General features: G+C 44.9%; 59 protein-coding genes, 1 tRNA gene, 1 rRNA gene and 1 pseudogene (1 of these 62 running past the window's edge). 26 read left to right on the top strand and 36 right to left on the bottom strand.

The window, feature by feature from the left end:
* From L2729_RS15680 to L2729_RS15650, 7 genes are all read right to left on the bottom strand, one after another.
* On the bottom strand, positions 1-751 hold the 5' portion of the coding sequence (locus L2729_RS15680; protein ID WP_248989105.1) for a hypothetical protein. Its footprint begins 77 nt before the window's first position; only the first 751 of its 828 coding nucleotides appear in the window; the start codon lies at positions 749-751; its stop codon lies off the left edge, out of view.
* A 4-nt stretch (positions 752-755) separates the two neighbouring features.
* Positions 756-1244: an RNA polymerase sigma factor gene (locus L2729_RS15675; RefSeq protein WP_248989104.1), complete on the bottom strand. Its 489-nt coding sequence runs from the start codon at positions 1242-1244 to the stop codon at positions 756-758.
* The gene (locus tag L2729_RS15670; protein WP_248989103.1) at positions 1234-2031 is read right to left on the bottom strand and encodes an HvfC/BufC N-terminal domain-containing protein; all 798 of its coding nucleotides are present in this window, start codon (positions 2029-2031) and stop codon (positions 1234-1236) included. Before L2729_RS15670 ends, L2729_RS15675 begins: the two co-directional genes overlap by 11 nt.
* The gene (locus tag L2729_RS15665; RefSeq protein ID WP_248989102.1) at positions 2022-2876 is read right to left on the bottom strand and encodes an MbnB/TglH/ChrH family RiPP precursor modification enzyme; all 855 of its coding nucleotides are present in this window, start codon (positions 2874-2876) and stop codon (positions 2022-2024) included. Before L2729_RS15665 ends, L2729_RS15670 begins: the two co-directional genes overlap by 10 nt.
* Positions 2876-3157 (bottom strand): BufA1 family periplasmic bufferin-type metallophore, encoded by a 282-nt coding sequence (locus L2729_RS15660; RefSeq protein ID WP_101091954.1) that lies wholly within the window; start codon positions 3155-3157, stop codon positions 2876-2878. Before L2729_RS15660 ends, L2729_RS15665 begins: the two co-directional genes overlap by 1 nt.
* Before the next feature lie 122 nt (positions 3158-3279).
* Positions 3280-3666: a thiol-disulfide oxidoreductase DCC family protein gene (locus tag L2729_RS15655; RefSeq protein ID WP_248989101.1), complete on the bottom strand. Its 387-nt coding sequence runs from the start codon at positions 3664-3666 to the stop codon at positions 3280-3282.
* Positions 3663-4142 (bottom strand): DUF3429 domain-containing protein, encoded by a 480-nt coding sequence (locus L2729_RS15650; RefSeq protein ID WP_248989100.1) that lies wholly within the window; start codon positions 4140-4142, stop codon positions 3663-3665. Before L2729_RS15650 ends, L2729_RS15655 begins: the two co-directional genes overlap by 4 nt.
* Before the next feature lie 284 nt (positions 4143-4426).
* On the opposite strand from L2729_RS15650, the gene folX reads away from it, so the two are divergent.
* The 3 genes from folX to folM are packed head-to-tail and all read left to right on the top strand — an operon-like array spanning position 4427 to position 6239.
* A complete protein-coding gene (gene folX / locus L2729_RS15645; protein WP_101091957.1) occupies positions 4427-4792 on the top strand; it encodes a dihydroneopterin triphosphate 2'-epimerase in 366 nt (121 codons plus the stop codon).
* A 41-nt stretch (positions 4793-4833) separates the two neighbouring features.
* Positions 4834-5472: a GTP cyclohydrolase I FolE gene (gene folE, locus L2729_RS15640; RefSeq protein WP_101091958.1), complete on the top strand. Its 639-nt coding sequence runs from the start codon at positions 4834-4836 to the stop codon at positions 5470-5472.
* Between the two features lie 59 nt (positions 5473-5531).
* A complete protein-coding gene (folM, locus tag L2729_RS15635; protein ID WP_248989099.1) occupies positions 5532-6239 on the top strand; it encodes a dihydromonapterin reductase in 708 nt (235 codons plus the stop codon).
* Positions 6240-6348: 109 nt separating this feature from the next.
* Here folM and L2729_RS15630 read toward each other — a convergent pair whose 3' ends face one another.
* Positions 6349-7605 (bottom strand): mechanosensitive ion channel family protein, encoded by a 1257-nt coding sequence (locus L2729_RS15630; protein WP_248989098.1) that lies wholly within the window; start codon positions 7603-7605, stop codon positions 6349-6351.
* A gap of 197 nt (positions 7606-7802) precedes the next feature.
* Between L2729_RS15630 and L2729_RS15625 the strand changes: the two genes are divergently transcribed.
* Positions 7803-8339: a porin family protein gene (locus tag L2729_RS15625; protein ID WP_248989097.1), complete on the top strand. Its 537-nt coding sequence runs from the start codon at positions 7803-7805 to the stop codon at positions 8337-8339.
* Positions 8340-8418: 79 nt separating this feature from the next.
* Positions 8419-9102 (top strand): DUF3157 family protein, encoded by a 684-nt coding sequence (locus tag L2729_RS15620; RefSeq protein ID WP_248989096.1) that lies wholly within the window; start codon positions 8419-8421, stop codon positions 9100-9102.
* A gap of 630 nt (positions 9103-9732) precedes the next feature.
* Here the strand turns inward: L2729_RS15620 and L2729_RS15615 are convergent.
* From L2729_RS15615 to hutC, 5 genes are all read right to left on the bottom strand, one after another.
* A complete protein-coding gene (locus L2729_RS15615) occupies positions 9733-10194 on the bottom strand; it encodes a PaaI family thioesterase (RefSeq protein ID WP_248989095.1) in 462 nt (153 codons plus the stop codon).
* 189 nt (positions 10195-10383) lie between these two features.
* Positions 10384-10617: a hypothetical protein gene (locus L2729_RS15610; protein WP_248989094.1), complete on the bottom strand. Its 234-nt coding sequence runs from the start codon at positions 10615-10617 to the stop codon at positions 10384-10386.
* Positions 10618-10698: 81 nt separating this feature from the next.
* A complete protein-coding gene (gene hutH / locus L2729_RS15605; RefSeq protein WP_248989093.1) occupies positions 10699-12231 on the bottom strand; it encodes a histidine ammonia-lyase in 1533 nt (510 codons plus the stop codon).
* A 3-nt stretch (positions 12232-12234) separates the two neighbouring features.
* On the bottom strand, positions 12235-13923 hold the full coding sequence (hutU, locus tag L2729_RS15600) for a urocanate hydratase (RefSeq protein ID WP_248989092.1): 1689 nt from the start codon (positions 13921-13923) through the stop codon (positions 12235-12237).
* Between the two features lie 165 nt (positions 13924-14088).
* A complete protein-coding gene (hutC, locus tag L2729_RS15595) occupies positions 14089-14793 on the bottom strand; it encodes a histidine utilization transcriptional repressor HutC (protein ID WP_102039037.1) in 705 nt (234 codons plus the stop codon).
* 194 nt (positions 14794-14987) lie between these two features.
* Here hutC and hutI point away from each other — a divergent pair, with 194 nt between their 5' ends.
* Positions 14988-16214, top strand: coding sequence for an imidazolonepropionase (gene hutI / locus L2729_RS15590; RefSeq protein WP_101091970.1), 1227 nt, complete (start codon positions 14988-14990; stop codon positions 16212-16214).
* Between the two features lie 462 nt (positions 16215-16676).
* Here the strand turns inward: hutI and L2729_RS15585 are convergent, their stop codons facing one another.
* From L2729_RS15585 to L2729_RS15565, 5 genes are all read right to left on the bottom strand, one after another.
* Complete coding sequence (locus L2729_RS15585; protein WP_248989091.1) at positions 16677-17060, bottom strand: hypothetical protein; 384 nt, start codon at positions 17058-17060, stop codon at positions 16677-16679.
* A gap of 403 nt (positions 17061-17463) precedes the next feature.
* Positions 17464-17901: a hypothetical protein gene (locus L2729_RS15580; protein WP_248989090.1), complete on the bottom strand. Its 438-nt coding sequence runs from the start codon at positions 17899-17901 to the stop codon at positions 17464-17466.
* A 145-nt stretch (positions 17902-18046) separates the two neighbouring features.
* Positions 18047-20425, bottom strand: a complete 2379-nt coding sequence (locus tag L2729_RS15575) for an FtsX-like permease family protein (RefSeq protein ID WP_248989089.1) — start codon at positions 20423-20425, stop codon at positions 18047-18049.
* Positions 20415-21107 carry an ABC transporter ATP-binding protein gene (locus L2729_RS15570; protein WP_248989088.1) on the bottom strand — a complete coding sequence of 231 codons (693 nt, stop codon included), beginning with the start codon at positions 21105-21107 and terminating at the stop codon, positions 20415-20417. The genes L2729_RS15575 and L2729_RS15570 overlap by 11 nt, the downstream gene beginning before the upstream one ends.
* A gap of 7 nt (positions 21108-21114) precedes the next feature.
* Positions 21115-22386 carry an efflux RND transporter periplasmic adaptor subunit gene (locus L2729_RS15565; protein WP_248989087.1) on the bottom strand — a complete coding sequence of 424 codons (1272 nt, stop codon included), beginning with the start codon at positions 22384-22386 and terminating at the stop codon, positions 21115-21117.
* 161 nt (positions 22387-22547) lie between these two features.
* Here L2729_RS15565 and L2729_RS15560 point away from each other — a divergent pair, with 161 nt between their 5' ends.
* Together L2729_RS15560 and L2729_RS15555 are read left to right on the top strand one after the other, a co-directional pair.
* Positions 22548-22700, top strand: coding sequence for a hypothetical protein (locus L2729_RS15560; protein WP_248989086.1), 153 nt, complete (start codon positions 22548-22550; stop codon positions 22698-22700).
* 54 nt (positions 22701-22754) lie between these two features.
* On the top strand, positions 22755-23228 hold the full coding sequence (locus L2729_RS15555) for a hypothetical protein (protein WP_102044302.1): 474 nt from the start codon (positions 22755-22757) through the stop codon (positions 23226-23228).
* Positions 23229-23446: 218 nt separating this feature from the next.
* On the opposite strand, the gene L2729_RS15550 is transcribed toward L2729_RS15555, so the two are convergent.
* Positions 23447-23986, bottom strand: coding sequence for a helix-turn-helix transcriptional regulator (locus L2729_RS15550; protein WP_101091972.1), 540 nt, complete (start codon positions 23984-23986; stop codon positions 23447-23449).
* A gap of 192 nt (positions 23987-24178) precedes the next feature.
* On the opposite strand from L2729_RS15550, the gene L2729_RS15545 reads away from it, so the two are divergent.
* The 4 genes from L2729_RS15545 to L2729_RS15530 are packed head-to-tail and all read left to right on the top strand — an operon-like array spanning position 24179 to position 29808.
* On the top strand, positions 24179-25423 hold the full coding sequence (locus L2729_RS15545) for a TolC family protein (protein ID WP_248989085.1): 1245 nt from the start codon (positions 24179-24181) through the stop codon (positions 25421-25423).
* Positions 25420-26451, top strand: a complete 1032-nt coding sequence (locus L2729_RS15540) for an efflux RND transporter periplasmic adaptor subunit (protein WP_102039043.1) — start codon at positions 25420-25422, stop codon at positions 26449-26451. The genes L2729_RS15545 and L2729_RS15540 overlap by 4 nt, the downstream gene beginning before the upstream one ends.
* Position 26452: 1 nt before the next feature.
* Positions 26453-29506, top strand: a complete 3054-nt coding sequence (locus L2729_RS15535) for an efflux RND transporter permease subunit (protein ID WP_102044305.1) — start codon at positions 26453-26455, stop codon at positions 29504-29506.
* Positions 29503-29808: a DUF3240 family protein gene (locus tag L2729_RS15530; protein ID WP_102039045.1), complete on the top strand. Its 306-nt coding sequence runs from the start codon at positions 29503-29505 to the stop codon at positions 29806-29808. The genes L2729_RS15535 and L2729_RS15530 overlap by 4 nt, the downstream gene beginning before the upstream one ends.
* Before the next feature lie 106 nt (positions 29809-29914).
* Here L2729_RS15530 and L2729_RS15525 read toward each other — a convergent pair whose 3' ends face one another.
* On the bottom strand, positions 29915-30733 hold the full coding sequence (locus L2729_RS15525; RefSeq protein WP_248989084.1) for a sulfite exporter TauE/SafE family protein: 819 nt from the start codon (positions 30731-30733) through the stop codon (positions 29915-29917).
* Positions 30734-30834: 101 nt separating this feature from the next.
* Between L2729_RS15525 and L2729_RS15520 the strand changes: the two genes are divergently transcribed.
* From L2729_RS15520 to L2729_RS15500, 5 genes are all read left to right on the top strand, one after another.
* Complete coding sequence (locus tag L2729_RS15520) at positions 30835-31614, top strand: helix-turn-helix domain-containing protein (RefSeq protein ID WP_248989083.1); 780 nt, start codon at positions 30835-30837, stop codon at positions 31612-31614.
* 101 nt (positions 31615-31715) lie between these two features.
* Positions 31716-32735 carry a murein transglycosylase domain-containing protein gene (locus L2729_RS15515; protein WP_248989082.1) on the top strand — a complete coding sequence of 340 codons (1020 nt, stop codon included), beginning with the start codon at positions 31716-31718 and terminating at the stop codon, positions 32733-32735.
* 609 nt (positions 32736-33344) lie between these two features.
* Positions 33345-34022 (top strand): acireductone synthase, encoded by a 678-nt coding sequence (gene mtnC, locus L2729_RS15510; protein WP_248989081.1) that lies wholly within the window; start codon positions 33345-33347, stop codon positions 34020-34022.
* A 161-nt stretch (positions 34023-34183) separates the two neighbouring features.
* Positions 34184-34612: an acyl-CoA thioesterase gene (locus L2729_RS15505; RefSeq protein ID WP_248989080.1), complete on the top strand. Its 429-nt coding sequence runs from the start codon at positions 34184-34186 to the stop codon at positions 34610-34612.
* A 64-nt stretch (positions 34613-34676) separates the two neighbouring features.
* Positions 34677-34952 carry a GNAT family N-acetyltransferase gene (locus L2729_RS15500; protein ID WP_248989079.1) on the top strand — a complete coding sequence of 92 codons (276 nt, stop codon included), beginning with the start codon at positions 34677-34679 and terminating at the stop codon, positions 34950-34952.
* 21 nt (positions 34953-34973) lie between these two features.
* On the opposite strand, the gene L2729_RS15495 is transcribed toward L2729_RS15500, so the two are convergent.
* Complete coding sequence (locus L2729_RS15495; protein WP_101091983.1) at positions 34974-35378, bottom strand: acyl-CoA thioesterase; 405 nt, start codon at positions 35376-35378, stop codon at positions 34974-34976.
* A 170-nt stretch (positions 35379-35548) separates the two neighbouring features.
* Entirely contained in the window at positions 35549-37345 is a 1797-nt protein-coding gene (locus L2729_RS15490) for an AMP-dependent synthetase/ligase (protein ID WP_248989078.1), read from the bottom strand.
* 571 nt (positions 37346-37916) lie between these two features.
* On the opposite strand from L2729_RS15490, the gene L2729_RS15485 reads away from it, so the two are divergent.
* From L2729_RS15485 to L2729_RS15475, 3 genes are all read left to right on the top strand, one after another.
* Positions 37917-39488 carry an alpha/beta hydrolase gene (locus tag L2729_RS15485; RefSeq protein ID WP_248989077.1) on the top strand — a complete coding sequence of 524 codons (1572 nt, stop codon included), beginning with the start codon at positions 37917-37919 and terminating at the stop codon, positions 39486-39488.
* Positions 39489-39498: 10 nt separating this feature from the next.
* Complete coding sequence (locus tag L2729_RS15480; protein ID WP_248989076.1) at positions 39499-40233, top strand: ABC transporter ATP-binding protein; 735 nt, start codon at positions 39499-39501, stop codon at positions 40231-40233.
* Positions 40234-40315: 82 nt separating this feature from the next.
* Entirely contained in the window at positions 40316-41452 is a 1137-nt protein-coding gene (locus L2729_RS15475; RefSeq protein WP_248989075.1) for an ABC transporter permease, read from the top strand.
* 447 nt (positions 41453-41899) lie between these two features.
* On the opposite strand, the gene mog is transcribed toward L2729_RS15475, so the two are convergent.
* A complete protein-coding gene (mog, locus tag L2729_RS15470; protein ID WP_248989074.1) occupies positions 41900-42433 on the bottom strand; it encodes a molybdopterin adenylyltransferase in 534 nt (177 codons plus the stop codon).
* Between the two features lie 160 nt (positions 42434-42593).
* Entirely contained in the window at positions 42594-43076 is a 483-nt protein-coding gene (locus tag L2729_RS15465) for an NlpC/P60 family protein (RefSeq protein WP_248989073.1), read from the bottom strand.
* A gap of 216 nt (positions 43077-43292) precedes the next feature.
* Between L2729_RS15465 and L2729_RS15460 the strand changes: the two genes are divergently transcribed.
* A complete protein-coding gene (locus tag L2729_RS15460) occupies positions 43293-43439 on the top strand; it encodes a hypothetical protein (protein WP_157822927.1) in 147 nt (48 codons plus the stop codon).
* Between the two features lie 181 nt (positions 43440-43620).
* On the opposite strand, the gene L2729_RS15455 is transcribed toward L2729_RS15460, so the two are convergent.
* The 4 genes and pseudogenes from L2729_RS15455 to L2729_RS15440 all read right to left on the bottom strand — a co-directional run.
* Positions 43621-44766, bottom strand: a complete 1146-nt coding sequence (locus L2729_RS15455; protein WP_248989072.1) for an ABC transporter permease — start codon at positions 44764-44766, stop codon at positions 43621-43623.
* The gene (locus tag L2729_RS15450; RefSeq protein ID WP_248989071.1) at positions 44763-45686 is read right to left on the bottom strand and encodes an ABC transporter ATP-binding protein; all 924 of its coding nucleotides are present in this window, start codon (positions 45684-45686) and stop codon (positions 44763-44765) included. Before L2729_RS15450 ends, L2729_RS15455 begins: the two co-directional genes overlap by 4 nt.
* Positions 45683-46624, bottom strand: coding sequence for an HlyD family secretion protein (locus L2729_RS15445; RefSeq protein WP_248989070.1), 942 nt, complete (start codon positions 46622-46624; stop codon positions 45683-45685). Before L2729_RS15445 ends, L2729_RS15450 begins: the two co-directional genes overlap by 4 nt.
* Positions 46625-46871: 247 nt before the next feature.
* Positions 46872-47051 (bottom strand): annotated as a pseudogene (locus tag L2729_RS15440) (phytase); the annotation flags it as partial.
* Between the two features lie 165 nt (positions 47052-47216).
* On the opposite strand from L2729_RS15440, the gene L2729_RS15435 reads away from it, so the two are divergent.
* Complete coding sequence (locus L2729_RS15435) at positions 47217-47573, top strand: YkgJ family cysteine cluster protein (RefSeq protein ID WP_248989068.1); 357 nt, start codon at positions 47217-47219, stop codon at positions 47571-47573.
* A gap of 290 nt (positions 47574-47863) precedes the next feature.
* Here the strand turns inward: L2729_RS15435 and L2729_RS15430 are convergent, their stop codons facing one another.
* The 4 genes from L2729_RS15430 to L2729_RS15415 form a co-directional block, all read right to left on the bottom strand.
* Entirely contained in the window at positions 47864-49048 is a 1185-nt protein-coding gene (locus L2729_RS15430; RefSeq protein WP_248989067.1) for a BaiN/RdsA family NAD(P)/FAD-dependent oxidoreductase, read from the bottom strand.
* Positions 49049-49192: 144 nt separating this feature from the next.
* On the bottom strand, positions 49193-50209 hold the full coding sequence (gene gpsA / locus L2729_RS15425; protein WP_248989146.1) for an NAD(P)H-dependent glycerol-3-phosphate dehydrogenase: 1017 nt from the start codon (positions 50207-50209) through the stop codon (positions 49193-49195).
* 4 nt (positions 50210-50213) lie between these two features.
* Positions 50214-50702 (bottom strand): protein-export chaperone SecB, encoded by a 489-nt coding sequence (gene secB, locus L2729_RS15420; protein WP_101092003.1) that lies wholly within the window; start codon positions 50700-50702, stop codon positions 50214-50216.
* Between the two features lie 225 nt (positions 50703-50927).
* The gene (locus L2729_RS15415; protein ID WP_101092004.1) at positions 50928-51362 is read right to left on the bottom strand and encodes a rhodanese-like domain-containing protein; all 435 of its coding nucleotides are present in this window, start codon (positions 51360-51362) and stop codon (positions 50928-50930) included.
* 237 nt (positions 51363-51599) lie between these two features.
* Here L2729_RS15415 and gpmM point away from each other — a divergent pair, with 237 nt between their 5' ends.
* The 4 genes from gpmM to L2729_RS15395 are packed head-to-tail and all read left to right on the top strand — an operon-like array spanning position 51600 to position 56282.
* A complete protein-coding gene (gpmM, locus tag L2729_RS15410; protein ID WP_248989066.1) occupies positions 51600-53144 on the top strand; it encodes a 2,3-bisphosphoglycerate-independent phosphoglycerate mutase in 1545 nt (514 codons plus the stop codon).
* Between the two features lies 1 nt (position 53145).
* Positions 53146-54279 carry a murein hydrolase activator EnvC family protein gene (locus L2729_RS15405; RefSeq protein WP_248989065.1) on the top strand — a complete coding sequence of 378 codons (1134 nt, stop codon included), beginning with the start codon at positions 53146-53148 and terminating at the stop codon, positions 54277-54279.
* Between the two features lie 33 nt (positions 54280-54312).
* Positions 54313-55518 carry a S41 family peptidase gene (locus tag L2729_RS15400; RefSeq protein ID WP_248989064.1) on the top strand — a complete coding sequence of 402 codons (1206 nt, stop codon included), beginning with the start codon at positions 54313-54315 and terminating at the stop codon, positions 55516-55518.
* 8 nt (positions 55519-55526) lie between these two features.
* Positions 55527-56282, top strand: coding sequence for a divergent polysaccharide deacetylase family protein (locus tag L2729_RS15395; RefSeq protein WP_248989063.1), 756 nt, complete (start codon positions 55527-55529; stop codon positions 56280-56282).
* Here L2729_RS15395 and L2729_RS15390 read toward each other — a convergent pair.
* The 4 genes from L2729_RS15390 to rrf form a co-directional block, all read right to left on the bottom strand.
* Positions 56263-56712, bottom strand: coding sequence for an Rrf2 family transcriptional regulator (locus tag L2729_RS15390; protein WP_101092009.1), 450 nt, complete (start codon positions 56710-56712; stop codon positions 56263-56265). The two genes, L2729_RS15395 and L2729_RS15390, sit on opposite strands and share 20 nt — an antisense overlap.
* 40 nt (positions 56713-56752) lie before the next feature.
* Positions 56753-57007 carry a YkgJ family cysteine cluster protein gene (locus L2729_RS15385; RefSeq protein ID WP_102039077.1) on the bottom strand — a complete coding sequence of 85 codons (255 nt, stop codon included), beginning with the start codon at positions 57005-57007 and terminating at the stop codon, positions 56753-56755.
* 380 nt (positions 57008-57387) lie between these two features.
* Positions 57388-57464 (bottom strand) — tRNA-Asp (locus L2729_RS15380).
* Between the two features lie 105 nt (positions 57465-57569).
* A 5S ribosomal RNA gene (gene rrf / locus L2729_RS15375) occupies positions 57570-57671 on the bottom strand; the annotation flags it as partial.

Raw genomic sequence — 57671 nt, 5'->3', positions numbered from 1 at the left:
GCTCAATGGGTTGCTGTCCTTGCTCTAGCACTGGCAGCTCTCCATAAAGACTGGGATCGTATTGCACCTCATACAGAGTAACGGGTGTACCGTTATCCTGTTTAAAGCGGATCTGCGCGGCTGTTAATCCTTGAATGGAGCAGTAGCGGCCGCCCAACATTTTACTTGCGGAGTTATCTAACAAACTCGAATTAACCAAGGTGAAATCCAGTTGAGTGAAATACTCTCTAAGCTGGTTTAAATTTTGTGTTTGCACTTCCAGTGGTTTCATCTTTACATGATTACGAGCGACTTCATCGGCAATTTTCCAGCTCATGTCTCTAGCCGTAACGGCCGGTGAACCTGAGTGTAAATAACGGCGTAACTCCACACCAGAAGACAACTGATATCCTGCCACCAGCAGTAATAAGCTGGCGACCATGGCGTAAACCATTTTGCTGATACTGCGAGATTTTTCGTTAGGGATCTTGCCCGCGGTTGCACCAGTCGATATTTCGCCAGGTACTTCGCTGCGCTTAGCACGATTATATTCAGTAGGCTGAGCATCGGTCGGGTTAACAGGCTGCATCAGTGACGGCGTGTCTGCTGCCAACGTTGACGAGTCAGCCCCAGCGTCGGCACTAACATGTTGCTTGCCCGCTAACAGCGCTTCCATGCGTGCGAGCCCATCTTGTGAAAGGCTTTGCGCTTCAATATATTGCTTTACCATGCCTTTAAAGTTGTTGTCGGCGGCGCCGTGTTTTTTACTCATGATGTTAGCCCCCCTGACCTGTGGTATTTGTTTGAGCAGACAGCTGCATAATATCGACTGATTTAATCTTAATACGATGCAATCTCGATAAAATGGTGCCTCTGGGTTGACCTAAATCCTTAGCAATTTCAGCGGCGCTATAGCCCTCAACCGCCCATAGATAAAGCACCTCTCGTTCCGCCGCGTTTAGCTGCGAAAACAGATACTCGATTAAGTCATGCTGCAGCTCGACCTCTTCCAAACATGTTTCATCGAGTAAGGCAGGATCATGATCATCTATGGGTTCGAAATCAATTATTTTTAAGCGCCTGCAGTCATCAATAAATTGATGACGGATCACGGTGCGTAAATAGGCTCTCAGATGTTCTGGTTTTGCTTCGCTCTTTAACCAACGTTCAATGGCTGTTTGCAGCAGGTCTTCCGCTTGCGCATTATGCCGAGTGAGACATAAACAATAACGGTATAAGCTCTGTAACAGCTCTCTATCCATCATGGGTTACCATTGACCGATAACCGGCAATCCACCCTTGTTGGATCAACTGCGGCAATATGTTCAAATCAACATCAGCATCCGTTAATGCCCCTAAAGACAAGCCGCGCTTTATCGCCAGCAATAGCAGTGCTTCAGCGGCTGAAACCAGCGTGAATGTCGCCTTAAAACGCTCTCTAAAGGTCAATAGGTATAGCGGAGATGTGTCGCTTTGCGCCTGTGAATATTTCACTGCATCGGCTGGAGCTTGATGCTTTAACCAAATGCGATGCACTGGATACCGACAGGTCAGTAACTCCATGTCAGGCTGCAATAACAACACCGCTTGTTGTTGCTGCGCTTCACTCAGTTGTCCCAGCCCTTCAAGTTCACACACTTGTGGCTGTTGCAAAAAATCCGTACGGTTCTGTGCGTAATAACCTTGCTTTAACGACCACTCTAGCGCTGCGAGCTCAGACAGATACTCAAGTCCTTTAAATGCTTGATGTTGCTTTATCTCTTTAGCGAGTAGCTGCGAAAACTGCGCGCCATAATGATTTAAATTAGCGTCGTTAAGTGGATAAGCAGTGCAATACTGCTGCGCTAACTGACCAAAACAGCCCTCACCTAGCACCGTTTGGCACACTGGAAAACTGGTCTGTAAACCATTTAACAACGCCTGAAATGCATTGTTTCGATAGACACTCAGCCGCGACTGTTCACGTTGATTAACCATGCTGAGCAACTCACTATCATCGCCATTAGCTTGCAGCGCTTGAATAAACGCCCCCTGCCAGTCAGCTAAGCGCATTGGTCAACTCCCGCTGATGGCTTGCTGTTGAACTGCATGATATCAGCGGCAATTTGTCGCTCTTGCAACAGTCTATTTAATGAAGGGATCTCGCTGTCCCACTCGATCATGGTGGGAATATTGCCATTAAGCTCTATATAGCGCTGATAAGCGTTCCAGACTTGCGGGTCGACGGGATGGTTGTGCGCATCAAGCAGATAGTCACCTTTTTGATGAAAGCCCGCCAGATGGATCTGTTTCACCCGATGGGCAGGTACTGCCTCTAAAAATGACTGCAACTGCTGATCAAGGTTCACGCTCGTCACAAAAGCATTGTTGATATCAAGCAGCAGATAGCAATCTGCTTCTTCGGCAATCGCGGCGATAAACTCCCCCTCACTCAATTCATTATGTTGACAGCTCATATAGGTAGACACATTTTCGAGCAATATTCTTTCACCCATAATGTCTTGAGTTTGCTTTATCCTGTTACTGATATGCATTACCGCTTCGGCGGTATAGGGCAGCGGTAGCAGGTCAGCCACCTTAAAATCGTCGTTGCCAGAAAAGCTCGCGTGTTCCGAATACCAATGGCCGCCACACGCTTGCTTGAGTGATTTGATCTTATTGAGGTAATCAACATCTAGCGTATTCGCGCCGCCAAGAGACAAGCCCACGCTGTGAAACACCAGCGGAAAACGCTCGCTAATACGATTGAGCAGATGTTGATTCAGCCCACCGTCCACCAGCCAGTTATCAACCAAGACTTCAAGCCAAGGGATCTCAACACTGTCGTCAGCCAGGATCTGTTGCACGTGAGGAATGCGCAGGCCAATACCTGCGCCTGCTATAGCCGTAGCTAACATTAGCTTTTAGCCGGTTTAACCGCTTTTACTTCACCGCCGGCTATTTTGTCGCATGTTCCAGCGGGCACATAAACCCACTCAGCCGCCAAGTTGTCAGTTTTAGCTTGGCCCGCACAACCATGGCTGCCATCTAAAGCACCACAATCATTGGCACCCGCTTTTGCGATACCTGCGCATTTTTCCCACTCTTTCGGTTGATCAGGTACCGCTTGTGCACCTAAAGATAAACTGGCAGCCAAAATACCTGCCACGGTTACGCCGAGTGCTGTTGTAGATTTCATATCGATTATTCCTTTTGATAGATAACACATTCAACCCTATAACGATTGAGTCATGGGATTGATTGCATTGTGGTCAAAATTAATTCTAGTTGAATCGAGATGAATCGTGTAAACCACTCACGCTAGCGGGAACAAGTACCACTTTCGCAACGCTTCTTACCGGTTAACAGGTAAGAGATACGGTAGCGATGCTTAGCAAAAAATAGATAACCTTTATCGGCGAATGGTTTCACTAATGAGCAACGCAGCAGTGAAACCCACCTCTCTTTGCCGACCACCGCCCAAGCTTCGTAAGTAACATCAAGCCCGGTAATAATTGAACCATCTGGACGTTGGGCATGCAGTATGCGGTTAGCAACAGTGAAATCAATCTCTGGGTATTTACTCGCAAAATCACTCTGGTTAAGATCTTGTAGTTCTATATTATCGTCAATATCTCGGGCTTTTATATGCTGCATTTCAGCGTCACAAAGCGGACAAAGTGAGTCATAAAAAATACGTAGTTTCATTGCAAACCTCCAAACAACTGATGGATCAACATCAGTAAATGCATACTCACAGCCACCAACGTTAGGCGATGTCTCATCGAGAGATAGTCATCATTAAGGCATAGCGCTTGCGATTTTTTCTCAACCGCGAGCAAACTTAAATAACCTACCGACAGAATTGCCAGACTGATGACCTCTTGATTGAGTAATAAAGCGACCCAAGCGAGTATCGAATAAAGATTACTGAGGATCAGTAATCGACCAATGGTGCCACTCGTCGATAGGGCTAGCGCACGGCCCCAAAGAGTGCCGGAAATAAAGCTAAGGATAATCGCGCTGTAGCTAATAAACGCAAAATTGGCACTAAACCACGGCAGCTGCCAACCCAGCCAAACCATTAATGTGGATAAGATAAAAGGCAACAGCCCGGCATAACCCAGTCCTAGCCAAACACGTTCATTTTTCCCCATAGCGGACTCATCTTCAGCGCTAAACATGACTAATCTGTACGATGTCAGTTGACTTTTAGATCTCTGCTTGATGTAAATGAGTCGTTAAGAGTTGATCTTAATCGCGGGATTATCCGTATTCTTGCCTATAATTGTACTTTTGGCCTCGCGTGAGTTTGAAAGCTCGTAGCTAAGGAAGCTAACCTTCGATATACGACTGGATGAATCCCTTAGCCGAGAATAACTATTAGCTTTTTGCTTTCAGTGCTTTAAATTTCCACTGAATGAACAGATACTGAATGCCATCAGTATCCATTTAAAAAGGACTCTAAATGACAACCAGCAATGCCATTATAAAAGTGACCAATTTACGCCTGCGCACCTACATCGGCTTCAATATCGAAGAACGCGAGAAGATGCAGGACGTGGTGATTAACATTGAAATCCACTACCCCGCAAGCAATGCGATTCGAGAAGATAATGTAGACGAAGCGCTCAACTACAAGAAAGTGACCAAAGCGGTTATCCAGCATGTGGAAGAGGGACGATTCCTACTGTTAGAAAAGCTCGTGTCTGACGTACTCGACATCAGTAGTCAACATCCATGGGTGCAATATGCCCGTGTGACGATTGATAAACCCCATGCATTAAGATTTGCAGACTCTGTTTCATTGTCACTCGAGTACCGTAAATCCTAATGCCCAATTGCCAAATTATTCATTCACAGCAGGAGTCAACTATGGATGTATCACAGGCTGAACAAGTGAGAGAAGCACTCATCGCCCAAGGGCTCGAAACGCCATTAACGCCCTCGGATATGACCGCCGAGCAAAAATATGAACGTATTAAAGGCTTAATGACTGAAGTCGTATCCACCCTGGGGCTAGATCTTAGCGATGACAGTTTGCAAGAAACTCCGCATCGTATTGCCAAGATGTATGTAAACGAAATATTTGCTGGCTTAGATTATGCAAATTTCCCCAAAATTGCCCAAATTGAAAATAAAATGGCTATCGATGAAATGGTACGGATCACCGATATCAGCGTGGTCAGCACCTGCGAGCACCACTTTGTCACCATCGATGGGCTCGCAAAAGTCGCCTACATACCCAATAACACCATTATCGGTTTATCGAAGATCAATCGCATTGTGCGATTTTTTGCTCAACGCCCACAGGTGCAGGAACGCTTAACCAAGCAGATTTTAGTCGCACTGCAAACATTACTCGCGACCGATAATGTAGCGGTGAGCATTGACGCCACACACTACTGCGTAAAGTCCAGAGGGGTTATGGATACCCAATCTAAAACTCAAACGACGGCACTGGGCGGAAACTTTAAATCGAATGCTTCAACCCGTGCAGAGTTTTTAAGATAAATTAAGTCAGCACCTCGGCTATCAGGCCCTAAAGGGATTAGATTAACGGAAGTGGTATAATGACAGCCCCCATTTTAATTACGGGAGTCGGCAAGCGTGTCGGCTTTTATCTTGCTAAACACTTGGCCCAGCAGGGACAAAAAGTCATTGGCACCTATCGTAGCCAATATCCGCAACTGCAAGAGCTTGAAACCTTAGGTGTCGAGCTGTATCGATGCGACTTTGAAGATGCATCACAACTTGATGAGCTACTGGTCACGCTAAAACAGCAACCCGCCATCAGAGCTATTATCCATAATGCATCCGATTGGTTGCCAGACGGTGATGCAGACTCTGCCATATTCATTATGGACAAGATGATGCGCATTCATGTCAGCGTGCCTTATGTTATCAACCTTGCCCTGACAGAGCAGCTCAATGCCTATACCGGAGGCACTGCTGATATTATTCACATTACCGATTATGTCGCAGAAAAAGGCAGTAAGAAGCATGCCGCTTATGCCGCCAGTAAAGCAGCACTGCACAACTTAACCTTATCGTTTGCCGCTAAGTTAGCGCCTAATGTTAAGGTCAACAGCATTGCGCCCGCCATGCTGATGTTTAACCCCGATGACGGTGAGCAGTACAAGCAAAAAGCCCTCAAAAAATCACTGTTACAGAAAGAGGGCGGCGAGAGTGAGGTTTTAAATGCGGTGACCTACTTGATGCAGAGTCAGTATGTGACAGGACAAGTGATCAAGATTGATGGTGGTCGGCATTTAGTTTAGCGACAAGCTCAATGTGATAGTAGACCGAACTCAGTTTAAAAATCAGCCCATAAAAAAGGCACGTAAATACGTGCCTTTTTTTGTCTTTCAATTAACTTCGCAGTTTAGTTTAGTGGCTTTGCAAGCTGCGAACATCTGCGCCTGTTGGCCCTTGGTAAACCCTTAAACCAAACTCAGGCAATATGGCAAATACATGGTCAAAAATATCGGCCTGAATGTCTTCATACACTGTCCAGCGAGTGTCGTTGGTGAAGATATAAAGCTCAATAGGGACACCCGATGAGGTCGGCGCAAGCTGACGAACCATCAATGTCATGTCTTTATGTATTTGCTCATGCTGTTTCAAGTAGGACAACATGTAAGCTCTGAACGTGCCGATGTTAGTTAGGTGACGACTGTTCACGGGCATGTCAGCATCAACAACTTGAGCGTTAAATGTGGCGATCTCCTGTGATTTAGCAGTGAAATATGACTTAAGGTGATTAATCTTAGCTAAGCGTTGTTTATCGTCTTCGGTTAAAAAACCGATTGAGCTGATATCTATTTGCACCGAGCGCTTGATCCTGCGGCCACCTGACTCAGACATTCCGCGCCAGTTTTTAAAGGCATCAGACACCAAAGCATAAGCAGGGATCATGGTAATCGTCTGATCCCAATTTCGCACTTTAACCGTGGTCAGCGACACCTCTTCTACCGCACCGTCGGCGCCATACTTGTCCATTTGGATCCAATCCGTTGGGCTCACCATTCTATTGGCGGCCAACTGAATTCCGGCCACAAAACCTAATATGGTGTCCCTAAAGACCAACATAACCAAACCCGTTGCGACACCTAAACCACTAAGGAAATAGACTGGCGATTGGTCAGCAAGCACTGAAACAGAGATGATAATGGCAACGAAAAACATGAATAACTTAAACAACTGCACAAAGCTTTTGATGGGTAATCGGCGGCTGACCAAGTTTACATCTGCAATTTCATTGGCGGCATCGAGTCCGCTATACACTGCTCGAACAAATAAGATAACGATAGTGACGTCTAGCAATCTGTCCGCCAAACTCGCCAATACAGCATGTTCAGTCAACGCTAGCGGCAGAATAATATTGAGGATCAGCGCAGGCACCAGCTTGGCTATTTTCTCCAGTACGCGATAGCGCATGAAGATGTCGTCCCAAGTGACACGAGAACGCTGAATAACCATATTCATGGTGCTAACCACACCTCGCTTAACAACAATGTAGCCAATAAACGCCACAATGAAACAGGCTACAACCAAAATGCTAGTTGAAACCCCATCTGCAGGTTGGCTGTCGATACCCGCACTGGCTAACCATTGCGTAATAGTGGCTCGTAATTCCTGATCCAAAATCTAAATCTCCAAATAGTGAGTAGACAAAGTAACTCATCAATCTTATAAAAAAAAGCCAACACCCTAGACTCAAATAACAAACAACAGCGTTACAAACATCAAGTTTAACAGCTATTTGAGCATTGTGAGTTGACTGTAATCTAAAGATTCACAACAATCCATTTTCTATCACCTGATAGCCAAATGAGAAGACCATGACCAAATACCTAATTGCCAGCCTTTTGGCTTTAATCAGCACTCAAGTTAGTGCTAATGACTTCAGTTTTGATGAGCCCATCTTACCTAAACCAGTCATCGCCCTCACGCTAGATTACATACCCGCGACGTCTGACATGTATGGCATCACCATTGCGCCAAGCCATTACGACACCGATTATGCCGACTGGGGCTATTACATTGGCTATGCGCAGAGCAAAGAGACTGATGTCATTGTAGAAGAACCTGGCGAAGCCCACGCCAAGGACACTCAGTGGCGCTTTGGTCTCAGCTATACCTTGCTGCCTAAGTTAAGCCTATATGGCGGCGCCGCCGCTTATTCCAGCGAGTATTCCTATACCAATAATATCGTGCCCAAGATTGTCGGCGGTAAGCCCGTTTGGGAAACAGACAAAGATACCACTTGGGGAGCCGAGGTAGGCTTACGCTATGTAGTGGGTAAACATCTGTCTTTAGGCGCTGGTTATAACTCTGCGACCGAGTCGGCTGTATTTAGTATCGGTTACTCAATGTGAACCACATCAACCTTTAACAGTGTTAATCTGACGGGAGTTTGTCTATGCTAGAGCAATCTCCTTAGACAGGTAACAAATCATGTATAACGCGCTGCGAAACTACGCTTCAGTTGTCTTATTAATCTTTGCTTTCCCGGCATTTGCCGATGAAGTCACACGGGTCACGTTGGATAATGGTGCGTTGATTCAAATCAACGATGACTTTACTTGGGAATATGTGATCCTAGAAAGTCAGACCCAAGACCACAGTGCAGTCCCAGCGACACTGCCAGCCATAGCTGCAGTCACCGTTCCTGTTGTAGGAGCTGCGGTAGGTACTGCGACAGTCGCGACGCCAGCAACCAAGTCAACACCAGCGACCACACCAAGCACGTTACCAGCCAAAGCCGATAACCTGACTGCCAGCGCCATCGCACAGGCAGCACTGCTTAAATCAACGGCTAAAAATGGCGTAAAAGTTAACTTTTTAGATCAGCAATGGGACGATGACGACCGCTTAGGACTGACCTTCGAGCTATCGAGTACTAGCACAGAGCATTATGTGATGATCGAATTAGAGATCAGCCTATTTGCCGATTCTGGTGCACTCATTAAGAAAGAAACGGTCAATGTATGGCAAGCGGTATTTAGAATGCCTGACTCTTATTTACGTAAAGGCCAAACTCGAGAAAGCCGTGTTTTCTGGATAGAAGGCATAGACAAAGCCCAGTGGACTAAGCAGCTGATGAGCTTAAAGATGAAAGAGATGGATTCTCGCATGTAGTTCGCCCTTTGTGTAAGCAATACCCTTTAGAGACCTAGCCGATTCGGCTGGGTCTTTTTACATTTAGGGTATTGCTTCTTATTCGCGCAGAAGTATAACCATTGCGCTTTTATAATCCAGTGCACATGCGCCGACCGTAGGTCATTGGCACCACTGATGGCAAATCAACTTAACATTGCGGCGTCCCACCTAACGCGATACGCTCTCTGATATGAATGACATATTACTAATAATTATGACTATCGCTGCAGGAGTTTTAGGCTTCGGCGCGCTAATGTTCGGAGCTTTAGGTCTTTATTCCGTTGCCGAGCAAAAAGGTGTTTTAGGCATAACAATATATATCGCTTGCTGGTTATTTCTAGGCCCATTGATGGCGACAGTATCGGTAATTGTAGGTCTATATCTATTGTTTCAACTTGTAAAAGGTTCTAGAGCAAGTACCACCTAGCTTCCATACGCAACGCGCTAGAAAAATGTCACCAGCAACGCCCAAACAGAATATATGACCCACTCCATGTCTTTAAATAGCAGCAGTTAATGCGAAGATTCGGGGGGTAATCAAAGACTCGAACTCACTTCAGTCCAGAAATGAGCTCGTCTACCCAAGTTGCATATTACTATTTAAACAACTCAGCTGATCATACTTTCAGGCATTTTCACTGCCACCATATGTGCTCTTGCACAAGTCACCCCTTTCGCGGAAAGGGTAATATCTAACACCACTTTTCTCGGTTTTATCTCGCGAATAACACCACGCAACTCTAGCTCTACACCCATTGGCGTCGGCGCCAGATAATCAATATTAAGCGCTGCGGTGACAAACCGAGGCGACTGTTGATCGCGGCTGCCAAATGCCCGCAGCCCTGCGGCGCTTGCACTGCCAGTGCCGTGACAATCAATTAAGGACGCTATGAGTCCACCATAAACAAATCCAGGAATGGCAGTATGAAAGGCCTTAGGCATAAAATGCGCTATGGTTTCATCGTCATCCCAATAGCTTTTTAGCTGATGCCCATGAGGGTTATTTTTACCACAGCCATAACAATGACTGAGATCATCTGGATAGTTATCTTGAAAGGCCATAATAGTCATCAGTAGCACCACTTGATTAAACTGCGAAAATAGTCAGCTACTACGCTATTACGCATCTGTCATTTCAACAACCGCGACATTGGGCTTAAGACTAAAGGAGCACGTAGCTAGCAAGGCCATTAAGAACACTAATAATCAGCATATAGCACCGCAAATGATATGGGGAGGCGCAACTTCCCTTATCAATACTTAAGCGGGATCTATTTCCACTTCCACAGGATTTGGAGCAACAGCAAGACTCAGCTTAAACACTGTAAACTTTTCAAGTAAATACTTATCATTTTCATCACTAAGACACGCCTCAAAGATAGTAATGCTGTCTGTAACTTGAGCTTTGCTATACCAGCCTTCATATTCATCATTCCAGCGTTTCACTTGTGCATAAGGGCATGGGTGTTTATTGCAGCCAAAATGCTCATGCACGAGTCTGCAGATACAAAAAAAGGGACTATCAATCGATAGTCCCTTTCTCGCTATTTTAAGGCTAGCAAGCCGATTACACGATTACAGGCTTGGCAGAATATCTGCTGGCAGGTAAGCGTTAAAGCTAGCAGTCAGCAGTAGGTTGGTTGATGCTTCGATATCTGGGCCGAAGAAACGGTCCTTATCGTAATAAGAAACCAACTCACGGATCTCTGCTTTCGCCTTTGCCACTGCTGCACTTGGCTGTAATGGACGACGGAAGTCTAAACCTTGCGCCGAGGCCAATAGCTCAATCGCTAACACACCGCGGGTATTTTCAGACATATAACGTAAACGACGCGCCGCAAAGGTGGCCATAGACACATGGTCTTCTTGGTTAGCAGATGTTGGCAAGCTATCGACTGAGGCTGGGTGAGCGTAGGTCTTGTTCTCTGAAGCCAGTGCTGCAGCAGTCACCTGCGCAATCATAAAGCCTGAGTTTACCCCGCCATTTTCAACTAAGAACGGTGGTAGCTTAGACAAATTAGGATCGATAAGCAGCGCGATACGACGTTCAGCAATTGAACCCAATTCCGCAATCGCAATCGCTAAATTATCGGCTGCCATCGCGACGGGTTCTGCGTGAAAGTTACCGCCTGAGATAATGTCACCGGTATCTTGGAACACTAATGGGTTATCAGTGACACCGTTAGCTTCGGTGCCTAACACCTCAGCTGCGTGGCGAATTTGTGTTAAACATGCACCCAATACCTGTGGCTGACAACGCAGCGAATAAGGATCTTGCACTTTTTCACAGTTAAGATGATCAACACTGATTTCAGATTCATCCGCTAATAAGTGACGGAACACAGCAGCCGAATCAATCTGGCCTTTCTGGCCACGAGCAGCATGAATACGCACATCAAACGGACTACGACTGCCCATTGCCGCTTCAACACTCATAGCACCAATCACTGAACTGGCAGCAAACAGATCTTCAGCGTTAAACAGACCTTCCAGCGCTAAAGCGGTTGAAGCTTGCGTACCATTGAGTAGCGCTAAGCCCTCTTTGGCTGCTAGTTCAATTGGCTTAAGGCCAGCTATTTCCAGCGCTTCAATGGCAGAGATCAGTTTACCCTGGTAGCGCATCTGACCTTCACCAAGCAGAGGTAAGCTCATGTGAGATAATGGCGCTAGGTCGCCTGATGCACCAACAGAGCCTTTTTCAGGTACGCACGGATATACTTCAGCGTTAACCAGCTTGATCAGGAAGTTGATCACCTCTAAACGAATACCGGAGAAGCCACGGCTCAGTGAGTTAATCTTCAATACCATCATCAAGCGTACAGTCGCATCACTCATGAGCTTGCCTGTACCTGCCGCATGGGAAAGTACAATCGAGCGCTGTAGCAGTTGCAGGTCTTCGGCGGCAATATTAGTGTTAGCCAGCAAACCAAAACCAGTGTTGATACCGTAAACGGTACGGCCTTCATCTAAGACCTGTTGCACCAAACCAGCGCTAGTGTTGATGTCCGCTATTGCGCTTGACGCGAGTTCTAACGTCACTTTGCCACGGCTGATGTCACGAATTTGCGGTAGGGTTAGGGTACCCGGCGTTAATACTAAATGGCTCATATTCTACTTACCTTCTGTCTTGGCTGTGTCTAGCATCGGCAGATCTAAGTTCTGCTCTTTTGCACAATTTTTAGCGAGTTCATATCCAGCATCAGCGTGACGCATCACACCTGTTGCAGGGTCATTCCAAAGTACTCGGCCTAGGCGTACGGCTGCGTCATCGCTGCCATCAGCAACAATCACCACACCAGAATGTTGGCTAAAGCCCATACCGACACCACCACCGTGATGCAATGACACCCAAGTGGCGCCACTAGCAGTATTAAGCAGTGCATTCATGAGTGGCCAATCTGATACCGCGTCAGAACCATCGAGCATGGATTCTGTTTCACGGTTAGGACTCGCCACAGATCCTGAGTCTAGGTGATCACGACCGATAACGATTGGCGCTGAAAGCTCACCATTTTTAACCATTTCGTTAAAGGCTAATGCCAAACGAGCACGGTCTTTAAGACCTACCCAACAGATACGCGCAGGCAAACCTTGGAAAGCGATACGCTCGCGCGCCATATCTAACCAATTGTGTAGCTGTGGGTTATCAGGAATAAGCTCTTTAACTTTGGCGTCTGTCTTATAGATATCTTCTGGGTCGCCAGAAAGTGCCACCCAACGGAATGGACCAATACCTTCACAGAATAATGGACGTACATAGGCAGGCACAAAACCAGGGAAATCAAATGCGTTTTCAACGCCCTCTTCAAACGCCATTTGACGAATATTGTTACCGTAGTCGGTGGTCGCAGCGCCAGCGGCTTGCAGTGCTAGCATCGCCCGCACTTGAACGGCCATCGATTGCTTAGCCGCTTTAACCACTGCAGCTTCATCTGTTTTACGCATTTCTATCGCTTGCTCGAGCGTCCAGCCTTGTGGCAGATAACCGTTAAGCGGGTCGTGTGCTGACGTTTGGTCAGTCACAACATCAGGCGTGATACCGCGCTCAACTAGCTCGGCAAAAATATCGGCCGCATTACCGAGTAGACCGACTGATACTGGCTTGCCACTGGTGTTAGCGTCTTCAATCATTGCCAAAGCTTCATCAAGCGAAGTGGCTTTTTTGTCGACGTACTTAGTACGAAGACGGAAATCGATACGGGTTTCATCGACTTCACAGGTCAGCACTGAGTAGCCCGCCATGGTGCCAGCAAGTGGCTGCGCGCCGCCCATACCACCAAGACCACCGGTTAAGATCCACTTACCCTTCGACGAACCGCCAAAGTGTTGCTTAGCCATTGCCACAAACGTTTCGTAAGTGCCTTGCACAATGCCTTGCGAACCAATGTAGATCCAAGAACCCGCTGTCATCTGGCCGTACATGGCCAAGCCTTTCTTATCTAATTCGTTAAAGTGTTCCCAGTTTGCCCAGTGTGGCACTAGGTTTGAGTTAGCGATGATCACCCGGGGTGCGTTGCTGTGGGTTTTGAATACGCCAACGGGCTTACCTGATTGCACCATCAAGGTTTCATCTTCTTCAAGACGCTGCAGCACTTCAATGATCTTGTCGTAACATTCCCAGTCGCGGGCTGCACGGCCAATGCCGCCGTAAACCACTAAATCTTCAGGGCGCTCAGCAACATCTGGATGTAAATTGTTCATCAGCATGCGCATCGGCGCTTCTGTCATCCAGCTTTTACAGCTCAATTTAGTTCCATGCGGCGCAATGATGCGACGACTTGGATCGTGTCTCTTATCCATGGGGTCTACCTCGTTCAATTTGTTTGTTGTATTTGTTTTTATCTATTTTTTATTTACTGTCTTATTGTTTTTTTATGCTGATATTGCCATGGCTGACTTAACCTGCGACAACGTCATTTTTCTCGCTAATTCATTCGTACTAAAGTGGTTATGACCAAATGGGTGCTAACTAAATGTCAGGTGGCCGCCTAATCTAAATCTGCTACCGGGATGCACCAAGCGGGCAAAACTGACCACACCTTGGCGCGACCAAGTGCGACGAGTGATTTGTAAGCAAGGCTCTGTCGCATCAATGTGTAATAGCGCCAACTGGGTAGCGTCCGCCAACTTGGCTTCAATGGTGTGCTTAGCTTCAGTCAGCGGTGCCACCATCGATAAGTATTCATGCGGGGTTTGTTGACTAAAGTCTTGCGCCAAGTACTCAGGCACCAGCTTAGGATTCACAAAACGCTCCTCTAATTGCAGTGGCGTGTCTTGCTCGCAATGCACCAACACCGACAAAAACACCGCGCCGCCCTCTTCCAGCCCCAGCGCAATCGCTATCGCGCCCGTTGCTGTCGTTTCAGTAAGCTGCACTTGTTGAACAGTGTAACCATGGCCACGGTCTTTAATTTCATCAGCAATGTTACGGATCGCCATCATCGATGACTGCGATTTAAGCCCAGCCACAAAAGTACCAAGCCCTTGTGAGCGTTCTAATACGCCAGATTCAGTTAATTCAGTTACGCCACGGCGCGCCGTCATACGGCTGCAATTAAACAATTCAGCTAATTGATTTTCAGACGGAACCCGGCTGTTCTCAGCCCATCTCCCTGACTCAATTTGACCGCGAATGTATTGTTTAATCTCTGCAAACTTTGGCGTTGCCATCGGTTATCCTGTCTTATACCGTTTTTGATGACCGATTACATATCAGTCCAGCGGCTATTTCTAATGGTCGAAAACTCGGCTACAATCCTAGCTTGTATATACAAGTAAACACAAGCTAGCTCACAAATTATTTTTAGTGGCAGCCCTTAGTGTTAGTATTCAACCTCTGCAAAAACTACAAAAGAGAGAGCATCATGTCGTGGGATCAAGTCTGGATTGATATCAATATTGCTACTATGTCACCCAATATTGCAGAGCCTTACGGTGCTATTAAAGATGCCGCACTCGCGGTGCAAGACGGCAAAATAGCCTGGGTAGGCAAGCGCGCAGACCTGCCTAAATTTGATGTGTTGGCCACGCCCACTTACAAAGGTAAAGGCGGCTGGTTAACCCCTGGATTAATTGATGCACACACTCACTTAGTGTTTGCGGGTAACCGTGCCAACGAATTTGAACTGCGCCTTCAAGGTGCTAGCTACGAAGAGATCGCCCGCAGCGGTGGTGGCATTATTTCGACTGTTAAAGCCTGCCGCGAAGCCGACGAAGCTGAACTGTTTGAACTAGGTCGCCAGCGTCTAAATGCCTTAGCAAAAGAGGGCGTCACTACGGTAGAGATAAAATCGGGTTACGGTTTAGACATTGAAACCGAGCTTAAAATACTGCGCGTTGCCCGCGAGCTAGGAAAGCATCACCATGTCGATGTAAAAACCACCTTCTTAGGCGCTCACGCTATTCCGCCAGAATACAAAAATGACAGCAATGCCTATGTTGACTTAGTGATCAACGAGATGTTGCCACGAGTGATTGAAGAAAACCTTGCCGATGCTGTCGATGTATTTTGCGAAAATATCGCCTTCAACCTAGAGCAAACCGAACGAGTACTCACCGCCGCTAAAAATGCTGGACTTGATATCAAGCTACACGCTGAGCAGTTATCAAATCTAGGCGGCTCAGCCATGGCGGCCAAGCTTGGTGCCAAATCAGTCGATCACATCGAGTATTTAGATGAAGCTGGCGTAAAAGCTCTCAGCGAAAGTGGCACCTGCGCCACCCTGCTACCCGGCGCATTCTACTTCTTGCGCGAAACTCAGATGCCTCCCATTGAGCTACTGCGTCAATACAAGGTACCCATGGTGGTTGCCAGCGATTACAACCCCGGTTCATCACCAATGTGTTCAAGCCTACTGATGCTCAACATGGCCTGTACCTTAATGCGTTTAACGCCCGAAGAAGCCTTAGCGGGTATGACGCGCAACGCTGCTAAAGCATTAGGTATTGAAGCTGAAGTCGGTGTGTTAGAAGCAGGCATGAACGCCGATTTTTGCTTGTGGAATATCAGTACTCCAGCAGAGTTAGCCTACACCTACGGTGTTAGCTCTTGTATTGATGTGGTTAAGAATGGCCGTTTGGTACATCAGTAAGGTGGGATGCCTGAGCGATGAGGAATTGTCATCGTTTAGGCGTCAACATTTGGCTTGGGTGCCCTCAGCCTTTTAAGCACAGTTTCAGTATCTAATGACCTTTATGGGTCACTTCCTGCATCAGATGCAACTAATGACCTGCGGTGGTGATGGACAGGATGTCCAAATGTCGTGGCCACATGGTCAACGATGTTCCCGACATCATAATGACATTTCCCATATCCCTATGGGGCAGATGTGAATGAACGACCGCATGTGCAGATACAGCAGAGGCTCGCCGCGACTCTTTATAAAAGAGAGGGTCCCTGTAAGCTCAACTAAAACATCTGACCTCCATGGACGGAGGAAATGCCAAATTCTGTCGGGAACAGAATTGGCCTTTTTTTCAAAGGCCTATGCCGTACCTACACTGGATTAGAAAAGCACAATCATTTCACCCATTAAGTTCAAAAAGGCAGTTAATTAGTTACTTGGCAAAGGTTTTCTCAAAACTGTTTTACTTTTCGGGAACGCCTCAAGGTAGCCCCATGCTTCTAATTTTTTAAAAACCGATTCTGTTTTCGGCCTTGAATCAACATCCAGCAATTCAATAAACTCTCTCGTTGATGGCACACTTTCACCGACTTCAACTCGATTCGAGATGTGCTCTACAACGGCTGAAAAATGGCGGCTAGAGAGTTTGGCTTCTTCAAAACGCTTAATATTTCCCGCTCCATGAACAAGAACTTCAAACATCTCAGGTTTAGTTTTCGCTAGCAACTCTAATGCTTCAACCGATTCATACACTATTTCAGACAACTGTTGTAAATCTTTAAGCCCATCCAAATTTTCTATAGAAATGTTCATACAGTCCTCTTTGACGTCTCATAAATTACACGTTTTATTAAAAGACCCACTTTTACTTTTTGGCCTTATATTCTGCTATCATTTTTAAATTTTTTGCACCAATTATTTTTCATTAACATCAATATTAAAGCTCTAAAGCCACGACTAAATCAGAACATACAGAAAACACTCATTCCCCATCGAAGTTACCGAGGTCATTGAAGATAATTCGCGTGAGCGAGGTATGGATTCCGAGGTTGCCTTGGTAAGTCATAGATGGCGAATATGAGGCGATAGCAATTTTCGAAAATGACAGAGGATCAACAACTTCGTCGGGGACGTCATGGTGGATGCAAGGGCGAGGGTCTGACACTACCTGTGTGAGCGAAGCGCCACGATTTACCTCGGCCGTAAGACCACTGCTTTAAACAGACACTTTAGAGTCCTTCCCAAATACCTTACTCATCCAGTAAACCAGCAGTACTGCTACTGCAGAAGTCACTCCTAAAACAGACGATACACTGCTGTATAAAGAACTAAAATCAAACGACGGTGATAACAGATAAAGACTGATAACAGCCAATGGTGCCTGCATTAGCAATACCGCAAAAATATCATTCGGGAACTGCGGTAGAATTTTCCGATAGCTAAAATAAACACCTGCTGCAAGCAGTAAACTCAGACCAACATCATGTATTAATAGCCACAAAAACTCTGAACTATTGCTGTGCATATCAGTATTAGATAATAAGAATCCCAACATATAACTGGCAGCGAAATCAAACGCAATTAGACTCATTCCCGCCAACAATATGCCAAATAATAGTGCGGGTAGATATTTAATGACTTTCCTTACGATCATAACCATACATCCTATAAAGACGACAAATATCAGCAACCATTAAAGCATTGAGTATGTGTGATTGAAATACTAAAGACGCCTTTCACATCAGAAGATCAATCCTCCTTGCTCAACTTCTTACAAATGACCGAAGTGAAGTCGAACCTCACCCCCTAAGTAATACGCTGATATTTTGCCTCAGTAAGCCTTTTGCCGACCACAAAGTCACTGAAATAATGAACAGTAGTGTCAAGGTGATACAAGCGCCCCATACGAGAGGCTGAAATAGAGACACGTCGATTAACGACTGACTGTAGCTTTCTAACCCAAGAAACACGCTAAAAGTTATTACCATCGCCAGCAACGTTAATTGCAAATTCACCCATACCATTTTTGCCATAAGAGTCTCTTTTTGCCCTCCCACAGCTAACATCACCGCCCACTTAATCTGCTCACTTTTTACGGCATAACAAAACTTGTTATAAAGCGTAAATATCACTAATAAAATGATGAGTGACGCCATCCCACTCGAGGTTAAAAACAGCAGTTTCCCGGCCGAATCCGTATCTTCAATTTGTTGAACTAAACTCAATCCTTTAGCGTAACTCAGCTTAGGTGACTGTAATGAAGCCCAATCATTTAGGTGAGATGAGGTCACCTCTTTATCAGCCCCTTTACTGTAAAATACTGGGGCAATTCGGCTAGCTAAAAGTGGGTTTTGATCCTTAAGGCTTAAATACACCAGAGGTTTAGATTTTTTGGCGATCCCAAAATGAGGTGCATCACTCACAATGCCAGCAACACGAACATGCTTTTCATAGTAAAAACCTGAAAGCTTTAACGCTAACCCTTTAGTTGCTCTCCAATCATTTAAACCTAATTCGGTTGCTAATTGTGATGCCATTGTTTGATTTATCATGACTGCATTTTCAGTCACTTCCCCCCAGGATAAGAGTGAAATACCTAACAAACTAAAGAAGTTCTTAGAAACATATAGACCATTGATGGGTTTTTCGATTCCCATAGCAGTCTCTGACTGGTATTTCAGTGATTGTGCACCTAGCTGGGTAAAAGGCTGCGATGATAGTGCTATCGATTCCCCACCAACGACCCATTCACCATCAAGCTGCTCTGAGGTCAGCATTATACTTAATCGTCCGTCAACTTTTGGCTTGTAGCTGTCAATGTCGTCAGCGATAACCACTGACGAATACTTGTGTATTTCCTGATACATCAAGCTCAAAGAAACCACCATAACACCAACAATAACGGCAAGTTGCAACACCAATGCTAGCCGACTAGATAGTTGCTGAACCTTGCTTAAATGCCCCTGTTTCCCGCGAGAGAAGATCTCTGTCATTGAGCCACTTAGCGGCATCAATGCACAGCAAATGAATAATGCGAGGGAACAAAAAACGGCAACCAGCCACAGCCAAATATTAAAGTTAAACCCATCACTAAAATAATCCAGATAAACACCGATAGTGCCAACGTAGTGAGTAATAACAATTCCCAGTAGTGGGCTTAATACTCCAACCAAAACCAAAGCGGGTATGCTCTCCCTCATTAACTGACTCATTATCCCGCGCTTACAACCCCCTAATGCTAGCTTTAAACTCATTTCAGAACGGCGTGCTATACCCTGCTGTGTATAGGCGGAGACAATTCCGCTAAAAATAATAAATCCAAAACCAGCCAACAGCAGTAGCAGTATCCATGCCTGTCTTTGCAAAATATCGCGACCATTAGGATTTAGCTCTACGCCATTAATTATCCAAGGGCGATAATGTTTATCGGTAAATCCCCCTTCAGGTCTAGGCGTTTGCTGCCTTAAATTGATATATGCATCTTGAAGCTGCTCAACGTCTACTTTTTGCGTCAACAGTGCAAAACCATAGCGATTACTTTCTGTCTTTAGAAAGAGATCCGGATTGTCAGCAAACATATCGGGAACACCCAGCTGTAAATAGGAGTCTGGTAACCAAATGTCTACATGAAAATCCCCTAATCTACCCATGGTGGTCGGCGCTATTCCAGCAATAAGAAAAGCGCTATCTCGATAATATAAACGACTTTCGTTTAACGAAGCGCGAGTCTCAAAATGCTGTTGCCAAAATTGTTTCGATACGATGCCTTTTTTCGCCTCAAAATTTTGCATCGAAAAAGGCGCAGACAACCCCAGCAGCTCAATTGCACTTTGTGAATAAAAGCCAATGGTTAATTTGGGTAGCTCTTTTAGTCCTATCGTCACCAGACTCGGTTGAATCGCAATACTAGCGACACTATCGACTCCAGCGATTGTTGCCATTAAATCGATATCGTAGCCTGAAGTTGCTTGCAAGTTGCCACTCAGATCTTTGTTTGCAACTGTGACGATGGGCTGTTGATTGCCGACCCATTGAGGTCGATCGCTACTCAGAAGCCAAAGGAGGTTGATTACAAAGGCGATTAAGCTACAAAATAGGCACAGACTTACAATTAATAAACTCCAGATTCCACGCTGACCTCGCCACTGACGCCAGCCATAAACGACATCAAACAGCATGTTTAAACTCCAGAGGCGAAACAGCAGCTATTACACCATCATGGATTTTATAAGCTTTTTGGCAATAAGCTGCGACGTCTGGATCATGAGTGATGATCAGTACCGTTTTGCCCTCTTGGTGCAAAGCACTCAGTAATTCCATCACGTTATTTGAATTAGTCGAATCTAAATTTCCCGTTGGCTCATCACATAAAATAATGTCAGGGTGACAGATTAGCGCTCTAGCTATGGCGACTCGTTGCTGCTGCCCACCAGAAAGCTCAGCGGGGTAAAAGGACTTTTTATCACCTAGACCGACCTTTTGTAATACATCATCAATCATTGCTTCATAGTCAACGCGATTAACAGACTTATTAAAACGTAGAGGGACCGATAGGTTCTCAACTACCGTCATGTCGGCAATCAAGTTAAAGTTTTGAAACACCCAGCCTATATGGCTATTTCGAAGCTGGCTGAATTGATAAGCCGAGAAGCTACTCACGTCTTGGTCGCAAAGAAGGTAGCTCCCTGAATCAGCTTTATCTAATAGCCCCATTATTGATAGTAAGGTTGATTTTCCGCTACCCGACTGCCCTAAAATAGCAACCATATCTCCGCTGTACACAGCAAAATCGATATGCTTTAGAACATGATTATTTCCCGCTGCATTAGTAAAAGACTTATTCAAGCCTGTAAGTTTCATGACACAGTTATTCATAGAGATCAGCCAGCATAATTTCAGAGGAGTTAACGAGGTGTTTAGGGACCTTGAGCAAAATCTTATCCCCTTGAAAGATTCCGCCTAATATCTGCATCTTATCTCCTGCAATATCACCGATAGTGACATTACGACGCTGAAATTGAGAACTGCTCTTATCGAGTACAAATAGGGGGTATTCGCGGTGGGCCCGAACGACTCCAACGGGTCTGGCGACGACGAGGGTATTTCGATGCTCAGCAATGTTAATCTTAGCCGTCACATCGATATTTGGCCTTACAGCCGCAGGTAGATTTGCGCTGAAACTTATGTCCAATTCAACACTGCCATTGTTAACCGTTGGGTCGACGCGAGAGACCTCACCGATTATTTCAACACCCTTGAACTGAACTTGGGTTAGCAAACCAGGGCTAACGTACTCTGCATCAGCTGCCGTAATATTAATACGCGCATAATAAGCAGAAAGATCTGCAATCATACCGACAGCTCTCCCCTCTTCAACATGGCGGCCAATCTCGAGTTCATCAGCTAACTCAGTTAACATACCAGCCATGCTCGCACGAACATTTAGCTGCTCGACCTCTGATGCCAATAACTCTTGTTGTTTAACGGCTTTTTCCATGCGATACCGAGTAGAATCATCCGTCGCTTTTCGCGTTTTCTTTAGCGTCTGAAAGCGACTCAACTCCATTTGCAACATGGCATCTTCTTGCTCCCATGCCACCTGTGCCTTATGTAAGTCGAGCGTCGAAATAACTTGATTCTCTTTTAGCTTTTTATGGGCAACTAACTCCGCATCAGCCAAGGCTAGCCGCACCTTAGCAAGACGAATTTTACCTCGTTGATCTTCCAACGCCTGTGCTGATTCAGCCTTTACTCTTTGCTGGTTTGCCAGCTCTTCTAATAAGGCCAACTCACTGGTTTCCAGCAAGCGCAATAACTTAGGGTTATTAAGGCTTAATATAATTTCACCTTTATCAACTAAATTCCCGGGCTTTTTAAACACCTCAACAATATGCCCTCCACTAAGCGCATTGATGCCACGCTGAGTTTTTGGAACAAACTTTCCATAACCAGAGACGGTAACATTTAGAGGAGAATTGATGACACTCGCGATGGGAAAATCACTATTGACGTTATCAGAAGAGAAAGCTTGACGACTGGCTAAAGTAATAAGAATAAAGATGGATGCTATTCCACCAGCAGCAAACAAAAACCAACTGATTTTATTTAGGCGGCTCCTATCCTTAGGGATTTCAAACATAATCAAATTCCATTTAATTTTATAGCTCTCCGCTACAATACAAGCAATCAAGGATTAAAACAATAACGCTACAAGCTGTTGACATAGCGGGAAAAAACATTAGGTTATATCTCGTGGGGATATGGATGTACTTCACATAACTATTTAATCAAGGATGAAAAATGTATAAATCACTTTTACTTTTCTCTGTGCTCACACTTAGCTCTTATAACGTCATGGCAAAATGTACCAACATTGGAGAGGGCGGTGGTGGGGGGCAAATTTGTTGTACCGTTGTAAGTGGTACTTTAGAGTGGGAAGACTCTCTTGGCTAAATAAAACTCTAGCGGGCATTTTACCCCCTACTTTACTTAAATTAGAGACTACTTATGCGTATTATATTTTTATCACTTCTTATCTTTATGTCGATAAATGTCAGTGCTAACACATCCCAACTAATTACTCTTGGTCAGCACGACAAATCAATGATGTTAGATTCTGTATCCGAAAAACAAAAACACAAATTTCCAGCACTCTATATTTACGATACAAAGCAACAGCAATTTCTCAGCAAACAAAATGCAACCGCTTATCTGCAAGCATTAAGTGAGAACCCCCTTTTACCTAAGCTCGCTACCCAATGGACTAAAAGTACCGAACAGTTCTCTACCTCTAACGAATCACTTGCCAAATCACTACCTATGTTGAAGTTAGATAGAGCCTATTTAATCTTGTACGACAACCTTCCTGCTCCGATGTTGGCACAGTTCAAGTCGATGGACCCCGAGCTACAAGATAAAGACAGCTTACTTAAAACAATCTTGAGTCAGTTAGACAACGCCAGAAGTTATGTAACTTACTAATATCCACCGGCCTAACTATGGTTTATCAATTACCCATGATGAAGTGAGCAACTCATTGTAATTGATAAGCCCGGCAGCTTTTTTTATTGGGGGGATGCCATATTGATAAAGACAAGCCCTCCTCCTTGCTCTGCTCCCTTAAGTGGAAAGGGTTAGTTTGAGCCAAATGAAGTCTGGAAAACGTGAAAGGAATTTAGAAGGTTAGTCATCCGAACACACTAGGCTGCTTGGTTAGCTGCACTCGCCGCCAAATCCTCATTATGCTCTTGAATAAAGTCTTCCATAAACCAGGCGCAGAAGGTATGTCGACCATCAACTTCCGCCTTGCCATAGACAGATGAAGCTTGTTGGCGTACCGTCTTCTCTTTGGTTTGCCGCACCTCAGCGATCTCTTTAAAGCTTAAGCCTTTTAACAGCAGATACGCCACCTGTTGCTCACTTTTGGTAAATCCCCAAGTGTCGAACTGACTAATAACAGCTTGACTATAATCCTTACGGGCAGAGCGCATCTGGCTCGACATATTATCGATCTGCTTATCTGCTTGAGCGAGTCGAAGCGCTAAAGATTTAACCTGCCGAGACCGACGTATCAAGTCATAGCTCAAATAGACAGTCCCTATAACAGTAAGCAACACCAATATGCTTTCTTGCATGATATGCCATGCAGGGATATTTAGTTGCAAGTCCGCCATGATATCAATCAGCTTAAACAGCATGATCAACACCAACAAAACAATAATAACAACATCCTTTTTCATGGAAAAAACCACTCCTATAACCAAAAACCAACATCTATTCAGTAAACGAATATTTGAACAAAAATAATTAAAATCAGGCAATTACTTTATGGGACATATGTACCATAAGCGCTTTTATGATACACCTCACTCAAGACATTAGCCTATCAATCTCTAAACTAACGGCACACTTTAATAGCATAGAAATCACTTATGTCTGTCGTTAAGTCTTGTATCAAGATATGTCTGTTGACCGCATTAAGTAGCAGTAGTTTCTTAAGCCATGGGGCATCCAATAGCGAACTGCCACCGCTGCTAGAAATAAGCCAAGCCAGATTGAACTCCTCGCAACACAATGGCACTCAACTCAATGATGAATACGCACTTGAACTAAGCAGTTCATCATGGCTCAGTGGCCTACCTAGTATTGGCCTGAGTTACCTCGGTAGCTTAGATAATGGAAACAGTTACGAACAAGAAGTATCGCTCAATTTGCCGCTTAAATCCCTAGGGTTACGCAGCAGTGATAAGCAACTAAAGCAGCTAACTCAATCAATTCAGGGGCAACAAATTGCTTTGCAGGGCCTCTATATTTCAGGCCTGCTAAGACAAAGTATCTGGGATCATCGCATCGCATCGATGAAGCTCATGCAACTTGATCGCAAAATAAAGTTACTCGAAAAACTGCATACTCAGCAGAAAATTTTAACCGATGTAGGCGAGTTACCACTCGCGAACCAGTTGCTGCTAGAAAGGGAGTTGGTCGATATCGAACTCGAACAAATTAACCTTAAGCAGCAACAAGCTGAGGCGCTCTCTCTCTTTAGTCAGCTAACAGGCCGACATGAGATGCCAACAAAAATTGATGAAAGCTCACGTCCCATTTTTGATGCACACTCATCCACGCTCACAGCGTTCAACACCGCTTTAGCACAGCACCCATTATGGCAACTGCAAACCCTGCAACAGCAACAACAGCTGTTGGTAATAAAGAGTCAACAAGCGGGGGAACGCGATCCTTGGACACTGTCACTAACCGCTAAAAACACCAAAGATGATCAACTTGATGATCAGCAACTAGGGCTAGGCATCACAGTGCCACTTGGCTTTATTTCAGCGCTCTCTCAAAGTGAATTATCAACTTGGCAGCAAGCTCATAGTGAACAAAACCTCAATCGTGATCGAATCTATCTGCAATTAACAACACAAACAGAAAAACTGGCGAAACAGCAGCAAAAATTACTCGATCAACAAGTGCTGTTAAAGCGTGGTCTCTCTTTGAGTCGTACCATCACCGAAGAACTTGCCAAAGTAAAAGAGCAGAACCAAATCAGTTACGAGATATGGCTGCGTCGTTATATGGATGCGCTCGATACCGAGTCACGCTTAGTGCTTAACCAAGTCACCCAACAACAACTTCACTCCCAGCAACTGCAAGCCTTAGGAATTTCATTATGATGGCCAAGTACGGCGCCAGCCTTTTATGTTTATCAGCCTGCCTATCCACCAGCTTGGCCCAGGCAGAATCTATCGCCCTCAAGACATTAGGCAACTTAGAACTCAGCTATGTACAGCCACAAAAGGTCGCTAGCTATGAAGGTAGCGCACTTCCAGCACTGGTTGACCGATTACCGGGCAACGATTATTGGGTTAGCACGCCAGAGAATATCCAGCAGGTCACCTTCTTGGTCGGTCAGGGACAAATCGTCACTAAAGGGCAAGCAATTGTGAGATTAACCGGGCCAGAGGTGTTCCATTTCCTGGCTCAGGTCGATGCAGCAAACAGCTTATATCTGCTGGCAAAAAAACGCTATGAACGCAATAAACCTCTGTTAAGAAATGGCAGTATCAGCACCGAAAAGTGGCGAGAGATCAGTCAAGACTATTTCAGCAGTCATCTCGAGTACGAGCATATGCAACACTTCATGGAGATGGTGCTAAGCACTGATGAGATAACGGAATCCCTAGTGGTAAGCTCACCAGTGGCGGGCATCGTAAAGCTCAATCAACTCAACACCCCCTACATGGCCGACTCACAGCTGTTTTCACTGGTGCCAGCCGAGAGTATTCGCGTCAAGGTCAATGTGCCGATGAGCCAGTCAACTTCGTTATCGGCGATTAATATCGACCAATGTCATATCGCCATCGAGTCAATATCAGCCATTGCTGACGGCGCTTTTGTTAGCGCATGGTCAATGCCCGTGCCGCAAGAATGTAACCTCCTGCTAGGTCAGCAAGCCACGGTGATACCCGAGTATCAAAAAACAGTGTACCTGCTACCGAAAAACAGTGTGTTTAGCTGGCAACAAGAAAGCCAAGTATTTACCCAAACGGCAGAGACACTAACGGCGATCAATATTGATATTTTAGGTTCCACACCTCGGCAATACATCGTCGCCAGCGACCAAGACTTAAGTAAAACCCAAGTATTATCTCAGTCGGTTGCCGCTGTTAAAGGCATATTACTCGGCTTAGGAGGCGAATAATATGCTGACCTCAGTCATCCGTTTTTCACTCACTCAGCGCCTATTTGTACTCATTGTGGCGATGATCTTAATGCTAGCTGGTGCTCGCGCCTGGTTTGTCATTCCGCTTGATGCTTTTCCCGATATATCACCAACTCAGGTGAAGATAATTTTAAAAGCCCCAGGCATGACACCTGAAGAAATTGAAGCACAGATAACGGTGCCGATTGAGACCGAGCTGCTCGGAATACCCAATCAGGCGATCTTACGCTCAACCACTAAATATGCCATCAGTGATATCACCCTCGACTTTACCGAAGGTACCGATATCTACTGGGCGAGACAACAAGTGAGCGAGCGACTCGCCGCCGTGTGGGATAGTTTTCCAGAGAGTGTCTCTGGCGGTGTAGCACCGATGAGTACGCCACTGAGTGAAATTTTTATGTTTTCACTGGAGAACCCCAATCTGTCGTTGATGGAGCGCAGGCAGCTACTAGAGTGGGAGATCCGCCCATTGCTGCGTACCGTTGCGGGCGTGGCTGACGTCAATATTTTAGGTGGCCATGCCAAGAGCTTTAACATTAATCCCAATCCTGCGGCGATGGCGGCGGCGGGAGTGAGTTTTGCCGCGTTGCAACAGGCAATTATCGACAACAACCATAACGAAGGTGCGGGTAAGCTCACCATAGGCACTGATACCATTATCGTGCGCGCTGAGGGGCGGATCGATGATATCGACGAACTGGGTCAGTTGGTGATTAAAGCCGATGATGCCAAGGTGTATCGCCTAAGCGATCTCGCCGACATCCAAATTGGTCATTTAACCCGTTATGGTGCAGTGACTAAAGATGGTGAAGAGACTGCAGAAGCGTTAATTATCGCCCTTAAGAATGCCAACACCGCCCAAGTGGTGACCAACATTAAAGAGAAGCTGGAACAGATAAGCGCCACACTGCCAGAAGGCAGTGTGATCAACACCTTTTATGATCGCGCCAACCTGATTAATACGGCTATCAATACCATCTCTAGTGCCCTGTTTCAGGCGGTGCTTTTAGTGATTGTGTTGCTGGCACTGTTTCTAGGCAATGTGCGCGCCGCCTTAGTGGTGTCGCTCTCTCTACCACTCGCCGCCCTAATGACCTTTCTGATGATGGATCTGTTCAATTTATCCGCCAATCTGATGAGCTTAGGCGGCTTAGTGATCGCTATCGGTATGCTAGTCGACTCCTCGGTGGTGGTGGTCGAAAACATGGTCAATCTGATCGCCAGCAAGCCGCGCTTACCACGCCTGCATCTTATTTTTCGCGCGACTAAAGATGTGGCGGTTCCAGTGGTATCAGGCACCATTATTGTGATGATCGTATTCTCGCCACTGCTCACACTAACGGGGCTGGAGGGGAAACTCTTTACCCCTGTGGCGGTGACTATTGTATTTGCTATGCTGTCGGCGTTGATACTATCGCTGACAGTCATCCCAGTCATCGCCTCGTATTTGGTCAATGAAAAAGCGGCCCAAGAACCTAAGGCCATCATAAAGCTTAAAGCTGCATATCTAGGCAGCTTAAAAACGGCCTTTAACCATAAAAAGCCCTTTATGCTGATCACTTTTGGCCTGCTGATTGTCAGCCTCGGGCTCTTTAGTCTAGTGGGCAAAACTTTTATGCCCACCTTGGATGAAGGCGACATCATATTACAACTAGAAAAATCGCCCTCTATTTCACTCGATGCGTCTATCGCAATTGATAAACAAATTCAGCAAACCTTGCTCGCAAAAGTCCCGGAGATAAAGCAGATGGTCGCCCGAACGGGTGCCGATGAGATGGGTCTAGACCCTATGGGGCTAAACGAAACTGATGTATTTTTAGAATTGGTTCCACGCGATGAATGGCGCTTCGATGACAAAGGGCAACTAATAGAGGCGATCCGCAACGAACTGCTCAACTATCCAGGGGTAAACTTTAACTTTACTCAGCCAATTCAGATGCGGGTCTCAGAAATGCTCACCGGCAGTATTGGTGATGTGGCGATTAAGGTGTTCGGTACCGATATCGACACCCTAGGCCAGTTAACCGCACAAATAGAGCAGTTGGTGAGTGCCACCCGCGGCAGCATCGATGTCAAAATGTCGATGATAGAGGGCAGCCCTTTTATCAACCTCACCCTAGACAACGAACTGGCTCGTGGCTTTGGCATGAGCACCATGGAGTTTGCTCGCTACCTCAAGAGTCAACTCGAAGGGGTGATGGTAACCGAAATATTACAGGGCAAGAAACGCACCCCGGTATTGATTGCCAATAATCAAAGCAGTTTAAGTAGCATCAATGAGTTACAAAATCAGCTGCTAGTGATGCCCGATCACTCATTAAAACGCCTGACTGATGTCGCTAAGTTAAGCTACAAAGAGGGGCCGATTTTGATTGAGCGCGAGCAAGGTGACCGCTTCTCGGTGATCACCACTAACGTACAAGAACGCGACATAGTCAGTTTTGTTGAAGAGCTTAATACTAAAATTGCCCAGCAAATCCAACTCCCCAGCGGCTATAGCGTGAGCTTCGGTGGTGAGTTTGAAAACCAGCAGCGTGCCACCAACAATTTGCTATTAGTGATCCCCATTGCCATCGCGCTGATCACCCTAATCCTATTCACCACCTTTGGCTCGCTCGCCAAGGCCGGACTGATCCTTGCCAACGTCCCGTTTGCGATGATGGGCGGTATCGTCAGCCTTTATCTGTCGGGCGAATATCTGTCAGTGCCGGCATCGGTTGGCTTTATTGCCCTGCTCGGTGTGGCCGTCCTCAATGGCGTGGTGATGGTTAGCTACTACGAGCAGACAAAGCATCTCTTTAGCGATCTATTGGTTCGGGTCGAACAGGGTGCCGCGCGACGTTTGCGCCCCATCTTGATGACGGCAACGACGGCCATGTTTGGTTTGATGCCACTGGTATTTGCCTCTGGGCCAGGAGCTGAGATCCAAAAACCGTTAGCCATAGTGGTCATTGGTGGCTTACTCACCTCGACCATCACTACACTTTACCTATTGCCAATCCTCTATTACTGGCTGGAGAAACGTCGATGAACACAGAACAGCTATTAGTGCTGATCGCACAAAACGATATTAAAGACGATATTGTCGATACCCTGATTGAGTTAGATTTCTTATCAGGCTTTAGTCTGGGCAATATCTGTGGCTTTAGCCGCGAGCACAGCCACTTTAATATCAAGGAACAGGTGGAGGGATATCGGGAATTTTGTAAGTTTGAGATTATGCATCCCACCGCCCAGCAAGATGCGCTTTTACAAGCTCTTGCCGTCGTGTGTAAACACAACCCCTGTCGCTACTGGATCATGCCAATCCAATTGACTGGAACTCTTTGTTAATCGAGAGTCGAATATTTAGTCCATGGGATATTCACTTTCCCATGGACTAAACGAATCTAGAATTTACGCTACCCAGCCTAAATAAGCATTTTTTGAAGAGTTCCCTTTAGACTACTGCCAATATGTTGAATAGCATCTTTAAGCTGATCACAAACAACAGTAGACCGAATAGCTTCTTGAGCAGCAGTTGAGGGATCCTACCCGATAGTTTCACCCCCAAAGGAGCGGCTAAAAAACCGCTTATCGATATAATGACCACCGAGGGTAGATGGATGAATCCTAACGCCCAAGGTAATGCTGTAGAGCTCCCCCCGTAAGATGTCATCCCATTAATGACATAACCACTAGTGCCAACAATAGCGATTGATACCCCAATGGCTGCTGAACTAGCGACGGCCTTTCTGATATTAATGCCTTGCTTCACCAAATAGGGAACAATTAACGAGCCCCCTCCTATCGCGGTTAACGTCGACACGGCGCCAATGACAACCGATACTAAATTGGTATGCCCTCCTTGCTGGTTTATGGCTTTTGGTGGCAGTCGATTTAACAACATACTCAATGATAGATACCCCATAAAAGCAGTAAAAAATAATGAAAGTAGCAGCGTATTCAAGACTGATATCAGTAATGCCGCCAACACGCTGCCTAATAAAATAAACGGCACCATATTCTTAACGACTTTCCAGTCAACATTTTGCTTTTGATGGTGCGCACGTGCACTTGAAAAGGTCGTTGCAATAATAGAAGCCATCGCAGTCCCTAAGGACAGATGTACAGCCACATCTGGTTGCACACCTCTGGATAAAAACAGACTCGCCAAAACAGGGACTAAAATGCCTCCTCCCCCAACGCCAAGTAAGCCTGCAATAAGACCGACACTTCCCCCTAAAACAGACAACAGTAATAGATCGACCCAAGTCATATATAACCCCCTTCCACAATAAGATGACAGGAGATGTTACATTGATACTGCAGCGTCCTATTATCGAATACAGGACGACATATATCGACTAAAGGACAGATATGAAACTCAGCCCATCAGATGAATCCTTTAAACCAATGGCTAGACCGATTGTTTTAGTCAAAAGGAGTCTCAAAAAAGGGGCTGCTATTGAGTTGCATCAACATGATTGGGGGCAGCTCTTATACGCCCATCGCGGAGTGATCCTTGTAACAACAGCAACAGCAAAATACATTTGCCCTGCAGAACAAGCTGTCTGGATCCCTTCCCATGTCGATCATGAAGTGTTGGTGTTAACCGATTGCGAACTTAGCAGCGGTTATTTTGAGCAACAACAAACCCCAAAACTACCAAATTTTTCTCAAGTAATCAGTATTTCACCCTTACTCAAAATGCTCATTATTGAAGCGCTCAACATACCTGCAAATTACGAATGGCAAAGCCCTGCTGGCAGACATTTAAGATTGATCCGTGACTTCATGACCCTTGCTCCTGCCGTTGCAACCAGCTTACCGTCTCCCACTTCGGTAAAGCTGCTGCATATTGCACAACAGCTCAATGAAACACCTGATGATATTAAGAGCTTAGAGGAATGGGGCAAGCTGGTTGGTGCTTCGGCTCGGACGCTTTCTCGCAACTTCAAGAAGGAAACCGGAATAAGTTATACGTCTTGGCGCCAAAGATTAAAAGTTCAGGCCGCGATACATCTGCTTTACCGAGGACAATCGGTCACCGAAATTGCTTTTCAACTGGGTTACGAAAGCCCATCCGCTTTTATTTGTATGTTCAAAAAAAATACAGGCATAACGCCCAGTAACATTATCACTAGGTCATCGTTATAAAGACTGAGATTGATAATAAGGCTACTAAAAAATGACTAGGTTGCGCTCATTCGCCATTCCCCATGTATAATCCAATCACTGAAACCCTAACACGCTGATAAATGTCTAAATATCTTTTCCTACTACTGTTAATCCCCTTCTATTGTGCCCATGCGAATACGCTGGATCTAACAAAATATGATACCGATGTCGCTGCATTATTACGAGAATACCAAGGGCAAGATGTAAACTCGCGGCCAGTGCTGCCATCAGTATTAGTATTCAATGAGAGTGAACAGGCCTCAACCTATGTCGACTTTAAACGCGGCTTAATTCTGGTTGAGACTCGTAGTAAAGCGCAGCTTAAACAAGCTGTAGTGCAGGTGTTACTGACCCAAATAGACCCTAAAGTGATTGATGCACAAACCGCGCAAGACTTTGGCTTAATCAGCAATAAAAAGAAGCCTTTTTTTTGGGGGCAAGTAAGAGATCAAGACAGTAAACCGATTGAGTTCGAGTGGCGTGCCTCGCGTTACGCTGATTACTTAGTCAATAACAGCCAAAAAGTTAACTCACGCTTCCGCGTCGCTATCTACATGGTTAAAAACCACAGCAAAATTGCCAGCGGTAAATACATTAACTTTGCCCGTAACTCAGGCCAAAAACACGGTATCAATACTGACCTGATAATGGCCATTATTGAAACTGAAAGCGCGTTTAACCCATTAGCCAGATCGCGTTCCAACGCATTAGGATTAATGCAAATCAAAGCCAATACTGCTGGCCGCGATTACTTCTCTTTAGTGAAGGGCTATAAGCACACCCCTTCTTCAGCTTACTTATACGATCCTGAAAAAAATATTGAAGTCGGTACCGCTTATTTAAAGATATTATCAAGTCGCTACCTATCAGGTATTCACCACCCTAAGAAGCGCGAATATGCGGTGATATCTAGCTATAACGGTGGTGCGGGTAATCTCTGGAAGAGTTTAGATTCACAAGGCAATCGTACTAAAGCGCTGGCACGGATTAACAAGATGACCGTCAGTGAATTTTATTGGTTCTTAACCCATCGACATCACCGCCAAGAAACCCGTAACTACTTAAAGAAAGTCAGTAGTAAACAGAAAAAATATCTCTAGAGCATGATTAATATGACGTTAAAAATGATGGTCGTTATTCTGCGGCGCTATGGCTTGGATCTTAATCGCTAGATCCCTAAAAATCAGTAGTTGAGTATTGCATAGCTCCTCATATGACTCACCCCATCATGCGTACCGCTCAAAAGGGTTGGCTACGAAGTGTCTTTACCTATTGCTGAACAATAACCCCCATAACGAGGATGCTGGATACGTCGCATCACTTACAGTATTCACGCCATCTCTATCCTTAGGTGCTGGAAACTAAAACATGACATTTTTTGATCAAACACTCCTAGTCAGTATTTAAGCGTGAGCATTAAAGCTCCCATCACCCCAATTGAACACCAAACAGCTAAAGAACATTAAAAGCAATCACTTACATAAACCTTCATCAATATGTTGCCGATAACTTCAGACAAAGTGACTAATTGCCACTTTGTAGTAACGTCACAGATACACCACCATTTAATAAAACTGTACATAAAACTGAAAATTAACTACAACAAGAGGCCCGAATAAACTAGCCAAGCAGACCATTTCAGCTTAGGATCTGAACAATAAACAAAGCTCAACTACAGTTAATAGCACATTGCGGAGTAACCAAACATCATGGGTATCAGAGCCATTGTCGTAGATACAGCCGGTACAACTACCGATCTTAACTTTATTGAGGATATCCTTTTTCCTTATTCAGCTAAGGCTTTACCCGCTTTTCTTGAAGAAAACCAACATAATGTGTTAGTTGAAAACTGCATTTGTGATGTGCAAGACATTGCGCTTGAGCCGGATGCAGATCTTGTTCGTGTGACTGAAATTTTGTTGCAGTGGATTAGCGAGGATCGCAAAGCGACGCCACTAAAAACCATTCAAGGCCTTATCTGGAAACAAGGTTACGCTAACGGTGAATTTAAAGGTCATATCTTTCCAGACTTTATCGAAGCGCTTGATGGCTACAAGCAAAAAGGCTTACGCGTTTATAGCTTCTCATCAGGTTCTGTTGATGCGCAAAAACTGCTGTTTGGTAATAGCGATGCAGGCGACTTAACCGATAAATTCAATGGTCATTTCGATACCCGCACCGGCAACAAACGCTTTAAACAGGCTTATTGCAATATCCTTAACACTATCAGCCTTAGCCCGAAGCAGATCCTATTTGTTTCTGACGTGCTAGAAGAGTTAAAAGCAGCCAGTGAAGCAGGTTTGAACGTAGCACAAATGGTACGTGACGATAGCCAGCGCACTGGTGACTTTAAGCAGGTTAGCAGCTTTGCAGAGCTTGATATCTAACACGCTATAAATGACTTGAAAGGCATTCATTGAATGCCTTTTTTTGTGGCTAAAATTCGCTTTTCTAGTCCTTGTTGTCACTGAGGCATGCTGTTATGCTGACTATTAATCAAACAAGTGTTTGAATAACAATCAAGCTAGGCTAACGAAAAGAGATCATTATGGATAAGTTTCTCCAGCAATACCCAATCAATACCGCAATTAACGTCGCTTGGGGCGAAATGGATGCCTTGCAACACGTCAACAATGTGGTTTATTTTCGTTACTTCGAGACCGCAAGAATCGATTTTTTTAACCAAATAAACTTGCTCGAAGATCTACAAAAAACCTCTATCGGCCCCGTCATCAGCGAAAACCAAGCACGCTATAAGCGTCCAGTGACCTTTCCAGATACCTTAATTGTCGGCGTTAGCATAAGCAACATTAAAGATAACCGGTTCATGATGCACTATCATGTTTTTAGCCAAAGCCAGCAAGCCGTCACCACCATTGGTGCATCTCAAGTCGTCATGTTTAATTTTAAAACGGGCCAAAAGGCCACGCTTACACCACAACTGCTTGATGCACTAAAGACCTACCAACAAGCATAACGCTGCTATTGTAGTCGTTGATGACATCAGCCTTGCCTGTATGCTCGAACAAGAGGAATAAACGATGAGTGAACACGTTATTCATTTAGTTGATGAAAATCGATTTGTTGTCAACGTCAATAATACTCAAGCTGTGCTGTGCTATGCTATGGTTAACGACCCTAACGTAATATCCGGCTCTGGACGGTGCAACTTCAGCAGTACCTTTGTGCCAAATGAACTACGAGGCAAAGGTCTAGCGGAAAAATTAGTGCGCCATGGCCTTAGCTGGGCCAAATCACAAGGTTTACAGGTTGAAGCGAGCTGCTGGTATGTACAGAAGTTTTTAACCTCAACATAGAGCAGCTCAAATAGCATAAGTTTAGCCGCCGGTTAGCTTAGCTAATTGCTCACGGAGACTATCACTTAAAGCCACGCTTTTTTCTGCTGTATAATCGTAATGTACTACCGATGTTTTCGCTTCGACTGTTTTGTTACCGTTTTGCCAGCAGCTTTGCGTTAACTCAAAACTGCTATTGCCAATGCGGTTCACCCAGGTTTTCACTGTAACATCGCTAGCGAAGTAGGTCGGAGCATTAAAATTTACCGTAAAACCGGCAATGATCAGATTCCACTTCGACAAGTCTTGAGTCGGGTTGAATATCTTGAATATCGGCTCACGTGCCGCTTCGAACCACACAGGAAACACCGTGTTGTTGATATGACCTAAGGCATCTGTTTCGCAAAAACGTGGCTGTATGGTGAGGCTAAATTCGCTTTGTTCCACTCTATCCCTTCCTTATATTTATTATTGATAGGCAATAGCCTGCCATTCTACCGATAAAACCAGAATTTATACCAGTTCAAATACTCTGTTATTAATAACGGATTATCCAGATACAAAAAAGGATGCCTGAGCATCCTTTTTCGTTAGTAAATGAGCGCCAATGCCAGCTTTTAACGCCCGTACATCGCGTTAATTTCTGTTGAGTATTTCTGGTAGATCATCTTACGGCGTAACTTCATGGTGGGCGTGATTAACCCCGCTTCCATTGAAAAAGCATCGGGCAGTAAGGTGAATTTTTTAATCTTCTCAAACCCTGCGAGTTCTGTCTGCAGAGTCTTTAGCCGCTCTTCAAAATGTTCCACCACATGTGAGTGGCGTAGCAGCTCCAGTGGCGACTCGTAATGTAACCCCTTCTCTTTTGCCCACACTTCAAGTGACTCAAAAGCAGGTACAATCAAGGCGGTCACATAGTTACGCGCATCAGCAACAATGGCAACTTGCTCGATGAACGGGCAGCATCCCACTTTACCTTCGACTCGCTGCGGTGCAATGTACTTACCGTTAGAGGTTTTCATTAGCTCTTTAATGCGGTCGGTAATAAAGAGGTTACCTTGCGCATCAATATGGCCAGCATCACCCGTTTTAAGCCAGCCATCTTCAAAGGTATCAGCCGTTTCCTGTGGGCGATTATAGTAACCGCGCATCACGGTATCGCTGCGCACTAGAATCTCGTTATCTTTACCCAACTTAATTTCGGTCTCTGGCAATACCTGACCATTAGAACCCGTGACACGATTACCTAGAGTATTACAGGTCACCGTAGCGGTGGTTTCTGTCATGCCATAACCACATAACACAGGCACGTTGATACTGTGGAAAAAGCTGGCGACCTTAGTATCTAGGGCTGCACCACCAACAGGCATAAATTTCAGACGCCCGCCCAGCACTTGCTGCAACTTGCTATAAACCAGCTTGTTGGCTAAGCGCCACTGTAAACTCAATGCAAAAGAGCCTTTAGCACGACCTTGGCCGACTTCAAATTGACGTTCTCCCACCGACATTGCCCAAGCAAACATCTTCTGGCGCGCAGCGGGCGCTTTGCTGACTTTATCTTGGACGGCGCTATACACTTTTTCAAGGAAGCGCGGCACCACACACAAAGTATGTGGACCCACTGCAGTAATAGCCTCTTTTGCCGCCATTGGATTCTGCAGATAAACATTGTGGCCACCGCGAGAAAGCACGTAAAAGGTCCAGCCACGTTCAAATACATGGCTTAGGGGTAAAAATGCCAGTGAAGTATCACCCGTTTCAAAATTCATTTTGTTATCGTGCTGACGTACTGTTGACGCTATATTACGGTGATCTAGCATCACCCCTTTAGGTTCACCAGTCGTGCCCGAGGTATAGATAAGCGTTAGCAGATCATCAAGATTGGTATCAGCGAGCCGCTTATCGAGTTCAGCACCCGCCGCGTTATCAACTTCACCTTGCAGGAGATCATCTAAATAGAAGTGGTTATGCAGATCGGTCAGTGGCACGCTTTTATCGAATACCACAATACGTGACACCGAATCACACTGCGTAATTAAGTCACATGCCATGGCATATTGCTCTGCGTCGCCTGCAAAAATAAGCTTGGCTTGTGCATCGTTAACGATGTAAGCAGCTTGTTCCAAAGTGCTCGTCGGGTAGATAGGCACCACTACCGCTTTAGCCTTTAATAATCCTAAATCAGCACATGTCCACTGCGGACAATTTTGTGAAAGGATCACTGCGCGGTCTTGCGACTGAATACCAAACTGAATTAACACCCGTGCAATTTTAGAGGTGATAACATCAAAGTCGCCCCAGCTAACTTGGTGCCAAGGCGCAGCCATTTCGAATCCTTCGAGTGCTATCGCATCGCCAAGCGCATGACTCTGTTGCTGTATGAGACGTATAACGTGAAATGATTCGAGTGACATAAAATAACTACCTTTTAGCTTACAAGTGTTCCGCTTTATACTCAGTTTACTCGAAGTTCTCCGAAAAACTAAGAGCTTTTGCTCTATTTATGTTAAGTCAAACATAAAAAAAGCCAGCTTTAGGTGATGAACAGCTGTCTATTAACAATATTTATTTTTAGCTAAGCCGCTCAATCAAAACAGAAACAATCAAATAACAAATGTGTATATCGACTGTACAAAAAGTCTGCATGAGTCATTCCTTTTCCATTTCAAACATGTCACGCACTTTTAGTTAGCCAATAACGTGTCATTACCTCATTAAAAATAGTCACTCACGAGTCAATTCAAGGCACATTGTGGTAATAATGGTTGTTCCCTTATAAACCAATGCCACACAGAAGTGGATCCGCTCAGGCGCTCCCGTTGAGTGGGCTTAAAAGTGATTTAAACTACGTTAAAGACCTTGGCAATAGACCCGCTATTGCACTGCGCTCTAAGCCTCGCTTAAACCACTTTCAATTTCCTCTGAAATCAAGCATCTTGGGGGAGAACAGGTAGATACGCTAAATTGCAAAAAGGAATAAGTATCATGCATCATGGAATGTATTCACCACTACGAGCAAGAGTTTACCCCACTCTAACGTGTCGTAAAAAAGTCGCTCTAGCGGTGGTTATTTGGGCAGCAATACTGCTGCCTACAGTGCACGCACAGCCACTGACACTCAGTGCACCCACAGCGATAATTTCCACAGATACCCGCTGCTATGTTGATGGCCTTTCAGAACAAATGAACTGTGGTTCAATCAGTGTGCCTGAGGATCATGACCAACCTGAAGGTAAGCACATTCAGGTGCACTACGTCGTCATGCCCGCGATTAAGAGCAGCGGTAAAAGTGAAGCGCTACTGGCGATTGCGGGCGGCCCGGGTCAATCGGCGATTGAGAATGCTAAAGGCTTCGACCAGATGTTGGCCAAGGTACGTCAAACCCACGATGTCATTTTGATCGACCAACGTGGTACCGGCCAATCAAACCCCCTTCAATGTGTTGGTGATGGTTTTGAAAGCCCACTTGCCATTAACGAAAGTGACTTTGATGCAGGTGAAGAATCACAAAAATGTTTAGATGAGCTTGATGCCGATGTCACCCAATACGATAGCTTGTCTGCACTTAGAGATTTTGAAGCCGTAAGACAACACCTCGGCTATCAAAAACTACACTTATACGGCGTATCCTATGGCACACGAATGGCACAGCTTTATATGCGTCACTACCCTGAACATATCGCCACCGTCACATTAGATGGTGTAGTACCAATGCAGCAAAGTGTATTGGCCATTGGCGATGCTATCGCCCGTGCTTTTGATCTGTTAATTCAAGATTGTAGCAACAACACCCTGTGCCACAATCAGTTTCCTCAGCTGGCAGCTGAACTCGATAAAATGGATTCTGAACTGGCACAGGCACCAAAAATCAGCATGATTGCCGATCCAAGAACGGGTGAAGCTACTCAACTCACAATGACCCGCAGTAAATTCAACGGTGCACTGCGTATGGCACTGTACTCGCCGAGTGTTCGCGCACTGATCCCCCATACTATTCACCAAGCGTCGCAAGGTAATTTTCAACCCATTACCGGACTTTATGCCATGTCGATGGACGGCGCAGGGATCGCTATGGGAATGCACGCCTCTGTAGTCTGCGCTGAAGACTGGCAACGCTTAACACCACAGCTGCGCGCCAGTGCCAATCAGCACTATTTTGGCCGAGAGATGCTAAAAACATTCGAGCAATCGTGTGCTGTGTGGAATATGCCTGCCGTTGATAGCAGTTTCAGCCAAGCCATTGCCAGTGACATTCCAACACTGATTTTATCTGGCGAACTCGATCCAGCCACCCCACCAAGTTGGGGCGAGATGGCAATGGAAAAACTCACCAACGCCAAACACTTTGTTGCGCCTTATGCCACTCACGGCGTTGCTTACCAGTCTTGCGGCAACAACCTGATTGCCGAACTGGTAGAAAAGGGTGCTGTAACGGATATTGATGGTGAATGCTTAAACAAAGATATTAGCCGTAATTTCTACCTCAATGCCAGTACCGTTGAAGCCATACCCCGCGATACAGACACCAAACAAGCAAAAACAGCCCTGAATCAGTAAGGAAGCACTCATGATACAAGTAACAAATTTATCAAAACGCATCGGAGATGTGCAGGCGCTGGATGATTTAAGTTTTTCAGCACTCGATGGTCAAATTACCGGACTGCTAGGCCCCAATGGTGCAGGTAAAACAACCTGTTTACGCACCGTATTTGGTTTGCTTAAACCCGATAACGGTTTTGCTGAAATCGACGGGATTAACATTGCAAAATCCCCGGTTGCTGCAAAGCAACAATTGGGACTGTTTCCCGACCCTTTTGGGCTTTACGAGCGTTTAACCCCACGTGAATACATCAGTTACTTCGCCGAGCTCAATGGCCTCTCACGCAGTGATGCAAAGCATGCCACCAGCAGTGTAATTGAAAAACTGCACCTCGCCGATATTGCCGACAGACAATGTAAGGGCTTTTCCCAAGGCCAGAGAATGAAAACAGCGCTGGCGCAAGCTATTGTCCACCAGCCAACCAATATAGTGCTCGATGAGCCGACGCGTGGCCTCGATGTCATGAGTACACGGGTGTTACGTGACATATTGCGCGACCTTAAAAACCAAGGTCACTGTGTACTGTTTTCGAGCCATGTAATGCAAGAGGTAGCCGCACTTTGCGATCAAGTGATAGTGATGGCCGAAGGTAAAGTGGTTGCCGTTGGCAGCCCAGATGCACTCTGCCAACAAACGGGTAAAAACTCACTCGAGGATGCCTTCATTCAGCTTATCGGTACCGATGAAGGCATCGCCGCATGATGCATTTAACTGTTGGTTTTACTTTCACGATAGTTTTGACACTCAATGCCGCGACAAACGACGGTAGCAAAAGGATGTGGAAATGAGTAATAAAATAATCACCATGGTTCGAAAAGAACTTATTGATGCCGCTCGCGATAAACGCTCAGTGATGGCCGGGCTCTACTACGCCGTCGGTGCGCCACTGTTGATGTGCGGTATGTTTTTTATGTTAATAGGCCAGCTCACCAGCCCTGAAGATTTGAATATCAAAATTAACAATCCTCAAGGTGCACCGGATCTGATTAAATATCTTTCAAGCAAAGGGATCACCCAAGGAGATGCAGACAAAAATAAAGATATTTTGCTAGTGGTTAGTGATGATTACGCCAGCAATATGGCCAAAGGGATCAGTGCCGACGTCACCTTGATTGCCGACGCTTCAAATGAAAAACTGCAAAAGTCGATTCGTCGCCTTGAAAAGAACCTGCAGCAATACAGTTCAGAAATGGGTAGTTTACGTTTGATTGCCCGCGGCATTGACCCAAGAGTCATGCAGCCTATTAAGCTTAATGTGGAAGACCAAGCCACCCCAGATTCAAAAGCAGGCATGATTTTAGGCTTAGCCACCATGACGATGATCTACGCCGTGTTTATCTCAGGAATGAACCTCGCCATTGACACCAGTGCCGGCGAGCGCGAACGTAACTCGCTAGCGCTGCTACTGAGTCATCCTGTGTCCACCGGGCAAATTGTGATCGCTAAAATCATCTCAGTCACCCTATTTGGAATGATTGGTCTGCTATTAACCTTAATCGTGTCTAAATTTGCCTACAGCTTTGTGCCTTGGCAAGAGCTTGGGTTTAGCGTCAGCGTTAATAGCAGCTTTATCGGCATGATGATGCTCGTAGGTTTACCGGTGGCAATAATGGCAGCCTGTTTACAGCTGTTTGTGTCGTTTATGGCTAAGAGCTTTAAAGAAGCTCAGTCGTACCTCACCATTGTATTGATGTTACCTATGATGCTTGCGATGGCAGCCAGCTATGATATCGCGCCAGACACCCTACAGTGGCTACCAGTATCAGGCCAACTGCAAGCGCTAATTGAGTTCATTAAAGGCCGTGAATTACCGGGAATGCAGTTAGCGATTTCATCATTGATCACCCTTGCCATCTCAGCACTATTAGCCTTTGGGATGCAAAAATCACTTAAAAGCGAAAAGATTGTCTTTGGTTTGTAGCCACAGGCAAGCAATGAGCCTCTTAAACGTAACGGCCTTAAGAGGCTCATAAATAGCAAAACTACCCATCCATGGGTTTTGGCATAAGTTCTGACCTCCAAGGAGGGAGGAAATGCCAATAAAGGTCTGGAATATTTATGGCCAGACACAAATACCAAAACTACCCATCCATGGGTTTTAGCATAAGTTCTGACCTCCAAGGACGGAGGAAATGCCGATAAATGTATGGAACATTTATGGCCAGACACAAATACCAAAACTACCCATCCATGGGTTTTGGCATGAGTTCTGACCTCCAGGACGGAGGAAATGCCGATAAATGTATGGAACATTTATGGCCAGACACAAATACCAAAACTACCCATCCATGGGTTTTGGCATAAGTGTTCCAGACACAAAAAAGCCCGAGTATATTCGGGCCTTTGCATTCAATAAAGCGAGTAAGTACTACTTTGCTTTAGGTCTAAAAGGCTTAATAACCGCTTCGTCACACTCTAAAAATGGACCATCCATAAGATCAATACAGTATGGGATTGCAGGGAATACAGCATCAAGGCACTCACGAATTGATTTTGGCTTGCCTGGCAAGTTAACAATTAATGAGTCACCACGAAGGCCCGCTGTTTGACGAGACAAAATGGCCGTTGCGACAAACTTAAGTGACTCAGCACGCATCAACTCACCAAAGCCAGGCATCATACGATCACATACCGCTTCTGTCGCTTCAGGCGTCACATCGCGCTTTGCTGGACCCGTGCCGCCAGTGGTGACAATCAAACTGCAGTTCTGCACATCAGCCATATCAATTAGCGTGGCTTCAATCACATCAGTTTCGTCAGGGATCACCTTATAAACAGGCTCCCACTCTGATGTAAGGTACTCGTTTAGCACATCGATAATCGCCTTACCGGAAAGATCTTCGTAGACACCAGCGCTAGCACGGTCACTTACCGTAACAATACCAATTTTTGCTTTGCTCATTGTTTTATCCTTTCACTTTAATCTATTCCGAGATCACTCGCGGCTAACTGCCATCGAATGTCAAAACTGTTGATGCCGTATAAAGTAGCATAAAGTTAACTAGCTAGATTTGATAAATATCCAATATATGCGGTAGACCAACTAAAAAAACACCAAGCCGTTAGAGTCTTCTTGCTAACCAATACTTTTGCTTCCAATAGCTATTGTTCAAACTAGAGATCATCACACCTTGGCTCGTCGAAGCATGTAAGAACTGATGGTTCCCAATGTAGATACCAACGTGACGGGTGCTCCAGCCTGTTTTGAAAAAAACTAAATCGCCCTCTCTGAGCTGACTTTTGCTCACACTTTGGCCGATGCTCCTTTGTTCATCAGTGGTTCGAGGCAAGGTGATGCCAAACTTATCTTTAAATCCTAACGCCACAAACCCAGAGCAATCAATGCCACGTTTACTCATACCACCGAAACGATAAGGCGTACCTTTCCATTCACTATGTAATTGCATTAATTGTATTTTTACTGCGGCAGCATTATCTAACGCTACCGTTACTTTTGAATTGTTTGTGCTGCTTATGTCACGACTAGGTTCGCTAGAACAGGCATTTAATAATAAAATAAAAACTAAAACAAAAAGAACTTTCATATAAATCCATAGGGTATATACCCGTTCTACTTCAACCCGCTCATTGCTGTATTTCGAGGTTATTTCAGTCTAAATATACCGTCGGCAGAACGGTAAGCTTACCCAATATGAGTATTTTAAATTAGTAAATCATAAATTAATTAGCAAGTAAGCTTTCAATGCCAAATATTTAAACTATATATAAAGGGAGCGCTAGTTAAATTAAAGGAAGTTGTAATGGAAAAATATGTCATTAATAAATATAAACAGGGTGAATTTGAACAGTCAAAAACAGCTAATGAGGAGTCTACACTGCTGGAAAGCCAGTCATACACTGAAGAACTGGAGGATGAAACACCGAGTTATATCCTTGGTTATAATTAATCCTATACCGCTTCAATTATTAACGATTGAAGCGGTATTAACATAGCGGTTTATTTCAACAATTACGCTACAGCATACCCATCATAGATTAAGTCATCATTAAAATATTATCCGCATACCTAGATGTAAAAAACACTTAATGTTTATGTCACACTCATCAATATATTAACGAGCAATAAAACTACTCCAGGTTCTTTTTAAATCGAAGTGAAGCAATAATTAAGCCTATCACCGTAAAAATGGCTAACCAACTCACATCATAAGACATGTCAATAATGTCCACATCTCGTAATATTACCCCACGTACTAAGCGCATAAAATGCGTTGCTGGTAATGCCTCAGCAATATACTGCGCCTCAATTGGCATGCCTTCGTAAGGGAACATAAAGCCAGATAACAAAATAGAGGGTAATAATACAAATATGGTCATCTGCATTGATTGAAGCTGGTTCTTTGCTATCGTAGAAATGACTAACCCCAATGTTAAACTTGCCATAATAAACAAGAGTGTAGCGCCAAAAAGCTGCGCTAAGCTACCATTGATAGGCACATTAAACAGGCTGTAACCTATCCCTAAAATAATCGTAACTTGCAGCATTCCGATAAACATATAAGGGATGATTTTGCCTAGCATTAACTCCATTGAACGAATGGGAGTGGTAATGAGCATCTCTAAGTTGCCCCGTTCTCGTTCGCGCACGATTGCTGCAGAGGTAAACATTATCATGGTCATGGTTAGGATTACGCCGACCAAACCCGGAACAATATTAACCACGGTGCGCTGCTCTGGGTTATAAAACAGCGCCACCTCAAACGTCGGCGTTGAACGATTACTCGGCAAGCGCAACAATTCAGTTAACGGCATATTGCGTAACCCTTTAATTGCCGCTGCGATCATAGTATCGGAGCCATCTACAATCCACTGTGCAACAGGGCGACTTGTCTCCTCATCAGTCGAGGGTGGACTCCCTAAGCCAACAGCCTGATGGCGTACCAACCGCTGAGCCACATCTTCGGGAATCACTAACACAGCTCTCACTTCTCCCCTAGCGATGGCGGCATTAGCAGATTCAATATCGTAGAAATGTTGGGTAAACTTCACCACTTGAGTCGCCCGCACAGTCTGTACCAACACTCGACTCAATGCTGTTTGGCTTTGATCGATGACACCAACGGGTATATCTCGAATATTGGTATTGATAGCAAAACCAAATAGCATTAATTGAATAAGCGGGATCATTATCACCATGCCAAAGGTCATTCTATCGCGCTTTAGCTGGATTAACTCTTTACTGACAATGGCTTGGATCCGATACAGTGCTTTCATTGTCGCCCCTTACCGGTACAGGTAACAAACACATCTTCAAGGCTTGGCCTAACAATATGTAACTGCTGTTTATCCAGTGATTCATGCTGTGCCAAAAATACGATAGGATCAATGCAACTGTCGCTCACCAATACCCGTAAACGTGAACCTAATTGCGCGGCGGTGATCACCTCTGGTAACGCGGTGAGTTGCTGTTTAAGCTGACGCAAGTTATTGGATTCAACCTCAACGACATGTGCTCCCATGTTCCGCATAAGTTCATCGGGAGAACCGTCTGCGCGCTTTATTCCCGTTTCCAATATTGCCAATTTATGGCACCGTTCCGCTTCATCCATATAATGGGTAGAGACAATAATGCTGGTGCCTTGATCACTTAAGTCGAATAGCTTTTCCCAAAAGTCTCGTCGATTTTCTGGATCAACGGCTGATGTTGGCTCATCTAGAAACAGTAATTCAGGTTTATGTATGGTTGCAGCTGCAAGCCCCAAGCGCTGCTTCTGGCCGCCGCTCATGCTGCCCGCTAACTGACCCGCACGTTGGTCGAGCCCATAGGTACTTAGCAACTCATTAATTCGAGAACGCTGCTCATGGCGGGATAAGCCATATATTTTGGCAATGAATTGCAGATTCTCTTTTACGGTTAAATCATCGTACAAAGAGAATTTTTGCGTCATGTAACCCATTTTTAAACGTAACTTTTCAGCGTCTCTGGGCAGTGTTAGCCCGAGCACCTCAACCTCTCCAGAAGTGGGTAACAAGAGTCCCGTCAGCATGCGAATGGCAGTAGTTTTGCCACATCCATTTGGCCCTAAAAAACCATAGATCTGCCCTCTTTCAACCTCAAAATTAAGGTTTTGAATTGCTTTAAGGCTACCAAAATGACGACATAACTGGGTGGCCCTAATCACAGTGTCACTCATGGCAACTCCACTTGTGCAGGCACCCCACTCGGTAAAGAGGCGGCAGTATCGGGTAGTTGTACCTCAGCAAGGTACATTAACCTCGCTCGTTCCTCTTGGTTAAGCGCGTAATAGGGCGTAAACGCGGGTTCATTTGAAATCCAGCGAACGTGCCCCATGATGGGCTCGTCGACTCCATCAACATGCACCAGCATATTATCGTTAATCTTCACTTTCACCCGGTAAGGCTCAGGTATATAAACCCTGGCAAAAGGTGCTTTTCCCGCAAGCAATATGGCGAGGGGGCTACCTTGCGTCACACGCTCACCCAAATTCCACGGTAAATTATCTAAAATACCGTCTCGTGTCGCGCGGATCGTTAAATCAGCTAACTGCTTCTTCTCTCCTGCTAACACCGCTTTGGCGGCGTCGAGGTTAGCCTTGGCAAACCGAACGTCTTCCTCTCTGGTGCCGGAGGTTAATTCTCGCAATTGCTCTTGGGTATTTTCTAGATTCGCGATACCAGAATCACGACTCGCAAGGGCGCGATCAAGATTTGCCTTGCTGGCTAAATTGTTTTTTACCATGCTTTGCATACGGCGGTAATTGGCTTCACTTTCGAGTAGCGTTGCCTTTGCGCCTGCAACATTCGCGCTGGCAGCGGCTATCTCTTCTTCACGGGCACCTTTGCGTAATTTATCGTAGTTAGCAACCGCTTGATCAACATCAGCCAGTGCCTTTAACACCTGTGATTTTTGAAAAGTATCATCTAATTGAACTAGCACTTCACCTTTGCTAACCATACTCCCTTGTGCGACAGGTAGGCTGACAACAACTTCATTAATGGTCGCAGTATGGGCGATCCGTTCTCGCTCTAAGCTCCCCAATGCGACATGTTTTACGCCACTATCACAAGCTGTGAGAGTAAAGAATACGAATATAAAAATGAGTATGCGCACATTAACCGTCCTTATTGTATTGCACTTGCTAAAGCTCAAATTATCAACGTATTAACGTTATGCCTCAAAGCACAAGTCTGCAAGTAAAAGTCGAACATACTCATCAATTTTTTATCGTTAGCTGAGATTAAGGTTTTTTAAATGCAGAGAGAGATGAAAAGTAAAAAAAATACTGAATCAATCTTCGATTCAGTATTTCCGTTTTGACGTTATGCATGCCGTGATGCTAGCTAATCATTGGACTTGCTTAGTCCTTAGCTTCTAACTGCAATGTCTGATTAATTTCACTCCAAGGCACCCATTTAAAGTTTTGATTCTGGTCCGGCATACGATTACGGCCGTCTTGCACCACCATCATACCTTGGGACCAAACCCCACTCCCAACCGCACTTGAGGTCACATCGAGTCCATCTGTTTCAGCGCTGCCGTCATGACCTTTAAGTGCATTAACAAATAGCGGAACTCACCTAAACCATTAAGACTTGATGCTGCATTTATTAGAAGGGCACTATTACGCGCTGTAAACTTAACCTTTTAGTGACTTAGGTATAAGACTATAATGAGGAAGAAATGCACAACAGATTAGCTATGAATGAATAATAATAACCTAGAGATAGTCACCCGTCTGCGTGAGCGAATTCCAACGTTCGAATGTGTGCCAGGTTGTCACGATTGTTGTGGACCGGTAACCACGTCTTCGGAAGAGATGTCGTGTCTGCCAGTGAAAACGGATGCTGAACATGACGCCGCATTAGAAGAGTGGAACTGCGTCCATTTGGGCCCTAAAGGTTGCAAGGTTTACAAGCAACGACCGTTGATCTGCCGCGTATTTGGCACAACATCGAATATGCCCTGCCCGAATGGTCGTAAACCAGAAGAGATGCTTGATACTGAAACAGAGGCTCAGGTCCATCACTACATCGCAAACACACGCCAAGTACTGGTGTAAGTGACCAATAACCTGTTTTAGCGTTAGTAAGTACGTCCTCGTCATAACAATCGCAGTAACACGGTCCCAGCCTAGAAAAGCGGGCTCTGTTCTGCAGGCGTTACGGATATCCATGAACGAGCTTAGTGCTAACGTGATTTCGGCATGGCAATAGCAGAAACTACTGACACTCTATTCTCTTCCCAATAGCCCATCCATATGTGTACTGTAGACAAAGCACTGCCACACATTGTTTCTGGACTACATCTTAAAACGCTCTTATGGGCTAACTTTATTGTCTCTACACACAACTAAACAGCCTGTCCCGCAGCAACTCCTGAACTCCAGGCCCATTGAAAATTAAACCCACCCAACCAACCACTTACATCCATAACCTCACCAATAAAGTATAGACCTTCGACTGATTTCGACTGCATGTTTTTTGATGAAAGCTCGTCAGTATCAATGCCGCCCAATGTGACCTCAGCAGTACGGTAGCCCTCGGTGCCATTCATGACGATAGTCCACGCTTCGATATCCATTGCCAGCTGTTCACGCTCAGCGTGCACTAACTGATTCAGTGCTTTATTGAGTAATGCTTCCTCAAAGAGTGCTTCCACTAAACGTTTTGGTAACCATAGTGCAAGTGCATTACGCAGACTTTGCTTAGGGCTATTATCGACCAATTGCTCAATCTCAGCTCTGGCATCTTTACCGGGTAGCAAATTAATACTAATCGCCTCTCCGGGATTCCAATAATTTGAGATCTGTAAAATAGCCGGACCAGATAAGCCGCGATGGGTGAAGAGTAATGCTTCACTAAATTGCGTACCATCTTTTGCAGTAATCGTGCTGGGTACCGCAATGCCCGATAGTGGCTCGAAGCGCTGTTTCTGGTCGCTATGCCAGGTAAAAGGCACTAACCCTGCGTGGGTCGGTAACACCTTTAGCCCAAACTGTTCGGCGACGTGGTATCCGTAAGGCGATGCACCCAGTTTAGGCATCGACAAGCCGCCCGTGGCGATAACCAGTGACTCACAGGTGTACTGTAATTTATCGGTGTGCACTTCGAACTGACCATTCGCGTTTTTACTCACTTGCCGGATTTCAGTTCGCAACTTAATCACTGCGCCAGCCCATTCGCATTCGGTCAGCAACATGCTAACAATCTCTTTAGCTGAGTCATTACAAAACAGCTGGCCATGATCACGCTCGTGATATTCAATACCATGACGCTCAACTAGCTCAATAAAATCACTAGAGCGATAGCGTGCCAGTGCAGATTTTACAAAGTGATTATTACTGCAGAGAAAATTTGCCGGTTCGACTTTTTGATTGGTGAAGTTACAACGCCCGCCACCGCTGATAAGAATTTTCTTACCCGCTTGTTTCGCGTTATCGAGTACTAATACATCACGACCACGGTAGCCCGCGGTTGCAGCACACATAAGCCCTGCAGCTCCCGCACCGATAATAATAACGTCATGATGTTCCACTCGCTCACTCCTACACAATCTATATTTACAGCATTGCACTAGCACTTTTCGCTAGACACAAAAAAGGGCGCTATTTTAGCACCCTTCTCTCACGATATACCATCACCGAATGTCAGCACTCATATGGCGAGTCACTGACAGACTTTAGTCGTCCGATGTTTCGGACTTTTTCTCACGACCTAACAGCTCTTTAGCTGCATCATGAGGTGATTTCCCTTTATACAATACTTGGTAAACCTGCTCAGTGATCGGCATTTCAACGCCTAAACGTTTTGCGAGCGTGTAAACTTCTTTAGTATTGCGGTAACCTTCAACAACTTGACCAATCTCTACTTGCGCGGCTTCGACATCACAGCCTTTGCCTAGCGCTAAACCGAAACGACGGTTACGAGATTGATTGTCGGTACAGGTCAACACTAAATCGCCTAAACCTGCCATCCCCATAAAGGTTGATGCTTGCGCACCCATAGCTTCACCGAGACGTGTTAATTCAACTAAACCACGGGTGATTAATGCGGTACGCGCATTTGCACCAAAGCCGATACCATCTGATAGTCCTGCACCAATCGCGATAACATTCTTAACCGCACCGCCCAATTGGAGGCCGATAAAGTCATCGTTAGCATAAACGCGTAAACGTTTAGGGCTATGCAACAATTCAACTAAATCATTAGTAAATTGTGGATCTGTACCTGCGATTGATATTGCTGTAGGCATTCCTGCAGCAAGCTCTTTAGCAAAAGTCGGACCCGATAACACCGCGAGTGGGAAATCATCACCGAGTACTTCACGCGCCACATCTTGTATCAACCGACCAGTTTCAGGCTCAAGGCCTTTGGTCGCCCATACAATACGTGCTTCTTTACGTAAAAACGGCTTAGCTTGTGCTAACACGTCCCCAAAAACATGACTAGGTACAACAACTAATACGTTGTTGGAAGCAGCAAGTGCTGTTGCTAAATCAGATTCTGGAATAAGAAGATCGGGAAGCGGAATACCGGGTAAGAACGCTTGATTACACTTGTCGTTCTTCAGGTTTTCGATGTGCTTAGGGTCATGTCCCCAAAGCAGGGTTCTGTGGCCATTATTCGCTAAAGAAATGGCAAGGGCGGTGCCATAAGAGCCCGCCCCCAGTACCGTAATATCGGCAGTATTTTCCATGCGATTAAGCGTTTGCTTCTTCTGCAGGCGCATCAGCGGCAGCAGCTTGACGCTGTTGAACGTACTGAGCGAATAGCGCGTCAAAGTTAACTGGAGCAAGGTTTAGTTGTGGGAAAGTACCACGGCTAACTAGGCTACCAATTGCTTCACGAGCATATGGGAAAAGAACGTTAGGGCAATATGCACCTAAAGAGTGAGCAAGTTGCTGCTCAGTAAGACCCGTAATTGCGAAGATACCAGCTTGCTGAACTTCACAAAGAAACGCAGTTTCTTCGCCGTTCTTAGCTGTAACCGTTAGAGAAAGAACAACTTCATATACGTCGTCAGACAATTTGTTGCTACGAGTATCAAGGTCTAGCTTAACTTCTGGCGTCCACTCTTTCTGGAAAACAGCTGGGCTGTTTGGTGTTTCAAAAGAGATATCTTTTGTGTAAACACGTTGAATGTTAAATTGTGGACCTTGCTCTTGTTCTTTGTTTGCTACTTCAGCCATGATTTCCTACCTTAAAAATGTTAATGAGGCTACTTCAAAAGAGCCAGTCTCAGGGTTATGCCTTCATGGGTAATAACCCAATTGGTCGTCCCAGTATTTGATTTATTTAGTCAACAGACGCTTTTTGGAGGGTATTCCCTCAATTCATTGCCGGTAACCATTAATGTTAAGCCGTGACACTTTAATCAATTACTTAACAATAATGCAATGGCTACACCGACACTTCTATCTTTTGCTTTTTGAAACAGGCAAATTACTTGACTGCCATTCACCCATACCACCTTTCAAATTATTCACGTTTTCAAACCCGTGCTTAACCATCAGTTGGGCCGCTTGAGACGAAGTCATGCCAGCGTTGCATACCATTATTATGGGACTGGCTTTTGAGTTTTCAAGGGTACCAAGCTGATTATTTTTAATCTCAGCTAACGGAACGTTAATTGCGCCAACAATATGGCCCTTCTTAAATTCCTCTTTACCGCGTACATCAACAACTGTTGCTTCTTGCTTGTTCATCAACAAAGTGGCTTCTTGATGATTCACATTTTTAACTTTTGATACGCTAGACTTAAATACCATCACGATAAGTCCGACGAATAAACCCACCCACGCCAAGCTTAACATCGGGTTTGCTTTAAAAAATTCCATATATTCTTGCATGCTTTACTGCCTACTTTTAATTGGCCCAAATATAATGAGGGCACAGAGTATACCATTGCGATGACAGAATACAGAATGTTAGTCACGTAACGCACACGACAGCTGGCTTTCAATCACACCGATTTGTAAATCGATAACCGCAATCTAGGTAAATTTCTTTATGCCGAGTACCAATTGGTAGTAATATTTAACCAATTAAAATTTTAATCTTATTTTTTCAAACTTAAAGGTACTACCATGACGACTCACAAACGCCCGTTGGCATTGCTGATCCTCGATGGATGGGGCTCTCGTGAAAACACGCAAAAAAATGCTGTTTTTCATGCGAACACTCCTGTTCTCGACAAGCTTAATGCACAATATCCACACAGTTTAATTTCCGGTTCAGGTATCGATGTTGGGTTACCCGATGGCCAAATGGGCAACTCCGAAGTTGGCCACATCAATATTGGTTCTGGCCGTATTGTCTATCAAGAATTAACCCGTATCGGCAAGGCTATCGATGATGGGGAGTTCGATACTAATCCAACACTTACTGCGGCCGTTGATGGGGCTGTCAAAGCCAATGGTGCCGTTCATATCATGGGACTATTATCGCCAGGTGGAGTACATAGTCATCAAGATCATATAGAAGCCATGTGTCGCCTTGCCGTTAAACGCGGTGCAACTAAGGTTTATCTACATGCCTTTTTAGACGGTCGCGATACTCCGCCTCGTAGCGCAGAAGCTGGTTTAGCGCATTTCGAAGATATGTTTAAAACCCTAGGTACCGGTCAAGTAGCTTCCATTATTGGTCGTTACTACGCCATGGATAGAGACAACCGCTGGGATCGTGTATCTCAAGCTTATGAGTTGATCACTGAAGGCAAGGGCTTGCATCAAGTAGCAAGTGCTGTTGAAGGCATTAAAGCCGCTTACGCTCGTGATGAAAATGACGAGTTTGTGGGTAGCACTGCAATCCCTGACGCTGAAGGTAACATTGCCAAGCTAGAAGATAATGACGCGCTCATTTTCATGAACTTCCGCGCTGACCGTGCCCGCCAAATCACTCGTAGCTTTGTGGATGCTGACTTTGATGGCTTCGAACGTGCTGTGACACCTAAAGCACACTTTGTCATGCTAACGGAATATGCCGCGAGCATTGATGCTGCCATCGCTTATCCGTCGACCGATCTGGTCAACACCTTAGGCGAAACCTTGCAAGATCAGCACATGACACAGTTGCGTATTTCGGAGACCGAAAAGTACGCTCACGTCACTTTCTTCTTTAACGGTGGTAAAGAGGAGCCTTTCGAAGGCGAAGATCGCATCTTAATCCAATCACCAAAAATTGCGACCTATGACCTACAACCTGAGATGAGTTCAACAGAACTCACAGATAAACTCGTTGCCGCAATAGAATCAACCAAATATGACGTAATTATCTGTAATTACCCGAACGGCGATATGGTTGGCCACACAGGTAACTTTGATGCAGCAGTCAAAGCCTGTGAAGCTGTAGACACTTGTTTAGGGCGTGTTGTTGAAGCGCTAGACAAGGTTGGCGGTGAGTGTTTAATTACAGCCGACCACGGTAATGCTGAACAAATGACGGATGAGTCAACAGGGCAAGCACATACCGCTCACACCTGTGAACCTGTGCCACTCATTTATGTTGGACGTGATGCGGATATAGAAAAAGGCGGACGTTTGAGTGATTTAGCGCCGACTATGTTAACCTTGATGGGACGAGAAGTGCCTAAAGAGATGACAGGCCGAGCGATAATTAAACTCAAAGAGTAATATGAACATTCGACTTTTTATCAAAGCCAGCATTATTGCTGGCTTTATATCACTATCCTTATCGGTAAATGCGACTGATCTCGATCGTCGTCAATCTGAACTTAAGTCGATTCAGACACAGATTAACAAACAACAATCAGCCGTTAAAAATACCAATAAACAGAGAGAACGTTTGATCTCTTTGCTAAAAAAAGATGAGCAAGCTATTGCTGCAGCTGCAAAAAAAGTCAATAAAACCAAACAAGATTTAACCAAAATAGATAAGGCTTTGGCTAAGCTTAATGCTAAATACGTTCAGTTAGATGAACTCAAGAATATTCAGCAAAAAAGCCTGTCTAATCAACTTGCTAGTGCTTACTTAGCGGGTAATCATGATTACAGTAAAATGCTACTTAATCAACAATCTCCAGCCAGTATTGAGCGCCTACTCGCTTACTATCAATACTTAAACAATGCCCGTATCGCTTCGATAAAACAGCTTCAAAGCACCATCGTAGAGCTTGATGAAGTAAAAAATCAGCAGAAAGAGAACCAAACTCGATTAAATAAGTTAGCCCTTGAGCAGCAGCAACAAGCTACGCTCTTGAGCCAAGAGCAGTCTCAGCGCCAAAAAACCTTAACTCAGTTACAAAGAACGCTTAACAGCAGTGGTGCAAAATTAGAACAGCTACAAATTGAAGAGGCCAGTTTAAAACGAGTGGTTGAACAAGCGCTATTGGCGATGAAAAACAACCCAGCGTTCGATGGGTTATCGAGTAAACGAAAACTAAAATGGCCCACTAAAGGCCGAATAAAATCAGGTTTTGGTAGTAAACGCTCAGGGAAAGTGAAATGGAAAGGCGTGACGATTTCAGCCGCTGAAGGGAAGAATATTGAAGCCATTGCTGGCGGGCAAGTCATTTATGCTGATTGGTTACGCGGTTTTGGTATGGTTTTAGTTGTCGATCATGGCAAAGGTTATATGAGTTTATATGGACATGCACAAACCCTTTTAAAGGCTGCAGGAGACTCTGTTCGCAAAGGTGAAGCCATTGCATTGGTCGGTCGCTCAGGTGGACAGACCGAGTCTGGCCTATACTTTGAAGTAAGGCATAAAGGGCAAGCTGTCGATCCGGCGAGGTACTGTAAGCGGTAGACACAGAATCCCTTTCATATACAAGGGGTTAATATGTCAGGAGTTGTCCGTAATCTTAGTTTTGCCGCCGCGGGTTTAGCATTAGGCCTGTCACTCACTTTATTTGGCCAAGAGCATACTCAACAATATAAAACTCGCATCGACTATCCCGTATTACTCGATGTCATCGATACAATTGAAACCTACTACGTTACAAAAATCACCGAAGAAGAACTCATTGAAGCGGCCATTGAAGGTATTTTTGCAAAACTCGACCCCTATTCTAGCTTTCTAGATAAACAAGCATTCGCCAATATCCAAGATAGTAATGACGGTGAATATTATGGTTTTGGCGTAGAGATAGCCACAGACAATGATCAAATAACAATCGTCACTCCTTTCCCTCAGTCGCCCGCTGAACTGGCAGGTATTATGCCGGGAGACAGAGTTATAAAGCTTAATCAACAGTTAGTTACCGCAGATAAACTTGAAAACTTACTCAATGAAATTAAACAACATAGCTATGACAAGCAAGCGATTGATTTAGAGCTAATCAGGGCAAACTCCGAAACAACTTATAACGTAACCATCAGTCCTAGTCTTATCACCATCAACTCTGTCGAAGCACAGCTGTTAGATAACCAAATTGGCTATATAAGACTGTCGAGCTTTCAAGAAAACTCCACTCAAGATATGGTTAAACAACTTGCATTATGGCAAGCAAAACCCCTAAATGGGCTTATTCTTGACCTAAGAAATAATCCTGGTGGTCTACTCGATCAAGCCATTCAAATCGCAGATATCTTTTTAGAGAAAGGCAGGATTGTTGCAACTGAAGGTCGTTTCTTTGACGCTAATTCTGATTACTACGCCTCACCACAAACCATGGTAAAAAGCGTACCCATGTTGGTACTGATCAATAAAGGATCGGCATCTGCATCTGAGGTACTCGCAGCTGCACTGCAAGAAAATGGCAGAGCTAAGCTCATCGGCCAGACAAGCTTTGGTAAAGGCACAGTTCAAAGCCTTATCCCTACGCTTACCGAAGGCAATGCCATTAAGCTCACCATTGCCAAATACACCACCCCTAATGGCAGAGATATACACGAAAAAGGGATTATTCCTGACATTAAAGTGGCATTAGAGATTGTAACAAGTGATCAAACTATGCCTATAATAAATACAAATTCACTCCGTGGTGATATTGCTGAAGATAAACTCGTTAACTCAGCAATAGCCTGGATCAAAACAGAAAAATAACTAATACAGTGCGCTACTTATTATTTTGCTTTTTATTATTTAGTTCGAATGTGTTTGCCGCAAGGATTGCCATCATCATTGACGACATTGGATATCGTCAATCTGATAAGGCCGTGCTGTCGCTGCCATCGAATGTTACCCTGTCGGTGTTGCCACTAACGCCTTTAGGCAAAACCGTTGCCACTCAAGCATACCAACAAGGTAGTGAGATTTTGGTGCACCTGCCAATGCAGGCGCTCAACGGTAAAACAATTGGGCCTGGTGCTTTAACGAACGCTATGTCAGAGCAAGATTTTAAACAACAGCTAGAATACGCTATCGATAGTGTACCATTCGCAATTGGTGCTAATAACCATATGGGCAGCTTGTTAACGCAGCTTACCGAACAAATGCACTGGGTAATGGATACGCTATTACAGCGGAATATTTATTTTATAGACAGTGTAACAACCAAATTTACTCAAGCTGGAGCAATAGCAGAAGAGATGGGAGTTCCGTTATTAAAGCGGACTATTTTTCTTGATAATGATAAATCAGATGACGGGTTGGAATTTCAATTTCAACAGGCGATAACACTTACCGAGACACAGGACAGTATCGTTATTATTGCTCACCCCTACCCTGAAACGTTGGCTTTTTTGAGTAATAACCTTCATCGCTTAGCGGAAGCAAATATTGCCCTCGTTCCCGCATCCAAGCTATTACCTTTCAATGTAGCGTCACAGGATAAAGAAACTAAAGATCCTACTGTAAGATTGGAATAGACAAGTCTGGTAGTAGCGACTTAAGCTCTTTATTGTTACTTACAATCATATCTAACGTATAGCCATCAAGCACTGCTAAATAAGCATTAACCGCTTCTGAAAGGACACTTTTTAATTTGCAAGCCGGCGTAAATAAACAGTATGGCTTACTGCAATCGATAGGAGACAAAGAGTTTTCAAGAGCGCGAACCACTTCACCTATATTGATTTCGTTAGCAGCTTTTGCCAACTTAAAACCACCACTCTTACCTCTTACTGTTTTTAAGTAGCCTAATTTACCAAGATGATGCACAACTTTAGAGATATGGTTGGCTGATAAGTCAAAAACATCTGTAACTTCAGAGATACGGAAAAGCGACTCACGCTCTGGATGTAAAGCCAGATACATCAGTGTTCTCAATCCAAAATCAGTGTAACGAGTTAACTGCATTGCTTACCAATCCATATAATTGACTATCTAACAAAATTTTCTAGCTGTTTGTTGCTTGTTCCAATGAGCTGATAAGCCATAAAGCTTCTTCATCATTAGCGCCACAAACATCTTCCGTTGCTGTAAATTGACCACAAACAGCAGGTCTCTCTGGTTTACCAAAAAGCTTACACAAATTACCGTCATTCAACTGAATGCACCTAACTCCTGCCAGCTTACCCTGAGGCATTCCTGGAATTGGAGTCGTGATAGAAGGCGCAATGCAGCAAGCACCACAACCTAAGCGACAGTTCATCTTAATACCTTAAATTAGCAATTTTCATTATACCGCTATCAAACAGAATTGATTTGTATCACATCACATACTGCTTAACAGCAAGCCAGTATCTTACCAGAACCGTGATCAGTGCATACTATTTAGCATCGACTTATACACTCTTTTTACATCTAAAAATTCAGACACAAAAAAGCACTAATTTTGCGGATAATAATTCGCGCAATGTTGGCCCAACTGACGAGAGCTCTCATAAAAGAAGCCTTGCTACAGCCGAGACTGACGATTTCAGCTCAATAATAAACCAAAGCGAGCCAACGGGCCCGTGTATTGTCTCTTTCATGGCATAAAAAACAGACACGAAAAAGCCCTAGCATTGCTGCTAGGGCTTATCGTAATGTTGGCGGAGTGGACGAGACTCGAACTCGCGACCCCCGGCGTGACAGGCCGGTATTCTAACCAACTGAACTACCACTCCTTTAGCAAAAAGCCGAAGCATAATGCTAAATTCTTTTAAGTCGCTAACGTGTCAAAGGTTAGTAGACTCGCTTTACTCTCTTGAAGAGGTTAAAGCTAAATAGGCGCCTGGAAATGACCTACTCTCACATGGGGAAACCCCACACTACCATCGGCGATACTGTGTTTCACTTCTGAGTTCGGAATGGGATCAGGTGGGGCCACAGCT

The sequence above is a fragment of the Shewanella gelidimarina genome, from assembly GCF_023283945.1.
Taxonomy (GTDB): Bacteria; Pseudomonadota; Gammaproteobacteria; order Enterobacterales; family Shewanellaceae; genus Shewanella; species Shewanella gelidimarina.
Note: the sequence above shows the minus strand (reverse complement) of the source record. Positions and strands in the feature narration are given on the sequence as shown.

Excerpts from the sequence above, each read along its gene's own strand:
- L2729_RS15675 (WP_248989104.1), bottom strand. The coding sequence starts at position 1,244 with ATGATGGATAGAGAGCTGTTACAGAGCTTATACCGTTATTGTTTATGT.
- L2729_RS15670 (WP_248989103.1), bottom strand. The coding sequence starts at position 2,031 with ATGCGCTTAGCTGACTGGCAGGGGGCGTTTATTCAAGCGCTGCAAGCT.
- L2729_RS15665 (WP_248989102.1), bottom strand. The coding sequence starts at position 2,876 with ATGTTAGCTACGGCTATAGCAGGCGCAGGTATTGGCCTGCGCATTCCT.
- L2729_RS15660 (WP_101091954.1), bottom strand. The coding sequence starts at position 3,157 with ATGAAATCTACAACAGCACTCGGCGTAACCGTGGCAGGTATTTTGGCT.
- L2729_RS15655 (WP_248989101.1), bottom strand. The coding sequence starts at position 3,666 with ATGAAACTACGTATTTTTTATGACTCACTTTGTCCGCTTTGTGACGCT.
- L2729_RS15650 (WP_248989100.1), bottom strand. The coding sequence starts at position 4,142 with ATGTTTAGCGCTGAAGATGAGTCCGCTATGGGGAAAAATGAACGTGTT.
- folX (WP_101091957.1), top strand. The coding sequence starts at position 4,427 with ATGACAACCAGCAATGCCATTATAAAAGTGACCAATTTACGCCTGCGC.
- folE (WP_101091958.1), top strand. The coding sequence starts at position 4,834 with ATGGATGTATCACAGGCTGAACAAGTGAGAGAAGCACTCATCGCCCAA.
- folM (WP_248989099.1), top strand. The coding sequence starts at position 5,532 with ATGACAGCCCCCATTTTAATTACGGGAGTCGGCAAGCGTGTCGGCTTT.
- L2729_RS15625 (WP_248989097.1), top strand. The coding sequence starts at position 7,803 with ATGACCAAATACCTAATTGCCAGCCTTTTGGCTTTAATCAGCACTCAA.
- L2729_RS15620 (WP_248989096.1), top strand. The coding sequence starts at position 8,419 with ATGTATAACGCGCTGCGAAACTACGCTTCAGTTGTCTTATTAATCTTT.
- L2729_RS15615 (WP_248989095.1), bottom strand. The coding sequence starts at position 10,194 with ATGACTATTATGGCCTTTCAAGATAACTATCCAGATGATCTCAGTCAT.
- hutH (WP_248989093.1), bottom strand. The coding sequence starts at position 12,231 with ATGAGCCATTTAGTATTAACGCCGGGTACCCTAACCCTACCGCAAATT.
- hutU (WP_248989092.1), bottom strand. The coding sequence starts at position 13,923 with ATGGATAAGAGACACGATCCAAGTCGTCGCATCATTGCGCCGCATGGA.
- hutC (WP_102039037.1), bottom strand. The coding sequence starts at position 14,793 with ATGGCAACGCCAAAGTTTGCAGAGATTAAACAATACATTCGCGGTCAA.
- hutI (WP_101091970.1), top strand. The coding sequence starts at position 14,988 with ATGTCGTGGGATCAAGTCTGGATTGATATCAATATTGCTACTATGTCA.
- L2729_RS15585 (WP_248989091.1), bottom strand. The coding sequence starts at position 17,060 with ATGAACATTTCTATAGAAAATTTGGATGGGCTTAAAGATTTACAACAG.
- L2729_RS15580 (WP_248989090.1), bottom strand. The coding sequence starts at position 17,901 with ATGATCGTAAGGAAAGTCATTAAATATCTACCCGCACTATTATTTGGC.
- L2729_RS15575 (WP_248989089.1), bottom strand. The coding sequence starts at position 20,425 with ATGCTGTTTGATGTCGTTTATGGCTGGCGTCAGTGGCGAGGTCAGCGT.
- L2729_RS15570 (WP_248989088.1), bottom strand. The coding sequence starts at position 21,107 with ATGAAACTTACAGGCTTGAATAAGTCTTTTACTAATGCAGCGGGAAAT.
- L2729_RS15565 (WP_248989087.1), bottom strand. The coding sequence starts at position 22,386 with ATGTTTGAAATCCCTAAGGATAGGAGCCGCCTAAATAAAATCAGTTGG.
- L2729_RS15560 (WP_248989086.1), top strand. The coding sequence starts at position 22,548 with ATGTATAAATCACTTTTACTTTTCTCTGTGCTCACACTTAGCTCTTAT.
- L2729_RS15555 (WP_102044302.1), top strand. The coding sequence starts at position 22,755 with ATGCGTATTATATTTTTATCACTTCTTATCTTTATGTCGATAAATGTC.
- L2729_RS15550 (WP_101091972.1), bottom strand. The coding sequence starts at position 23,986 with ATGAAAAAGGATGTTGTTATTATTGTTTTGTTGGTGTTGATCATGCTG.
- L2729_RS15545 (WP_248989085.1), top strand. The coding sequence starts at position 24,179 with ATGTCTGTCGTTAAGTCTTGTATCAAGATATGTCTGTTGACCGCATTA.
- L2729_RS15540 (WP_102039043.1), top strand. The coding sequence starts at position 25,420 with ATGATGGCCAAGTACGGCGCCAGCCTTTTATGTTTATCAGCCTGCCTA.
- L2729_RS15535 (WP_102044305.1), top strand. The coding sequence starts at position 26,453 with ATGCTGACCTCAGTCATCCGTTTTTCACTCACTCAGCGCCTATTTGTA.
- L2729_RS15530 (WP_102039045.1), top strand. The coding sequence starts at position 29,503 with ATGAACACAGAACAGCTATTAGTGCTGATCGCACAAAACGATATTAAA.
- L2729_RS15525 (WP_248989084.1), bottom strand. The coding sequence starts at position 30,733 with ATGACTTGGGTCGATCTATTACTGTTGTCTGTTTTAGGGGGAAGTGTC.
- L2729_RS15520 (WP_248989083.1), top strand. The coding sequence starts at position 30,835 with ATGAAACTCAGCCCATCAGATGAATCCTTTAAACCAATGGCTAGACCG.
- L2729_RS15515 (WP_248989082.1), top strand. The coding sequence starts at position 31,716 with ATGTCTAAATATCTTTTCCTACTACTGTTAATCCCCTTCTATTGTGCC.
- mtnC (WP_248989081.1), top strand. The coding sequence starts at position 33,345 with ATGGGTATCAGAGCCATTGTCGTAGATACAGCCGGTACAACTACCGAT.
- L2729_RS15505 (WP_248989080.1), top strand. The coding sequence starts at position 34,184 with ATGGATAAGTTTCTCCAGCAATACCCAATCAATACCGCAATTAACGTC.
- L2729_RS15500 (WP_248989079.1), top strand. The coding sequence starts at position 34,677 with ATGAGTGAACACGTTATTCATTTAGTTGATGAAAATCGATTTGTTGTC.
- L2729_RS15490 (WP_248989078.1), bottom strand. The coding sequence starts at position 37,345 with ATGTCACTCGAATCATTTCACGTTATACGTCTCATACAGCAACAGAGT.
- L2729_RS15485 (WP_248989077.1), top strand. The coding sequence starts at position 37,917 with ATGCATCATGGAATGTATTCACCACTACGAGCAAGAGTTTACCCCACT.
- L2729_RS15480 (WP_248989076.1), top strand. The coding sequence starts at position 39,499 with ATGATACAAGTAACAAATTTATCAAAACGCATCGGAGATGTGCAGGCG.
- L2729_RS15475 (WP_248989075.1), top strand. The coding sequence starts at position 40,316 with ATGAGTAATAAAATAATCACCATGGTTCGAAAAGAACTTATTGATGCC.
- mog (WP_248989074.1), bottom strand. The coding sequence starts at position 42,433 with ATGAGCAAAGCAAAAATTGGTATTGTTACGGTAAGTGACCGTGCTAGC.
- L2729_RS15465 (WP_248989073.1), bottom strand. The coding sequence starts at position 43,076 with ATGAAAGTTCTTTTTGTTTTAGTTTTTATTTTATTATTAAATGCCTGT.
- L2729_RS15460 (WP_157822927.1), top strand. The coding sequence starts at position 43,293 with ATGGAAAAATATGTCATTAATAAATATAAACAGGGTGAATTTGAACAG.
- L2729_RS15455 (WP_248989072.1), bottom strand. The coding sequence starts at position 44,766 with ATGAAAGCACTGTATCGGATCCAAGCCATTGTCAGTAAAGAGTTAATC.
- L2729_RS15450 (WP_248989071.1), bottom strand. The coding sequence starts at position 45,686 with ATGAGTGACACTGTGATTAGGGCCACCCAGTTATGTCGTCATTTTGGT.
- L2729_RS15435 (WP_248989068.1), top strand. The coding sequence starts at position 47,217 with ATGAATAATAATAACCTAGAGATAGTCACCCGTCTGCGTGAGCGAATT.
- gpsA (WP_248989146.1), bottom strand. The coding sequence starts at position 50,209 with ATGGAAAATACTGCCGATATTACGGTACTGGGGGCGGGCTCTTATGGC.
- secB (WP_101092003.1), bottom strand. The coding sequence starts at position 50,702 with ATGGCTGAAGTAGCAAACAAAGAACAAGAGCAAGGTCCACAATTTAAC.
- L2729_RS15415 (WP_101092004.1), bottom strand. The coding sequence starts at position 51,362 with ATGCAAGAATATATGGAATTTTTTAAAGCAAACCCGATGTTAAGCTTG.
- gpmM (WP_248989066.1), top strand. The coding sequence starts at position 51,600 with ATGACGACTCACAAACGCCCGTTGGCATTGCTGATCCTCGATGGATGG.
- L2729_RS15405 (WP_248989065.1), top strand. The coding sequence starts at position 53,146 with ATGAACATTCGACTTTTTATCAAAGCCAGCATTATTGCTGGCTTTATA.
- L2729_RS15400 (WP_248989064.1), top strand. The coding sequence starts at position 54,313 with ATGTCAGGAGTTGTCCGTAATCTTAGTTTTGCCGCCGCGGGTTTAGCA.
- L2729_RS15390 (WP_101092009.1), bottom strand. The coding sequence starts at position 56,712 with ATGCAGTTAACTCGTTACACTGATTTTGGATTGAGAACACTGATGTAT.
- L2729_RS15385 (WP_102039077.1), bottom strand. The coding sequence starts at position 57,007 with ATGAACTGTCGCTTAGGTTGTGGTGCTTGCTGCATTGCGCCTTCTATC.